The 53,537-nt window shown below is 60.8% G+C and carries 54 protein-coding genes, 2 tRNA genes and 1 pseudogene; 23 read left to right on the top strand and 34 right to left on the bottom strand.

The features are described 5' to 3' along the window. Positions 1-78: 78 nt before the first annotated feature. The 7 genes from sufA to X756_RS138755 all read right to left on the bottom strand — a co-directional run bounded on the left by sufA (position 79) and on the right by X756_RS138755 (position 7,310). Positions 79-459, bottom strand: coding sequence for a Fe-S cluster assembly scaffold SufA (gene sufA, locus X756_RS138725; protein WP_023731536.1), 381 nt, complete (start codon positions 457-459; stop codon positions 79-81). 105 nt (positions 460-564) lie between these two features. After that, positions 565-951: an SUF system Fe-S cluster assembly protein gene (locus tag X756_RS138730; RefSeq protein ID WP_023684865.1), complete on the bottom strand. Its 387-nt coding sequence runs from the start codon at positions 949-951 to the stop codon at positions 565-567. 21 nt (positions 952-972) lie between these two features. Beyond that, a complete protein-coding gene (locus X756_RS138735; RefSeq protein WP_023731535.1) occupies positions 973-2,214 on the bottom strand; it encodes a cysteine desulfurase in 1,242 nt (413 codons plus the stop codon). Positions 2,215-2,346: 132 nt separating this feature from the next. After that, positions 2,347-3,615 carry a Fe-S cluster assembly protein SufD gene (gene sufD, locus X756_RS138740; RefSeq protein ID WP_023731534.1) on the bottom strand — a complete coding sequence of 423 codons (1,269 nt, stop codon included), beginning with the start codon at positions 3,613-3,615 and terminating at the stop codon, positions 2,347-2,349. A 43-nt stretch (positions 3,616-3,658) separates the two neighbouring features. Next, entirely contained in the window at positions 3,659-4,414 is a 756-nt protein-coding gene (gene sufC / locus X756_RS138745) for a Fe-S cluster assembly ATPase SufC (protein WP_023711504.1), read from the bottom strand. Between the two features lie 27 nt (positions 4,415-4,441). Continuing rightward, on the bottom strand, positions 4,442-5,959 hold the full coding sequence (gene sufB, locus X756_RS138750) for a Fe-S cluster assembly protein SufB (RefSeq protein ID WP_023706434.1): 1,518 nt from the start codon (positions 5,957-5,959) through the stop codon (positions 4,442-4,444). A 187-nt stretch (positions 5,960-6,146) separates the two neighbouring features. After that, a complete protein-coding gene (locus tag X756_RS138755) occupies positions 6,147-7,310 on the bottom strand; it encodes a cysteine desulfurase family protein (protein ID WP_023711505.1) in 1,164 nt (387 codons plus the stop codon). A 256-nt stretch (positions 7,311-7,566) separates the two neighbouring features. Here X756_RS138755 and X756_RS138760 point away from each other — a divergent pair, with 256 nt between their 5' ends. Both X756_RS138760 and X756_RS138765 read left to right on the top strand, forming a co-directional pair. Next, positions 7,567-8,241 (top strand): alpha/beta hydrolase, encoded by a 675-nt coding sequence (locus tag X756_RS138760; protein ID WP_023669128.1) that lies wholly within the window; start codon positions 7,567-7,569, stop codon positions 8,239-8,241. 222 nt (positions 8,242-8,463) lie between these two features. Next, a complete protein-coding gene (locus tag X756_RS138765; protein ID WP_023700865.1) occupies positions 8,464-9,111 on the top strand; it encodes an FMN-binding negative transcriptional regulator in 648 nt (215 codons plus the stop codon). A 38-nt stretch (positions 9,112-9,149) separates the two neighbouring features. Here X756_RS138765 and X756_RS138770 read toward each other — a convergent pair whose 3' ends face one another. From X756_RS138770 to X756_RS138785, 4 genes are read right to left on the bottom strand one after another with little or no spacing between them, the layout of a single operon-like run. After that, positions 9,150-10,046, bottom strand: a complete 897-nt coding sequence (locus X756_RS138770; RefSeq protein WP_023706431.1) for a phosphatase PAP2 family protein — start codon at positions 10,044-10,046, stop codon at positions 9,150-9,152. Positions 10,047-10,076: 30 nt separating this feature from the next. Continuing rightward, positions 10,077-11,720 (bottom strand): glycosyltransferase family 39 protein, encoded by a 1,644-nt coding sequence (locus X756_RS138775; protein ID WP_023731533.1) that lies wholly within the window; start codon positions 11,718-11,720, stop codon positions 10,077-10,079. A gap of 39 nt (positions 11,721-11,759) precedes the next feature. Then, a complete protein-coding gene (locus tag X756_RS138780; protein WP_023669132.1) occupies positions 11,760-12,092 on the bottom strand; it encodes a lipid-A-disaccharide synthase N-terminal domain-containing protein in 333 nt (110 codons plus the stop codon). Then, positions 12,085-12,819 (bottom strand): glycosyltransferase family 2 protein, encoded by a 735-nt coding sequence (locus X756_RS138785; RefSeq protein ID WP_023694104.1) that lies wholly within the window; start codon positions 12,817-12,819, stop codon positions 12,085-12,087. Before X756_RS138785 ends, X756_RS138780 begins: the two co-directional genes overlap by 8 nt. Before the next feature lie 254 nt (positions 12,820-13,073). Between X756_RS138785 and tyrS the strand changes: the two genes are divergently transcribed. Beyond that, on the top strand, positions 13,074-14,327 hold the full coding sequence (tyrS, locus tag X756_RS138790; protein ID WP_023731532.1) for a tyrosine--tRNA ligase: 1,254 nt from the start codon (positions 13,074-13,076) through the stop codon (positions 14,325-14,327). A 17-nt stretch (positions 14,328-14,344) separates the two neighbouring features. Here tyrS and X756_RS1000000170135 read toward each other — a convergent pair whose 3' ends face one another. Together X756_RS1000000170135 and X756_RS01000000166110 are read right to left on the bottom strand one after the other, a co-directional pair. Beyond that, positions 14,345-15,589, bottom strand: coding sequence for an AsmA-like C-terminal region-containing protein (locus X756_RS1000000170135; protein WP_245264588.1), 1,245 nt, complete (start codon positions 15,587-15,589; stop codon positions 14,345-14,347). Next, a complete protein-coding gene (locus X756_RS01000000166110) occupies positions 15,471-17,807 on the bottom strand; it encodes a DUF3971 domain-containing protein (RefSeq protein ID WP_245264587.1) in 2,337 nt (778 codons plus the stop codon). Before X756_RS01000000166110 ends, X756_RS1000000170135 begins: the two co-directional genes overlap by 119 nt. Before the next feature lie 184 nt (positions 17,808-17,991). Between X756_RS01000000166110 and X756_RS138795 the strand changes: the two genes are divergently transcribed. From X756_RS138795 to X756_RS138805, 3 genes and pseudogenes are all read left to right on the top strand, one after another. Continuing rightward, positions 17,992-18,459 carry a peroxiredoxin gene (locus tag X756_RS138795; RefSeq protein ID WP_023731531.1) on the top strand — a complete coding sequence of 156 codons (468 nt, stop codon included), beginning with the start codon at positions 17,992-17,994 and terminating at the stop codon, positions 18,457-18,459. Positions 18,460-18,623: 164 nt separating this feature from the next. Continuing rightward, positions 18,624-19,907 (top strand): M23 family metallopeptidase, encoded by a 1,284-nt coding sequence (locus X756_RS138800; protein ID WP_023731530.1) that lies wholly within the window; start codon positions 18,624-18,626, stop codon positions 19,905-19,907. A 75-nt stretch (positions 19,908-19,982) separates the two neighbouring features. After that, a pseudogene (locus X756_RS138805) lies at positions 19,983-20,258 on the top strand (ABC transporter permease subunit); the annotation flags it as partial. 47 nt (positions 20,259-20,305) lie between these two features. On the opposite strand, the gene X756_RS138810 reads toward X756_RS138805, so the two are convergent. Further along, complete coding sequence (locus X756_RS138810) at positions 20,306-21,487, bottom strand: M24 family metallopeptidase (protein WP_023731528.1); 1,182 nt, start codon at positions 21,485-21,487, stop codon at positions 20,306-20,308. A 201-nt stretch (positions 21,488-21,688) separates the two neighbouring features. Here X756_RS138810 and X756_RS138815 point away from each other — a divergent pair, with 201 nt between their 5' ends. The 5 genes from X756_RS138815 to X756_RS138835 all read left to right on the top strand — a co-directional run bounded on the left by X756_RS138815 (position 21,689) and on the right by X756_RS138835 (position 26,637). Continuing rightward, positions 21,689-22,855 (top strand): ROK family transcriptional regulator, encoded by a 1,167-nt coding sequence (locus X756_RS138815; RefSeq protein ID WP_023694099.1) that lies wholly within the window; start codon positions 21,689-21,691, stop codon positions 22,853-22,855. Further along, entirely contained in the window at positions 22,852-23,616 is a 765-nt protein-coding gene (locus tag X756_RS138820; protein WP_023731527.1) for an ATP-binding cassette domain-containing protein, read from the top strand. Before X756_RS138815 ends, X756_RS138820 begins: the two co-directional genes overlap by 4 nt. Positions 23,617-23,657: 41 nt before the next feature. Next, positions 23,658-24,698, top strand: coding sequence for a sugar ABC transporter substrate-binding protein (locus X756_RS138825; RefSeq protein WP_023684845.1), 1,041 nt, complete (start codon positions 23,658-23,660; stop codon positions 24,696-24,698). A gap of 160 nt (positions 24,699-24,858) precedes the next feature. Then, positions 24,859-25,854 carry an ABC transporter permease gene (locus X756_RS138830; protein ID WP_023697543.1) on the top strand — a complete coding sequence of 332 codons (996 nt, stop codon included), beginning with the start codon at positions 24,859-24,861 and terminating at the stop codon, positions 25,852-25,854. A gap of 12 nt (positions 25,855-25,866) precedes the next feature. Next, complete coding sequence (locus X756_RS138835; protein ID WP_023731526.1) at positions 25,867-26,637, top strand: SDR family oxidoreductase; 771 nt, start codon at positions 25,867-25,869, stop codon at positions 26,635-26,637. On the opposite strand, the gene X756_RS138840 is transcribed toward X756_RS138835, so the two are convergent. Then, entirely contained in the window at positions 26,638-27,459 is an 822-nt protein-coding gene (locus X756_RS138840) for a M15 family metallopeptidase (protein ID WP_023731525.1), read from the bottom strand. Between the two features lie 57 nt (positions 27,460-27,516). On the opposite strand from X756_RS138840, the gene X756_RS138845 reads away from it, so the two are divergent. Continuing rightward, on the top strand, positions 27,517-28,098 hold the full coding sequence (locus tag X756_RS138845; RefSeq protein ID WP_245264586.1) for a hypothetical protein: 582 nt from the start codon (positions 27,517-27,519) through the stop codon (positions 28,096-28,098). A gap of 180 nt (positions 28,099-28,278) precedes the next feature. Here X756_RS138845 and X756_RS138850 read toward each other — a convergent pair whose 3' ends face one another. The 3 genes from X756_RS138850 to X756_RS138860 all read right to left on the bottom strand — a co-directional run bounded on the left by X756_RS138850 (position 28,279) and on the right by X756_RS138860 (position 30,727). After that, the gene (locus tag X756_RS138850; protein WP_023731523.1) at positions 28,279-29,289 is read right to left on the bottom strand and encodes a site-specific integrase; all 1,011 of its coding nucleotides are present in this window, start codon (positions 29,287-29,289) and stop codon (positions 28,279-28,281) included. A gap of 456 nt (positions 29,290-29,745) precedes the next feature. Then, positions 29,746-30,318, bottom strand: a complete 573-nt coding sequence (locus X756_RS1000000168175) for a DUF1376 domain-containing protein (RefSeq protein ID WP_023731521.1) — start codon at positions 30,316-30,318, stop codon at positions 29,746-29,748. 202 nt (positions 30,319-30,520) lie between these two features. Next, positions 30,521-30,727, bottom strand: coding sequence for a helix-turn-helix domain-containing protein (locus tag X756_RS138860; RefSeq protein WP_156941424.1), 207 nt, complete (start codon positions 30,725-30,727; stop codon positions 30,521-30,523). A 521-nt stretch (positions 30,728-31,248) separates the two neighbouring features. On the opposite strand from X756_RS138860, the gene X756_RS138865 reads away from it, so the two are divergent. The 5 genes from X756_RS138865 to X756_RS138890 all read left to right on the top strand — a co-directional run bounded on the left by X756_RS138865 (position 31,249) and on the right by X756_RS138890 (position 34,030). Then, complete coding sequence (locus X756_RS138865; RefSeq protein ID WP_198020074.1) at positions 31,249-31,635, top strand: DUF4145 domain-containing protein; 387 nt, start codon at positions 31,249-31,251, stop codon at positions 31,633-31,635. A 45-nt stretch (positions 31,636-31,680) separates the two neighbouring features. Then, complete coding sequence (locus X756_RS138870) at positions 31,681-32,256, top strand: hypothetical protein (protein ID WP_023731517.1); 576 nt, start codon at positions 31,681-31,683, stop codon at positions 32,254-32,256. A gap of 321 nt (positions 32,257-32,577) precedes the next feature. After that, positions 32,578-32,826: a hypothetical protein gene (locus tag X756_RS138875; RefSeq protein WP_198020073.1), complete on the top strand. Its 249-nt coding sequence runs from the start codon at positions 32,578-32,580 to the stop codon at positions 32,824-32,826. A gap of 231 nt (positions 32,827-33,057) precedes the next feature. Beyond that, the gene (locus tag X756_RS138880; RefSeq protein ID WP_023731515.1) at positions 33,058-33,531 is read left to right on the top strand and encodes a hypothetical protein; all 474 of its coding nucleotides are present in this window, start codon (positions 33,058-33,060) and stop codon (positions 33,529-33,531) included. A 301-nt stretch (positions 33,532-33,832) separates the two neighbouring features. Beyond that, positions 33,833-34,030 carry a hypothetical protein gene (locus X756_RS138890; protein WP_023731513.1) on the top strand — a complete coding sequence of 66 codons (198 nt, stop codon included), beginning with the start codon at positions 33,833-33,835 and terminating at the stop codon, positions 34,028-34,030. A gap of 31 nt (positions 34,031-34,061) precedes the next feature. Here X756_RS138890 and X756_RS138895 read toward each other — a convergent pair whose 3' ends face one another. The 14 genes from X756_RS138895 to X756_RS138940 all read right to left on the bottom strand — a co-directional run bounded on the left by X756_RS138895 (position 34,062) and on the right by X756_RS138940 (position 46,117). Next, positions 34,062-34,751 (bottom strand): hypothetical protein, encoded by a 690-nt coding sequence (locus tag X756_RS138895; protein ID WP_156941423.1) that lies wholly within the window; start codon positions 34,749-34,751, stop codon positions 34,062-34,064. Between the two features lie 149 nt (positions 34,752-34,900). Then, positions 34,901-35,584, bottom strand: coding sequence for a hypothetical protein (locus X756_RS138900; protein ID WP_156941422.1), 684 nt, complete (start codon positions 35,582-35,584; stop codon positions 34,901-34,903). 24 nt (positions 35,585-35,608) lie between these two features. Next, a complete protein-coding gene (locus X756_RS138905; protein ID WP_156941421.1) occupies positions 35,609-36,025 on the bottom strand; it encodes a hypothetical protein in 417 nt (138 codons plus the stop codon). Between the two features lie 8 nt (positions 36,026-36,033). Beyond that, positions 36,034-37,695, bottom strand: a complete 1,662-nt coding sequence (locus tag X756_RS138910) for a hypothetical protein (RefSeq protein ID WP_156941420.1) — start codon at positions 37,693-37,695, stop codon at positions 36,034-36,036. Between the two features lie 40 nt (positions 37,696-37,735). Then, a complete protein-coding gene (locus X756_RS138915) occupies positions 37,736-39,352 on the bottom strand; it encodes a terminase TerL endonuclease subunit (protein ID WP_032999653.1) in 1,617 nt (538 codons plus the stop codon). Next, a complete protein-coding gene (locus X756_RS01000000166100; protein WP_198020071.1) occupies positions 39,321-39,707 on the bottom strand; it encodes a phage terminase small subunit P27 family in 387 nt (128 codons plus the stop codon). The genes X756_RS138915 and X756_RS01000000166100 overlap by 32 nt, the downstream gene beginning before the upstream one ends. A 391-nt stretch (positions 39,708-40,098) precedes the next feature. Next, positions 40,099-40,704: a phage head-tail connector protein gene (locus X756_RS0135525; RefSeq protein ID WP_023731506.1), complete on the bottom strand. Its 606-nt coding sequence runs from the start codon at positions 40,702-40,704 to the stop codon at positions 40,099-40,101. Positions 40,705-41,071: 367 nt separating this feature from the next. Beyond that, entirely contained in the window at positions 41,072-41,344 is a 273-nt protein-coding gene (locus X756_RS1000000169035) for a hypothetical protein (RefSeq protein WP_156941418.1), read from the bottom strand. Between the two features lie 179 nt (positions 41,345-41,523). Beyond that, complete coding sequence (locus X756_RS138925) at positions 41,524-41,967, bottom strand: hypothetical protein (protein ID WP_023731503.1); 444 nt, start codon at positions 41,965-41,967, stop codon at positions 41,524-41,526. Between the two features lie 31 nt (positions 41,968-41,998). Further along, complete coding sequence (locus X756_RS138930) at positions 41,999-43,138, bottom strand: phage major capsid protein (protein ID WP_023731502.1); 1,140 nt, start codon at positions 43,136-43,138, stop codon at positions 41,999-42,001. Then, the gene (locus X756_RS0135520) at positions 43,135-43,659 is read right to left on the bottom strand and encodes an HK97 family phage prohead protease (protein ID WP_023731501.1); all 525 of its coding nucleotides are present in this window, start codon (positions 43,657-43,659) and stop codon (positions 43,135-43,137) included. Before X756_RS0135520 ends, X756_RS138930 begins: the two co-directional genes overlap by 4 nt. After that, positions 43,652-44,896, bottom strand: coding sequence for a phage portal protein (locus X756_RS0135515; protein ID WP_023731500.1), 1,245 nt, complete (start codon positions 44,894-44,896; stop codon positions 43,652-43,654). The genes X756_RS0135520 and X756_RS0135515 overlap by 8 nt, the downstream gene beginning before the upstream one ends. 288 nt (positions 44,897-45,184) lie before the next feature. Next, positions 45,185-45,814, bottom strand: coding sequence for a hypothetical protein (locus X756_RS138935; RefSeq protein ID WP_156941417.1), 630 nt, complete (start codon positions 45,812-45,814; stop codon positions 45,185-45,187). A 227-nt stretch (positions 45,815-46,041) separates the two neighbouring features. Beyond that, a tRNA-Val gene (locus X756_RS138940) sits at positions 46,042-46,117 on the bottom strand. A 217-nt stretch (positions 46,118-46,334) separates the two neighbouring features. Between X756_RS138940 and X756_RS138945 the strand changes: the two genes are divergently transcribed. Further along, positions 46,335-46,411 (top strand) — tRNA-Asp (locus X756_RS138945). 45 nt (positions 46,412-46,456) lie between these two features. Here the strand turns inward: X756_RS138945 and X756_RS138950 are convergent. Continuing rightward, positions 46,457-47,644: a hypothetical protein gene (locus X756_RS138950; RefSeq protein ID WP_050589311.1), complete on the bottom strand. Its 1,188-nt coding sequence runs from the start codon at positions 47,642-47,644 to the stop codon at positions 46,457-46,459. Continuing rightward, positions 47,637-47,927 (bottom strand): hypothetical protein, encoded by a 291-nt coding sequence (locus tag X756_RS0135505; RefSeq protein ID WP_023731498.1) that lies wholly within the window; start codon positions 47,925-47,927, stop codon positions 47,637-47,639. Before X756_RS0135505 ends, X756_RS138950 begins: the two co-directional genes overlap by 8 nt. A gap of 1,388 nt (positions 47,928-49,315) precedes the next feature. Between X756_RS0135505 and X756_RS138955 the strand changes: the two genes are divergently transcribed. The 5 genes from X756_RS138955 to X756_RS138965 all read left to right on the top strand — a co-directional run bounded on the left by X756_RS138955 (position 49,316) and on the right by X756_RS138965 (position 53,016). Further along, positions 49,316-49,600 carry a hypothetical protein gene (locus X756_RS138955; protein WP_023684836.1) on the top strand — a complete coding sequence of 95 codons (285 nt, stop codon included), beginning with the start codon at positions 49,316-49,318 and terminating at the stop codon, positions 49,598-49,600. 593 nt (positions 49,601-50,193) lie between these two features. Then, positions 50,194-50,460 carry a hypothetical protein gene (locus tag X756_RS1000000169030; RefSeq protein ID WP_155923348.1) on the top strand — a complete coding sequence of 89 codons (267 nt, stop codon included), beginning with the start codon at positions 50,194-50,196 and terminating at the stop codon, positions 50,458-50,460. 383 nt (positions 50,461-50,843) lie between these two features. Further along, a complete protein-coding gene (locus X756_RS138960; RefSeq protein ID WP_023669226.1) occupies positions 50,844-51,143 on the top strand; it encodes a DUF1236 domain-containing protein in 300 nt (99 codons plus the stop codon). A 324-nt stretch (positions 51,144-51,467) separates the two neighbouring features. After that, the gene (locus X756_RS1000000168155) at positions 51,468-51,761 is read left to right on the top strand and encodes a helix-turn-helix transcriptional regulator (protein ID WP_081726963.1); all 294 of its coding nucleotides are present in this window, start codon (positions 51,468-51,470) and stop codon (positions 51,759-51,761) included. A gap of 943 nt (positions 51,762-52,704) precedes the next feature. After that, on the top strand, positions 52,705-53,016 hold the full coding sequence (locus tag X756_RS138965) for a hypothetical protein (RefSeq protein WP_023731497.1): 312 nt from the start codon (positions 52,705-52,707) through the stop codon (positions 53,014-53,016). The last annotated feature ends 521 nt before the right edge of the window (positions 53,017-53,537 follow it).

The following is a 53,537-nucleotide window of genomic DNA, read 5'->3' as shown; positions in this document are numbered from 1 at the left end:
GAACCACCACGAAAGCGCAAGTTTCAGTCCATGCCAAAGCTATCTTAGCGCCTATGCCGTGAACGGGGAGAAGGAAGATCAGGCCGAAGCGCGCGCCTCAGCCAGCGCCTTCAGGTCGGCGGGCTTCAGTTCGACGGATTCGCCGCAGCCGCAGGCGGAACTCTGGTTCGGGTTGTGGAAGGTGAAGCCGGTGCGCAGCGTGGTCTGCTCGAAATCCATCTCGGTGCCGAACAGGAAAAGGGCAGCCTCGGGCGCGACATAGACATGCGCGCCGTCGCGTTCGATATGGTCGTCCTTGGTATTGGGCTCGGTCACCAGGTCGACCGTGTATTCCATGCCGGCGCAGCCGCCCTTTTTGATGCCGAGGCGAATGCCATGCGCATTGTCGCGCGTGGCGACGATCTCGCGCACCCGGTCGGCGGCCTTTTCGGTCATCATGATGACGGCGAAGCGTCCCATTCTTTTTCCTCTTCCATTCCATGCAGGTTCAAGGCCTGCCGAATGATTCCTCACCTAAAATGGTGAAGTTTTACCACTGGTGCAAGTGCACCAACCTCAGTCAACCTAGTACCAGCCCACCGCCACCTGCGCCTCTTCCGACATGCGGTCGGGCGACCAGGGCGGGTCGAAGGTCATGTTGACCTCGACGCCGGAGACGCCTTCGACGGCGCCGACGGCGTTTTCCACCCAGCCGGGCATTTCGCCGGCCACCGGACAGCCGGGCGCGGTCAGCGTCATGTCGATCTTGACCGCGCGGTTGTCCTCGATGTCGATCTTGTAGATGAGGCCGAGCTCATAGATGTCGGCCGGTATTTCCGGGTCATAGACCGTCTTCAGCGCCGAGACGATGTCGTCGGTCAGCCGCGCCAGCTCGTCGGCGGGAATTGCCGAGGCGGAAACCACCGGATTGACGGCCGCTTCCGGCGCGGTGGTGTGGCTCGCATCATCCATGGTCGTCATCCAAAGAACCTGTCACCCGAAGAACTTGCGCGCTTTTTCCAGCGCATCGGCCAAAGCGTCGACTTCGGCCCTGTTATTATACATGCCGAACGATGCCCTGCATGTGGAGGTTACGCCAAAGCGTTTCAACAGCGGCTGGGCGCAATGGGTGCCCGCGCGGACGGCAACACCCTGCCTGTCTATCACCATCGACACGTCATGGGCATGAATGCCCTGCAATTCGAAAGAAATGATGGCGCCCTTGTCCGGCGCGTCGCCGAAGATGCGCAGCGAGTTGATGGCGCGCAGCCGTTCATGCGCATAGGTCTTGAGATCGGCCTCATGGGCGGCAATGCGCTCGCGGCCAACCTTTTCCATGTATTCCAATGCTGCACCCAAGCCAATCGCCTGCACGATCGGCGGCGTGCCGGCCTCGAAGCGGTGCGGCGGCTCGTTGTAGGTGACGACGTCTTCCGTCACTTCCTCGATCATCTCGCCGCCGCCCATGAAAGGGCGCATGGCCGAGAGAATATCCTTCTTGCCGTAAAGCACGCCGATGCCGGACGGCCCGTAAACCTTGTGACCGGTGAAGACGAAGAAATCGCAGTCGAGGTCCTGGACGTCGATCGGCATGTGCACGGCGCTCTGGCTGCCATCGACAAGTACGGGAATGCCACGCGAATGCGCGATGCGCACGATTTCCTTGATCGGCGTCACCGTGCCCAGCGCGTTCGACATATGCGTGATGGCGACGAGCTTTGTCTTGTCGGTCAGGCGCTTTTCGAATTCCTCGATGTGGAAGATGCCGAGATCGTCGACCGGCACCCAGACCAGCTTGGCGCCCTGCCGCTCCCGGATGAAATGCCACGGCACGATGTTGGAGTGGTGCTCCATGATCGACAGCACGATCTCGTCGCCCGCGCCGATATTGGGCATGCCATAGCCGTAAGCCACGGTGTTGATGGCGGCGGTCGTGTTGGAGGTGAAGACGATGTTGTCGGTGCTTGGCGCATTGAGGAAACGGCGCACCGTCTCGCGTGCCTTCTCATAAGCGTCGGTTGCGGCATTCGACAGGAAATGCAGGCCGCGATGCACGTTGGCGTATTCCTGGGAATAGGCGTGCTGGATCGTATCCAGCACCACCTGCGGCTTCTGCGCCGAGGCGCCATTGTCGAGATAGACCAGCGGTTTGCCGTAGACTTCGCGCGACAGGATCGGGAAGTCGCGGCGGATCGCCTCGACGTCGTATGGGGTTGTTTCGATCTTCTGGTCCATTACAAGCTCTCTTGAGGCACCGCCTCACTTCGTCACGCACCCCTCATCCGACCGAGCTTCGCTCGGCCACCGCCCGGGGCGAGTCACTTGCCTCGCCCGTCCTTCGGACCCACAAGGGGAGAAGGGGAGGCGCTACCCATGCGCCACGAACCAGTCGTCCAGCCTTGTTTCCAGGGCCTCGACGATGGTTTCGTCGTCCAGTTCCTCGATCACTTCGGCGACGAACGCCTTGACCAGCAGGCCACGGGCGCTCTTCTCGTCGATGCCGCGAGCCATCAGGTAGAACAGATGGTTGTGGTCGATCTCGGTGACGGTCGCGCCATGGCCACAGATGACGTCGTCGGCGAAGATTTCGAGCTCCGGCTTGGTCGAGAACTCGCCATCATCCGACAAAAGCAGCGTGTTGCAGGCCATCTTGGCGTTGGTCTTCTGCGCGTATTGGTGGACGTTGATGCGGCCCTGGAAGACGCCGCGCGCCTTGCCGGTCACGACATTGCGGATCACTTCCGTCGATGTCGTATGCGGCACGGCATGGTCGAGCACCATGGTCACGTCGGTGTGGGTGTCGCCGGCGAGCAGGTTGATGCCGCGCAGTTTGAAGTCGGCGCCTTCGCCCGTGGTCTTCACCACGATCTCCTGGCGCACAAGCTTGCCGCCGGCATTCATGAAGAACACGGTCAGCTTCGAATTCTTGCCGAGATGCGCCTTGAACTGGGCAAGATGCGTGGCCGTTTCCGGCTGCTCCTGCACGATCAGCCAGGTAACGTCCGCACCCTCGCCCAGAACGAGCTGGCTGACCGAGCTGCCCAGTGCCGCGCCCTCGCCGGCCTGACGCTCGACGAGAGCAGCTTTTGCGCCGGCGCCGACACGCACGGGAAAGCGCACATGCACCTGGCCACCGGCCTGCAAATTCTGCAATTCGATCGGCTTTTCCAGTGCTGTGCCATCCGCAATGTCGACGAAATAGCCGTCAGCGACAAAGGCGGTGTTCAGCGCACCGATGGCGTCATCGCTGCCATAGGGATCGAGGCCCGGTGCGATCGAGCCGTCAGTCAGCTTTTCCGACAGGCGCTGGACGGTCACGCCTTCGATGGCAGGGAATTTCGCACTCGAGACGCCGTTCAGAACTGCCAGAACGGCGGAACCTTCGACGATGGGCGCCAGCCCCTTGGCGGCGGCCGTCGGATCGAACGCCGGCACCGCAGTCAACAGCCGGCGCAGGTCAGTGTAATGCCAGGATTCGATGCGCCGCGTCGGCAGCCCGTGCTTGATTGCCTCAATGGCGTCGTCGCGCTTCAGCATCACCGCGCCGTCGCCCGGCAGCAGCGACAACCGCTCGCCGAAAGCGTCGATCAACGCCGTTTCGGCCTGTGTGCGCTGGGGATGTGTATGCATATTCATCAGTTTTGCCCCGCCTTTCAGCATAAAATGGCCTTCTGGCATCTCACGCGGCTTCGCCGATCACGCCGGCATAGCCATTGGCTTCGAGATCGAGCGCCAGCGACTTGTCGCCGGACTTGATCACCTGGCCCTTGTATAGGACGTGCACGCTATCGGGCACGATGTGCTCGAGCAGGCGCTGGTAGTGGGTGATGACGATGATGGCACGGTCGGCCGAACGCAGCGCGTTGACGCCGTCCGAGACGATCTTCAGCGCATCGATGTCGAGGCCGGAATCGGTCTCGTCGAGCACGCAGAGCTTTGGCTCCAGCAGCTTCATCTGCAGGATCTCGGCCCGCTTCTTCTCGCCGCCGGAAAAGCCGACATTGAGCGGCCGCTTGAGCATCGCCATCTCCATCGAGAGCGAGGCTGCCGCCTCTTTCACCCGCTTCAAAAATTCCGGGATCTTCAGCGGCTCCTCGCCGCGCGCCTTGCGCTGCTCGTTCATCGCCACTTTCAGGAATTCCATGGTCGCGACGCCAGGTATCTCCATCGGATACTGGAAGGCGAGGAAGATGCCCGCGGTGGCGCGCTCGGCCGGATCCATTTCGAGGATCGACTGGCCGTTATAGAGGATGTCGCCTTCGGTGACCTCATAGTCCTCACGGCCGGCGAGGATGTAGGACAGCGTCGATTTGCCCGAGCCGTTCGGACCCATGATGGCAGCGACCTCGCCGTTTTTCACCGTCAGGTTCAGGCCGCGGATGATCTCGGTGCCGTCATCGACGATGCGGGCATGCAGGTTCTTGATCTCAAGCATTTTTTCTTTCCTGGATATATTGTCCGGTCAGCCGACCGAGCCCTCGAGGCTGATGCCGATAAGCTTCTGCGCTTCGACCGCGAACTCCATCGGCAGCTGCTGGATGACATCCTTGACGAAGCCGTTGACGATCAGCGCGATCGCCTCCTCTTCCGGGATGCCGCGCTGCATGACGTAGAACTTCTGGTCCTCGGAAATCTTTGACGTCGTCGCCTCATGCTCGAACTGCGCCGTCGAGTTCTTGGCTTCCATGTAGGGCACGGTGTGCGCGCCGCACTGGTCGCCGATCAGGAGACTATCGCAATTGGTGAAGTTGCGGGCGTTGGTCGCCTTGCGGTGCGCCGAGACCTGGCCGCGATAGGTGTTCTGCGAGAAGCCGGCGGCAATGCCCTTGGAGATGATGCGGCTCGACGTGTTCTTGCCGAGATGGATCATCTTGGTGCCGCTATCGACCTGCTGGTAGCCGTTCGACACAGCGATCGAATAGAACTCGCCGGAGGAATCGTCGCCGCGCAGGATGCAGCTGGGATATTTCCAGGTGATCGCCGAACCGGTCTCGACCTGCGTCCACGAGATCTTCGAACGGTGGCCGCGGCAGTCGCCGCGCTTGGTGACGAAATTGTAGATGCCGCCCTTGCCCTCGGCATCGCCGGGGTACCAGTTCTGCACCGTCGAATATTTGATCTCGGCATCGTCGAGCGCCACCAGTTCGACGACGGCGGCATGCAGCTGGTTCTCGTCGCGCTGCGGCGCCGTGCAGCCTTCGAGATAGGAGACGTAAGCCCCCTCCTCGGCGATGATCAGCGTGCGCTCGAACTGGCCGGTGTTCTTCTCGTTCATGCGGAAATAGGTCGACAGCTCCATCGGGCAGCGCACGCCCTTGGGCACGAAGACGAACGAGCCGTCGGTGAAGACAGCCGAATTCAGCGTGGCGTAGAAATTGTCGGATGTCGGCACGACCGAGCCGAGATATTTCTGCACCAGCTCCGGATGCTCGCGGATGGCTTCCGAGATCGAGCAGAAGATGACGCCGGCCTGCGCCAGTTCCTTCTTGAACGTGGTGACGACGGAAACGGAATCAAACACCGCGTCGACGGCGACACGGCCCGATTTGTAGACGTTGTCGCTGGGCTCCTCGAGATCGGAGACGTCGGTTTTCTGCACGCCGGCGAGGATTTCTTGTTCCCGCAGCGGAATGCCGAGCTTCTCGTAGACCTTCAACAGCTCGGGATCGACGTCGCTCAGCGAGGTCGGGCCGGGCGTGCTCTTGGGCGCCGCGTAGTAATAGAGGTCCTGAAAGTCGATCTTCGGATAATGGACGCGCGCCCAGGTCGGCTCTTCCAGGGTCAACCAGCGCCGATAGGCTTCCAGACGCCATTCCAGCATCCAGGACGGTTCATCCTTCTTGGCCGAGATGAAGCGAATAATGTCTTCGCTCAGGCCCTTGGGGGCCTTGTCCATCGCGATCTCTGTCTGGAATCCGTATTTGTACTGGTCGACGTCGATCTTTCGGACCCGATCGATCGTGTCCTGCACAGCAGGCATAAGCGTTCTCCATCCACGCCGGGGTCAAGGCCCGACAGTTTTCAAACTATGGCATCGCCGAGGGCTGCCCATGAGGCGCCGAAGGCGGCGTAAGTTTCATATAGTGCGTCTCGGCCGGGAATTCACCCGGCCACTTGCAAACGCACGGCTCTACCAGGCCGCGAGGCCTGAATTCTTTGTCGCCGCCTCAGGCGGCTTGTTCCCTGCCCGCCCGGCGCTGGGCAATACCGGCCAGCGCAGCACGGAACAGTTCGATATCCCCGGCACTCGTTGCGTGGCCGATGGACACGCGCAAAGCGCCCAGGCTGTCGCCATGACCCATGGCTTTCAGCACATGGCTCGGCCCGACCTTGCCCGACGAACAGGCCGATCCCGCCGACAGCGCAACGCCAGCCAGATCGAACGCGATCTGCGCCGTCTCGGCCTTGATGCCGGGAATAGCGAAGAATGTCGTATTGGCAAGCCTTGGCGCGCCGGTTCCGAAGATTTCTGCGTCCGGCACCAGCGTTTTGAGTGTTTTCTCGACCTCGCCGCGGCGTTGCGCGATCGCTTCGACGTCTTTCAGTCCAGCCAAAGCCTGCCGCGCCGCGGCGCCAAAGCCGGCGATGGCCGCCAGGTTTTCGGTGCCGCCGCGATGGCCCTTTTCCTGGCCGCCGCCATTGATCAGCGGCTTCGGCATCATCAGATCGGCTGCCGCAACGACGGCGCCGACACCCTTGGGGCCGCCGATCTTGTGCGAAGACAGAATCAAATAGTCGGCGTAAGCCGCTGACATATCGATGGGAACACGGCCCGCAGCCTGCACCGCGTCGACCACCAGAATGCCGCCCGCCGCATTGACGATCGCGGCGATGCGATCAATCGGCTGGATGACGCCGGTCTCGTTGTTGGCTGCATGGATCGCGACCAACGGCAGGCCTTCGGCCTTGTCATGCGCGGCCAGAGCGGCTGTCAGCTGAGCGAGGTCAGCGATGCCATCGGCGTCGACGCCGATCCGCGAAACCTGTGTTGCCGGGAAGCGGCCGCCGTTCAACAGGCAAGGGTGGTCGGCCTCGCAGACATAGAGCCGGCTCATGCGCACCGTGCCACGGCCCATCCGCCAATCCGGTGTCAGCAGCGTCGATGCGGCTTCCGTCGCGCCGGAGGTGAAGACGACATGCTCGGCCTTGGCGCCGACAAGTGCTGCCACATCGCGCCGGGCAGTGTCGATCAGGCGCCGCGCCGCGCGCCCCTCGGCATGCACCGACGACGGATTGGCGACGAGATCGAGCGCGGCAATCATCGCCTCGCGCGCCTCGGCAATGAGCGGCGCGCTGGCATTGTAGTCGAGATAGGCGCGTGCTGCGGCCATTTTCACCCAATCGATCCCGTCAAGACCCTTTCCGCAAGGATAGCGCGTTATTTCCTTGAAATTGCAAGGCAAGACGTCCTATTTACGCGGCTTGCGGCGAGGATGGCCGGGCCGTCACGGCTGGCTATCCAGTTTTGAACAATTCTAAACTAGCTTCTAAGAAGACGCTTGCCCTGCGTCAAGGCCCGGAAGGGCTGGGGCTAGAGTAAAGAGTTGTTCCGGGCGCCGCGCATTCGTATGCCATTTGGAGTAGTTCATGCCTGAGGTCATTTTCACCGGTCCGGCCGGCCGCCTGGAGGGCCGCTACCAGCCTTCCAAGGAGAAGAGCGCGCCGATTGCCATCGTGTTGCATCCGCATCCGCAATTCGGCGGCACCATGAACAACAAGATCGTCTATGACCTCTTCTACATGTTCCAGAAGCGCGATTTCACCACGCTTCGCTTCAACTTCCGCGGCATCGGCCGCAGCCAGGGCGAATTCGACCACGGCACCGGCGAATTGTCGGATGCCGCCGCAGCGCTCGACTGGGTGCAGTCGCTGCATCCGGATTCCAAGAGCTGCTGGGTGGCCGGTTATTCCTTCGGCTCCTGGATCGGCATGCAGCTTCTGATGCGCCGGCCCGAGATCGAGGGCTTCATCTCGATCGCGCCGCAGCCCAACACCTATGATTTCTCGTTCCTGGCGCCCTGCCCGTCATCGGGTCTGATCATCCATGGCGATGCCGACAAGGTGGCGCCGCCCAAGGATGTGCAGGGCCTGGTCGACAAGCTGCACACGCAAAAGGGCATCACCATCACGCAGAAGACCTTGCCAGGCGCCAACCACTTCTTCGCCAACGACGCCGATCTGCTGCTCGAGGAATGCGCCGACTATCTCGACCGACGGCTGGCCGGCGAATTGTCCGATCCGCGGCCGAAGCGGCTGCGCTAAGAGCAATTCCAGGAAAAGTGTAAACGGGTTTTCCGTCCGGAATTGCGTCAAAACAAAAACTCCCGGTCCGATGCCGTCACAGTCGTGCCCATCATGGGCGCGAAAATGCCATTTCGGCTGATCCAAACGGTGAAGCCAGCCTGACATGTGGCGCGGCTCGGCTGAACGGTGCACAATGCCGGTTCAGCCAGCGCAAGAAGGCATGACCGATCATGNCCGATCATGTACCAGCCTCCCCATTTCCAGGAAACGCGGCCGGACGTCCTGCACGGGCTGATCCGGACGCATCCGCTGGGGTTGCTGATCTCCAACGGCACCGATGGCCCGGTCGCCAATGCCATTCCCTTCCTGCTTGATGCAGAGGTTGGGCCGAATGGCCGGCTGCGCGCCCATCTGGCCAGGGCCAACCCGCAATGGCGTCAGCTGGCCGACAATCCGACATCGCCGGTGCTGGTCGTCTTCCAGGGCGCCGACGCCTACGTGACGCCGTCCTGGTACGAGACCAAGCGCGAGACCGGCAAGGTCGTGCCGACCTGGAACTACGCCATTGTCCAGGTGCGAGGAACCGTCAGAGTGATCGAGGATTCCGCCTGGATCGCACAGCAGATCACCGAGCTGACGCTGTCGCAGGAAGGCGCCCGCGAGGCACCCTGGGCGGTGACCGATGCGCCGCCGACCTTCATCCAGTCGCAAATCAAGGGCATTGTCGGGCTTGAGATCGAGATCGCCGAAATCAGCGGCAAGTGGAAAGTCAGCCAGAACCGGCCTGTCGCCGACCGCGTCGGTGTCGCCGAAGGGCTGGAGAAGGACGCCGCCGGCGCGCCCGACATGGCTCGGCTGGTGCGGAGCTGGGGTGGCATCGACAGCTAGCTGGGGTGGTCTTAGATGGTTCCAAAGGCGTCAGCAATTCAGTTGCCTGCCGGCGCTGCTCCAATGCGGAAATTCGTCTGTCTCGGCGCATCGTTTTGGTTTGGTTTGCGAGCCCGACGGAATAGGCGGAACGTAGTTTTTGCCACCGGCAACCCCGACGCCGTGTAGCGGAAGATACATCCCAGCCGGCCAAGCACCATCGCGCAGACGATGGCAACAGCACAGCCAAGGCCGAATCCGGCGACAGTGTCGCTCGGATAGTGCGCGCCGATAAAGATTCGGGTCGATGCGACCGACAAGGTTGCAGCCAGCAGCACCCATCTGCGCTGGGGCAACAACAGCAGCGCAATGCCGAAAATGACACCCATGGTCGTGGCATGGCCGGATGGGAAGCTGGCAAAGCGCGCCTCCATGGAAAAAGGATGCAGCGACAGATCGCCGAGCTTGTCGAAATTCATTGGCCTGGCTCTGCCCACGCCATATTTCAGCACGTTGACGACCATGGCCGAGAGTACGATCGAACCCAGCACCATGAAAGCAAAGCAGGTCCAGTTGTAGAAGGTCATCCGCGCGCGCCGGGAAAGGCTGCGCCAATCCGTCAGATTCGCAGCAATCAGCACCAGTACCGACGGGACAAGATACCAGCCGCCTAGGCCGAAGAAGGTAAAAAACTCGGCGATGCGGAAGACATTGGTCGAGCCTAAAGCCCACTGCCTCGCCATGGTGCCCGCAAGATGGTCGAAACGGAGCGACACCGCGATCGTCAGCAAAAGCCAGGCCACGACCCAGACCGACCACAGGATTTTCGGGTAGCGCGCCGGGCGCGTCGCCAGGCGATGCCGTACAATCCCGAAAGTATCGCGGAAATTATCGACAGACTGCCGGAGCATGGCAGGCATAGCGGCACGCGCCGGTGATGGCGACTTCGTCAACATGCGGAGCTCGAAGCGATCATCGAAGAGATATCAGTTCGCCACACGGTACAGGCCGAGCGACAATTTATCACCTGACGAATAGTTGATGCCGTCGATCTCGGCGACGCGGCTGGCCTTCTTGCCTTGCCCTGCCAGCAGGTCATCCAGCCGTTTTTCATCGCCGACCGGCGCCAGGCCCAAAGCGCAGGCCGGATCGCCAAGCAGATGTTGCGCAACCCCATCGACATCGGTCAGTACCGTCTTTGTGCCCACCAGAAATACCAGGCTCGGTTCGTGATATTGCGCGGAGGCGAGCACGCTCATCTCACAGGGACGATCGGCGCGAACCGCCGCCTCGATTTCCCGGCTCATCCAAATCGGTTTCAGTGACGGCACGATGACACCGAACAGCAGGGCGTAGGTTATACCGGCGCAAACCGCAGCCCCGCCGATGCGGACCAGCGGCACCAGCTTCTGGCGCGAAACAGCGAGGTAGCCGGCGCCCAATGCTGCCGCGGCGGCCGGAACGCTCCACCATAAAAATGTCTTCATGAGATAGATCGGCGCACCGACGCAAAGCACGGCGAGACCGACTGTCACCAGGACGGTGCCGAATGCGGTCGCCCACCACAGCCATGTCTGCCAGCGCCTGAGCGGCGCATTTGCCTCTTGCGGTGTCAGCGTCACAAGCCAGCCGATGAGCAGGGCCATGCCGGGATAGGCCGGCAGCACATAATGCGGCAGTTTCGTCGGGATCAATTCGAAGACCAGCCAGAACGGAATGTACCAGGCGAGGCAGAAACGCAGGCGCGGATCGTCGCGCAATCGGTTGAGCGCCTGCAGTCCGGCGCCGAGCGCCACAAGGCCGAACGGCCACATGAACAGGCAATAGGTCAGCACGTAGAAGCCCGGCGGAACGCCGTGCGACTCCTCGCCTTGCGCGACCTTGCCGAGCATATCCTTGCCGACGGCCTGCTGCAGGAAGGCGCCGTTGCTCTTCCAGGTGATGAGGGCGAGCCAAGGCAGCACGATGGACAGCACCAGAATCAGCCCACGCCCGGCTTTCAGCCTCGCCAGCCAGCGCCAGTCGCGCTCGAAAGCAACCAGCGTGAGCACCGTCAGCGCCGACAGCAGCGGTGTAATCGGCCCCTTGATGAGGATCGCCGCGCCCTGCGCAGCCCAGAAAATCCACGGCAGATGGCCGGCGACAGGCTCGTTGCGGCGCGATGCCAGATAAATCTGCGCCAGCGCGCCTTGCGCCAGAACGCAGCAGGCAAGCAGCATCGCGTCGGTCTTGGCGTCGCGGCCTTCGAAGGCGGTGGCGAAAATCGCCGCCATGACCAGCCCGGCGGCAAGACCGGCGTTGGCGCCGAACAGATTGGCCCCGGTCCAGGCGATTGCTACGACGGCGATGGCGATGCCCAGCGCCGAGATCAGCCGGTAAATCCAGATCGGCGCCTGTGCCCCCTCGCCGCTCAGCGTCACCGCCGCCGATTGCAGCCAGTAGATGCCGATCGGCTTTTGGTAGCGCGACGCGTCCTGGAAGCGGATGTCGACATAGTCGCCGGTCTCCGTCATCTGCTTGGTCGCCTGGACGAAGCGCGGCTCGTCGCGGTCGAGCGGCGGCAAAGAGGCCAGTCCCGACGCCGTCATCACCAGGCTGAACAGGAAGAGAAAGATGTAGTTCCTGCTCATTTCGACACCGGACAGACTGAATTTGGCGGGACTGGTGGCTCAGTCGACCTTGGTCATCGCCGCCTTGCGCTCATTGGCGATGAGCCATAAATTTCTGACATAGATCACCATGCCCATGGCCTGGCCGGCGATGAACACCGGATCCTCACGCTGGATGGCGTAGACCAGCAGCAGCCCGCCGCCGAACAGCGAGAAGAACCAGAAAGCGATCGGCACGACGCTGCGCTTGGCCTTTTCCGAAGCGATCCACTGCACCAGGAAGCGCATGGTGAAGAAGAACTGGGCAACGAAGCCGAGCAGAACCCAGGCGTCGAACTGCTTGACGAAAACCTGGTGCAGCCAGGTCGCCAATTCCTGAAACACGTTAGCCATGCGTGATTTCCTCTACCTTTGGCATTCTGCGGCGCCGGCGCCGAAGCCACCAGACGCCGGCGAGATCGAGCGCGCCCTGCAGGCCGCGATCGAAGATGCCGTAATTCGACTTGCCGTGGCGGCGGGAGCGGTCGACGACGTCGCAATGGACGACGCGGTAGCCTTCCTGGATGACAAGCGCCGGAACGAAACGATGCGTACCGTCGAAAAACGGCAGTTTGCGCAAGATATCGGTGTGGATCGCCTTCAGGCCGCAACCGGTGTCGCGGGTGTCGTCATGCAGGATCGCGCCGCGCAGCCAGTTGGCGAAACGCGATGCCAATTGCTTGATCTTGCTGTCGCGGCGCTTCAACCGCTGCCCCTGCGCGGCGCCGAAATCGGGCCCTGCCCGACGCAGCGCATCGACCAGCACGGGGATATATTGCGGGTCGTTCTGGCCGTCGCCGTCGATGGTGGCGATTATCGAGCCGCGCGCCGCCCAGGCGCCCGAGCGCACCGAAAGCGACTGGCCGGCGGATTTTTCGTGCCGAAGCTGCCGAAGCGGAAACGGACGTGTGGCGGCTTCAGCGGCAAGCACCGAAGCGGTGTCGTCAGTCGAACCGTCATTGACAACGATGATTTCGAAGTCGCGCCCGGTCATCGCGGCCTCGATCTCGTCGATCAGCAGCGGCAGGTTCGCCGCCTCGTTGCGGCAGGGAATGACGATGGATATCAATGCGTCCGGCATATCGCGTCGGGCTCTGTCACAAGATATGGCATTCGGTGGATGCCGTGCGGTGCCGTTCCAGCGGATCGAACCCGTTGGCGCGGCGCCTCATTACGCCAGCCGACAGGATGAAGCAAGCATGCGCGGCAGTGCAGAATAGGCTGTCCATGCCGGCGCAAAATCGGAAACCACTTTTGCTTGACGCGCTTGAATGCTAAACGCCCGCGTTCAGGCCATGCCGGGCCGTTCGGACCCGGCGCTTTCAGGAAGAAACAATGCCCGCCTTCAAGTCCGATTTCCTGCGCGTTATGAGCGAGCGCGGCTTCATCCACCAGATTTCGGATGAGACCGGGCTGGATCAACTTTTCGCGACGGAAACGGTGACTGCCTATGTCGGCTACGACGCCACTGCGACCAGCCTGCACATCGGCAATCTGATATCGGCGACCATGCTCTACTGGATGCAAGAGACCGGCCACCGGCCGATCGCGCTGATGGGCGGCGGCACCTCGATGATCGGCGACCCGTCCTTCCGCGACGACCAGCGCAGCCTTTTGACCCCCGAGGCGATCGCCACCAACATCGAAGGCATCAAGCGCATTTTTGGCCGCATCCTGCGCTTCGGCGACACTGGCAATGACGCCATCATGGTCAACAATGCCGACTGGCTGATGAAGCTCAACTATGTCGAGTTCCTGCGCGATGTCGGCCGCCACTTTTCGGTCAACCGGATGCTGACCTTCGACAGCGTCAGGCTGCGGCTCGAGCGCGAACAGTCGCTGTCCTTCCTCGAATTCAACTACATGATCCTGCAGGGCTATGATTTCGTCGAGCTCAGCCGCCGCCACGACTGCCGGCTGCAGATGGGCGGTTCGGACCAGTGGGGCAACATCATCAACGGCGTCGATCTCGGCCACCGCATGGGCAGGCCGCAGCTTTATGCGCTGACCACGCCGCTGCTGACGACATCGTCGGGCGCCAAGATGGGCAAATCGGCCAAGGGCGCGGTGTGGCTGAACGGCGACCTCTTCTCGCCCTATGATTTCTGGCAGTACTGGCGCAACACCGAGGATGCCGACGTCGAGCGCTTCCTGAAGATCTTCACCCGGCTGCCGCTGTCGGAGATCGCGCGGCTGGCCGCCCTTGGCGGCTCGGAGATCAACGAGGCCAAGAAGGTGCTGGCCACCGAAACCACGGCCATCGTGCACGGCCGCGAGGCGGCGCTCGCGGCCGAGGAAACTGCGCGCAAGACATTCGAGGAAGGCGTGACGGCCGAAACGCTGCCGACCGTGGAAGTGGACGACGCCGCGCTGGAAGCCGGCATCGGCATCCTGTCGCTGCTGGTCAGCGCGGGCCTTGCCGGGTCAAACGGCGAGGCAAGGCGTCACATACAGGGTGGCGCCGTGCGCCTCAACGACCAGCCGGTGGCGGACGACCGGCGGATGGTGACGCCTCAGGATTTGAGTCCGGAAAACGTCGCAAAGCTTTCAGTGGGCAAGAAAAAACACGTTCTGGTGCGGCCGGTCTGACCCGTCTTCTGGGATCCTCAGCGATATTCGAAGATCGAGCGGAAAATGCCCGGCGCGATTACCGATAGCGGGTTGATGTCCAGCACCGGCTTGTTGGCGTTGCCCTTAAGCCGGTAGGTGACGCCGATCAGCCCGCGGTCGCGGCCATTGCCGAGCAGCGCGCCGACCAGCGGCAGTTCGCCAAAGATGCGGTTGAGGCCATAGGCCGGCATGAAGGTTCCGGTCATGTCCATATTGTTGTTCTGGTCGTAGAGCGTGCCTTGGAAGGTGGTGCCGATGCGCGGGCCGCGCAGCACGCCATTCGCCAATTTCAAATAGCCCGACCCCTTGTCGATCTCGGTAAAGCCGCGCTCGAACTTTACCCGCGAAGTGTCGATCTTGCCCTTGACCGCTTCGTTCAGGCTGCGGCTGTCGCCGGTTGGCGTGGTCGAGACGATCGAGGCGAGCTTCGGTTCATTGACGATGAAGAAGTTGCTCGAATCGACCTGTCCACGCATCGGGCCGTCGGCTGCGCCGCTGAGCGCCAGCGTGATCGATCCGCCTTCCATATGCTCGTAGATGTTGAGGAAGCGCAATATGGCGCCTGCGTCGGCCGACTTCATGGTGAGCGCGCGAGCACCATTGCCTGCCGTATTGCTGATGGTGATGGCGGCGCCGGAACTTGCCGCGGCGCTGACCTTGAGCCTGTTCACCCTGGAGCCGGCGGCATTGTAGTCGAGCTTCAAATTGGACAGGACCTCGTCATGGAACCCGGTTAGCGAATTGACGTCGGCGCTGACCGAAACCGCGTCCGTGCCGGTGGTTTTGGTGGCGGTATCGACATCGGAGGTGAACTGCTTGATCAGCGAGCGGGCATCGAGCGCGTTGCCGCTGACATCGACTGCGAAGCCCTTGCCCGACCGCTTCACCGTCACGGCGACATCGTCGCCACGGTTCAAGGCGACCTTGCTGAAGCGGGCCGAAGACAGCGCGCCCTTGACCAGGACGACATCGCCTTCGACCGAAAAGCTCTTTCCGTCGAGGTCGAAGTCGGACAGCGTCGTGGTATCGCCGGACTTGCTCATGGTAAAAGTGGCATTGGCGGGAATGCCCGGCCCCTTGCTCCAGCCTGCCCAGGGAATGTCCAGCCTGGCGCTCGTCAGGTCAACGTCGACGTTCTGGCTGCCGCCTTCGCCGCTCTTGTCGATTGCCACCTTGATGGTGCCGGAAATCAGCGGCGACAGGCCAGGCATGGCGATGGCGCGCGTCTTGTCGTCGAGCACAAGCGCCACCTTGCGGCTGCGCGGCGGGCCGCCATCCCTGAGCGGCTCGACCAGATCGAGCTCNGTCGTCGAGCACAAGCGCCACCTTGCGGCTGCGCGGCGGGCCGCCATCCCTGAGCGGCTCGACCAGATCGAGCTCGGCTGGAATGCCGTTCAGCCGCGCCTTGGCAGAGATCACCGCCTTGTCAGGCCCGACTTCGATCGAACCGTCGGCATCGGTCACCATCTGGCCTTCGAATGGCTTGCCGAGCGACAGGTCCTTGTAGTCGAGCGATACCAGCCAATCGAGCTTCGACGTATCGACGCCGGATTGCAACGGAATGTCGGCCTTGACGTGGCCGGTCACCGTGCCCGACAGGTCGTCCGGCAAGATGCCGACATGGCGCATGGCGTTGATCGGTTCGTAGGAGGCAAGTTCGGCGATGGCCGGCGCCTCACCGGCGACGTCGATGTCGAGCGCGCCGATCACCGGCGGGTGGTTTGCCGCCTTTACCGACAGTGTGCCATTGCTTGCCGCCACGGTGCGGCCGCTTGGCATATAGACGCTGCCCGAGGACAGCGCGACGTCGACATCGTTGCCGTGGAAGGAAACGACGCCGACGGCATCGCGTATCGGCGGGATGCGGCCGGCGGTGTCGAAACGCGAGCCCTCGACCTGGAAGCGGCCGAACACCTCGTCGGCCGAAAGCGGCACGCCGTTGCCGAGACGTCCTGGCACGACCTGGAACTGCAGGCTGGCATCGACGACGCGGCCGCCAAACAGGTTCTGCAGCACCCACAGCCGCGCGTTCTTGGCGGAGAACCAGGGCCACAATTGCTTGACGTGCGAGACCGCCATGTCGTGGACGTTGAGCGACACCGAGATACCCGGCGGTCCGTTGTCGATGAAGGAAACCGCAGCGGTTCCCAGCACTTCGCTCCCCGATCCCGACCTGATGCCGATCTGGTCGGCGACAAGCTTGCGGCTCTTGATCTGATAGACGCCGGCGATGCGGGCGAAGAAATTCAGCGCCGGCTCGGGCGATTCCGAAGGCGCCAGCGTCGAGCCGTCGCTGGTCAGGTCGTAACGATAGGAAGGCTCCTCGCCGGCCGCGCCGGTCGACGGCTTTGGCCCGATCGAGCCGGCGAAATTGAACGCCGAGCGCCCGGTCTTTAGAACCAGCCTGCCGACATCGATCTTGTTGGAGCCGGAGACAAGGGCGGCGTCGACATCGACATCGGCCGGCAACAGCCCGCGTGTGCCGAGGTCGAGCACCGAGCCGGTTAGCGACAGCGAGCCCGTCAGCCGCGAATCGGTCTCGCCCGAGCCTTCGGATCCGGTGAGCTTCAAAGCAATCGCGCCGGTTCGCCCGCCGGCCGCCGGCGTTGTCTCCGCGACATCCGCCATGTCGATGGCGGCGTTCAAGGCGGTGACGCGCATCGAGCTCGTATCGCGGGTGGCGGTGGCCGTGACGGTGAGCGCGCGGCCATCGACATCCGCCTCGGACGAGAACTCCACGCTGCCGGGGCCCGACTGCAGCACCGTCGCGTTGGCGATCATGACCAGCTTGACCGATCCGGCCTCGGGCAGCTCGAATGCGACATTTTTGAGATCGATGCGGCGCATCGAATCCTCGCGCACGGCATCGAGTGCACGATTGACGTCACTGAAGACGGCGGCGGCCAGTTTTTCCGGATCGATGAGACCGTCTTGATTGCGCAGGCGCGCTGTCCAGTCACCACCCGACGGCATTGCCGCGGTGACGATATGGGCGTCGGAAATCCTGGCGCTGGTCAGCCGAACCTCGCCCGAAAGCAGCGGGATCAGCCGGATGCCGAAGCGGACGCGCCCGGCATCGGCCATCGGCTTGCCGTCGGCCGTCTCGACGCTGACATCCTTGACCTGCAGCGCAATGAAGCTCGATCCGTCAAGTGTCAGGCTGGCAGGACCGACGGCGACTTTGACGTCGAAACCGGCCAGTTTCTCGATCGCCGTTTCGGCTTCCAACCGCAGCCGTTCGTTGCCGATGCCGGTGGCGCCGATGACGTAGACGGCGGCCGCTGCCAGCAGCACAAGGGCTCCAATGCCGGCAAACAGCCGGGCAAGGATGCGAAAGCCGCGGCCGATCCGTGCCTTGCCGAGCGGCGGCACGCGGCAAGCGGACGGGAAAGCCCCCAGGTCGGTGATCTCGTCACGCCTGAACCGGATTTTCTCGTGCTGCGGTTCTTCCTGATCCACGCAATTTTCCGTTGTGCGAATTCGATCGTGGACGAATCCCCGCCCGACACTATAACGACGCAGGCTAGAGCATGATGCCGAAAAGTGTGAGGCGGTTTTCTCGGACAAACGGTTTCCGTTTGTCCAGGCATCATGCTCTATCTCTTTGATTTAGGGCCGCGTAACCTCAAACAAGGGCATCGATATGGCTGATCTCGACATTGGCGACGTTGCGCCGCAATTCGAACTTCCGCGCGACGGCGGCGGCTCACTCAGCCTTGCCTCGATGCGGGGGAAGCCTGTTGTACTTTATTTCTATCCGCAGGACGACACCACAAGTTGTACCAATGAGGCGATCAGCTTTTCGCAGCTGAAGCCGGAGTTCGAAAAGGCCGGCGCCGTGGTGATCGGCCTGTCGCCGGACAGCGTGAAGAAGCACGACAAGTTCAAAACCAAATACGACCTCACCGTCGACCTGGTTGCCGACGAGGAGCGCAAGGTGATCGAGGCCTACAATCTGTGGGTCGAGAAGACGATGTATGGCCGCAACTATATGGGCGTCGAGCGGGCGACGTTCCTGATCGGCAAGGACGGGCGGATCGCCGGGATCTGGCGCAAGGTCCGGGTGAAAGGCCATGCCGAAGCAGTGCTGGAGGCGGTCCGCGCGCTCTGAGGCGCCACCGATCTGGCCAACGCCGCGCAGTGCATTAGGGGCATAAGACATATATGCGGTTGGCTGACACCGTTGGTCACTAGCGCGCCCGCGACGGCAAAACTTTGTTAACCCTAATAATGTGTAATCGGGCTTCGTTGGTGTCGTAACGAAAGCTTGGTCCCGTGAACCTAACCGGTCAGTCAGCGGTCTTCGGCAGGCGCAAGGAGCCGCATACGGTCATCATTGCGCGGGGCAATGAAATACGGCATTTCACCATCCGGCCGTGGCTCGTCGCCTTTCTCGGCTCGGCACTGGCGGCGATCGCCATCGGCTATCTCTTGGCGACCTCCTATCTCGTACTGCGCGACGATCTGATCGGCGCCACCACGGCCCGGCAGGCGCGCATGCAGCAGGCCTATGAAGATCGCATTTCCGCATTGCGCGCGCAGGTCGACCGCATCACCAGCCGCCAGCTTCTCGACCAAAAACTGATGGAAACCAAGGTCAGCGAATTGATCGAGCGGCAGAGCCAGCTCAGCCAGCGCCATGGCCGCCTCGGCCCGATTCTCGAGCGGGCCGAAAACGAAGTCGGGACGCTGCCAACCGCTGATGCCGCAGCGACAACAAAACCCGACGAACATGCCGAACTGACTGGCGGCGAGCCACTCGCCTATTCGGTCGCCAGCCTTGGTTCGGGCGACACCAGGCCATTCTCGCTGTGGTCGACACGTTCCGATCCGCTGCCCAGCGAAACGGCTGCGGACCGCGCCGACAAATTGTTCGTCTCGATCAATGATTCACTGAAGGCTATCGAGAGCCAGCAACTCACCCGCATCGAAACCCTGGCCGACAACGCCTACAAGAACGCCGATGCCATCACCCAGGCGCTGGAAGCGGCCGGTCTGCCGGTCGACAGCGATTTCGGCAAAAACGAAAGCGATGTCGGCGGACCGCTGATCCCGCTTGACAGCTCGATGATGTTCGACAGCAAGGTCAAGGAACTGGACGAGGCGCTGGATACGCTCGACCAGTTGAAGAAAGAGGCGCGGCGGCTGCCGCTCGCCAACCCGGCGCCGGGCCACTCCGTCACCAGCCCGTTCGGCGTGCGCACCGACCCCATCCTCCGCACCGCTGCCCTGCACTCGGGCATGGATTTCCGCGCGCCGGTCGGCATGGCAGCCAAGGTCACGGCGGCCGGAATCGTTACCAAGGCCGGCTGGAACGGCGGCTATGGCCGCATGGTCGAGGTCGATCACGGCAACGGCTTTGCCACGCGCTACGGCCATCTGAGCGAGATCGACGTTGCCGTCGGCCAAAAACTCGCAGCCGGCGACATCATTGGCAAAACCGGCAGCAGCGGCCGTTCGACCGGCCCGCACCTGCACTACGAAGTCCGCCACAATGGCGAGGCCATCGACCCGCTGCGCTTCCTGACCGTCGGCAAGAAGGTCGAGCAGTATCTGTAGGGTCAAGCCAGGCGGCTGGTTGCACGCCCCCGCCTCCTTCACCCGTTGTACCATCCTGTTGTTTGGCAATCCGACATCGCGTGCTCCGGCGTCACGTTCTGGAGCCTGCGGCTGCCGCGCGCTTTGCCGATGCTGTTCTCATCGCTGAGGATTGCCTCGGCCACCGCCGTGATCGGCGCCATTGTCGGCGAATGGATCGGCTCCGACCAAGGACTTGGCGCGCTGATCATCCAGGCGTCCTTCAACTACCAGTCGGACCGCCTCTACGCGGCGATCGTGCTGTCATCGGGCCTGTCGATCGTCCTGTTTTATCTTGTGGTGCTGATCGAGCGCCGGACGATCCAATATTGAGCAGATGCGTCAGGCGGGTCGCGGTGGCGTCCGTCGTGGCTGACCGGTCAGGATTTGACATGGATGTCTCGCGGGAATTTGGTCAGCGTCTCATGGCCGGTCTCGGTCACCAGAATGGTCTCGCTGATCTCGATGCCCCAGCCATCCATCCACATGCCAAGAATGGAGTGCAGGACGTTGCCGGGTTGCAGCGCGGTCTTGTCGCCGGGCCGCAGGCTGATCGTGTGCTCGCCCCAATCCGGGGGATAAGCGACGCCGATGGAGTAGCCGATGCGCGATTCCTTCTTCAGCCCGTAGCGCTGGATAACCTTGCGCCATGCGGCCTCGACCGCTTCGGCTGTGGTCCCTGGCCTGACCGCGTCGAGCACCGCATCCATGCCTTCGATCACCGCCTTTGCCGTGTCGGCGACACGGGCCGGCGTCTTGCCGAGCTGCATCGTTCGGGCGAGGCCTGCGGCATAGCGGCGGCAGACACCGGCAAGTTCGAGCGCAATCGTTTCGTCCTTGCCGAACCTCCGGTCGCTCCACATGATGTGCGGAGCCGATGCATTCTCGCCCCCGAGGATCGTCGGCGGAAGTGCCGTGATGTCGCCGGCGAAGTCTGGACTGCCGGCAATCTGCGCCGCCTGGATCGCGGCAATCGCATCGCATTCGCGTACGCCTGGCGCGATGACTTCGAAGGCCCGCGCGACAGCTGCTTCAGCCAAGGTCGACGCCTTGCGCAGGTAGGCGATTTCCGGCGCGGATTTCACGGCGCGGATCCAGTTCACCAGCAGATCGGCGTCGTGCCATTTCGCATTGGGCAGGCCAGCGATCAGCCGGGCATGCGCCTTCGGCGAGAAATAATAGGCTTCGAGCTCGACGCCGATATGTCTCGCGCCCCAGCCCTTGGCGACGATCCAGGCCCCTATCCAGTCCATCGGATGGCGATCGGCGCGCTGGACATGGTCCTCGGGAAAACCAACAACATTCTCCGGCTTCATCCAGGCCGTCAGCAAGCCGCCTGCCGCATCCATGGCGCGGCCGATCCAGACCGGCTCGGCCTCGTCTTCGATCGGGACCAGCACGACCTGCGGCGTGTAGAACGACCAGCCGTCATAGCCGGTGATGTAATGCTGGTTGGCGACATCGTTGACGACCAGCAGTTCGAGCCCACGCGCCGCCATCTCGGCGCGGATCTTCTTGAGCCGCCGCTGGTACTCATCGCGCGCAAAAGGCAATTCGATCATCGGTTTTCCTGCTGGATTGTTGGCCGGCGAGCCCCACGCCCATTCACCATTGCGGTGGTTTCAGCCCGGCTGCAATCGGCCAGCGCGGCGCATGGGACAGGTCCTGCACCGCGTCTGGGAACCATTCCGAATTATTTTTGAATTCCATTTGACTGAATAAATTGCCTGTGCAAGTCTTGGCCTTCCTAAAGGGCGCGGGACATGGCACTGCGGGGAACCAATCAGGAGTTCGGGCGGCCTTACAACCGGCGCATCGTGCTGGAGTCCATCCGCCTTCACGGTCCCATAGCTCGCGGCGACATTGCCGGCCGCGTTGGCCTCACCGTCCAGACCGTATCGACCATCGTTCGCGAACTCGAAGAGCATGGCTATGTGCTGTCGCTGCGCGAAGAGCCGCGCGGACGCGGGTTGCCGCCGGCGACGCTCAGGATCAACCCCGAGGGCGGCTATGCCGTCGGCGTCCACCTCACCCCGCTGGGGATCGACGCGGCGCTCATCAATCTCAGCGGCGATGTCATCGAGAGCATGCATCGCGAGGCGCCGCATGCGACGCCCGACCATGCCTTCGAGCTGATCGGCGCGATGGTGCCCGAGCTGACCGCGCTGCGGCCCGGCGGACGCGTGCTCGGCATCGGCATGGCGCTGCCTGGACCGTTCGGCGTGGAGTCGATGAGCTTCGTCGGCCCGACGACCATGGCCGGCTGGAAGGATGTCGCGCTGCCGGAACGGCTGGCGGCGTCGACCGGGCTGCCGGCCTTCTTCGAAACCGACATGGCGGCGGCGGCCATGGGCGAACGGCTTTATGGTCTCGGCTCCGGTTATTCCGAATACTACTACCTCTATTTCGGCGTCGGCCTCGGCGGCGTCATCGTGCATGACGGCGCGGTGATGCGCGGCGCCTGGGGCAATGCCGGCGAAATCGGACACATCCCTGCCGTTCCCGGTGGCGAGCCTTGCCCATGCGGTAACAGCGGCTGCCTCGAACGGTATCTCTCGCTCGAAGCACGTCGCCGCCGCAACATCAGCGACGCCGCCTGGGTGGCCGAGATCGCGCCGATCTTCCGCAACGCCATCGTCACCATCGAGAATGTGTTCGACCCGGAAACCGTCATCCTCGGCGGGCTTGCGCCCACCGACCTGCTCGAAAAGCTGGTCGGCGCGGCGGGACAGCTTCCCAATTCGGTCTCGGCGCGGCGCGACCGCAAGACACCGCGCGTGACGGTGGCGACCGGCGGCAAGCATTCGGTGCTGCGCGGCGCTGCCGCATTAGCCGTTTCGGGCGTGCTGTCGCCGCGCTTCGGCCAGATGTTCATTGCCGAGCGCGAGCGCCGGTCCGACCTCATGCACAGCAAGGGAGTGGCGGCATGACCGAACCGCTGCTGGTACTCGAAAACGTCACCAAGAATTACGGCGCCATTCATGCGCTGAGGGGCATCAGCTTCTCGATCGGCAAGGGCGAAGTCGTGGCGCTGCTCGGCGACAACGGCGCCGGCAAGTCGACACTGGTCAAGATCATCGCCGGCGGCCTCGAGCCGAGCTCCGGCCGCATGCTGTTCGAGGGCAAGGAATTCCTGGCGAAAACGCCGGCCGAGGCCAAGGCTGCCGGCATCGAGACCGTCTACCAGGACCTGTCGCTCTGCACCAATGTCGACGTCGTCGCCAATTTCTTCATGGGCCGCGAAATCACCCGCAAGGTTCTCGGTGTCCCCATCCTCGACGAGCGCGCCATGGAGGCCGTGGTCGGCAAGGCGCTGGCAAGTGCCGGCACCCGCATCCCGTCGCTGCGCACCAATGTCGAGCATCTCTCGGGCGGCCAACGCCAGGCCATCGAGCTCAACCGCTTCGTGCACTGGGGCGGCAAGCTGGTGCTGCTTGACGAGCCGTTCGCGGCACTCGGCGTCGAGCAGACCAGGCGCGGTCTCGAGATGATCCGCCAGGTGGCCAGCCAGGGCATCGGCGTCGTCATCATCACCCACATCATGCAACAGGCTTTCCAGGTCGCCGACCGGATCGTGGTGATCCGGCAAGGCGTCGTGGCCGGCGATGTCGCACGCAACAAAACAAGTCCCGATGCGGTGATCAACATGATCACCGGTGAGACGCTTGCCGGTGCCGGACCGGCAGGTTGAGGGACAAAAGAGGGGTCCGGTATAAAAGAGGAGCGAACGACATGAAGCGAATACTGGTTCTTGTCTTCGGTATCCTGGCACTGGCTCTTGCCTCGCTCACGCCGGCAATGTCCCAGACCAAGGGCACCGTCTATTATATGGTCCCGACCCTGCTCGATGAATTCCAGACCGGCTCGGTGAGCGCGCTGGAGCTGTTCCTCAAGCAGGTCGGCTATGAGGTGAAAACACTCAACGCCGACAACAAGACCGACGCGCAGCAATCGCAGATGAACGACGTCATTGCGCTGAAGCCGGCGGCGATCATCCTGGCCGCCGTCGATTTCAACGCGCTGAAGCCGTCCATCGAAGCGGCGCGTGCGGCCGGCATCCCGGTGGTCGAGTTCGACCGCCAGATCACCTCGACCCCGTCCGATTTCACGTCGGTCGCGGGCACGGTCGAGATCGGCTACGTCGCCGCCGAGCAGGCGCAAAAACTTCTGACCGCCAAGAACGGTTCGGTGAAGGGCAAGATCCTGCAGGTGCTCGGCGATCCCGGCGATCCCTACACGCTCGACATCCAGAAGGGTTTCGAGGAGAAGTTGAAGGCGTTTCCTGATGTCAAGATCATCTCGCTGCCGGCCATGCAATGGGAAGCCAGCAATGCCGGCACGATCGTTGCCGACCAGATGCTCGCCAACCCCGACATCGACCTGATCTTCAGCCATGCCGCGCATCTGTCGGTCGCTGCCGTCGCCTCGCTCGAGGCCGCCGGCAAGAAGCCGGGCGACGTCATGCTGATGAGCTCGAACGGCGCTCCGGTCGGTCTCGACCTGATCCGCAAGGGCTGGCTCAATGTCGAAGTCGAGCAACCGCTCTACGCGCAGGCCGCAGCCGTCGCCATGTTCATGGACAAGATCGCCGGCAAGCAGGAAATCAAGCCTGGCGAGTATGACGTGCTCGGCTTGAAGTCGACCGTGACCAAGGAGAGCTGGGGCCCCAACATCAAGATCCCGGGCGCCGCCATCACCAAGGAAAACGTCGACAATCCGGCCTTCTGGGGCAACCAGAAGCCGCCGACGGACACGATCAAGTCTGTCGAATAGTCGCCTAGCGAAGCGCTCCGGGCCATTGCGGCCCGGAGCCTGCCCATTCACGACGCCGCGACCCAGGACGCCGTGGCGAACCTAAACCCGCGCCTGAACCCGACGAAATCGAGTTGATTTCTCAGCCTGATTTTCTCGGGGGCGCCAACCGGATCAGCCCATGAACCCGCGCAGCCGCAAAGCCCTGGAGTTCGTCCTCGACAACCTCGTCTGGTTCATGCTGATCTTTGTGCTGGTTGTCTTTTCCATCTTCGTCCCCAACTACTTCCAGCTCGGCATCTTCGCCAACATCATCGAGGCCTCGAGCGTTCTCGGCGTGATGTCGATCGGCCTGTCGCTGGTCATCATTGCCGGCCATATGGACCTGTCGGTAGAATCGGTGGCCGCACTCAGCGCCATGACCGTCGGCATCCTGTTCTGCTCGTCGGGCATCGGTATGGGCATACAGCTCAATCCGCAGTGGCTGATGGTTCCGGTTTCGCTGCTGGTTGCGCTCGCCGTCGGCGGCCTCATCGGCGCCTTCAACGGCTATCTGGTGGTCAAGGTGAAGATGAGCGCCTTTATCATTACGCTGGCGTCCTACATCTGGGTGCGCGGCCTGGTGCTGGTGATTTCCGGCGGCCGCTCGGCACAGGATCTGGCGCCGGCCATCCGCTGGTTCGGCATCCAGCGGCTGGCGGGCCTGCCGCTGACCGCCTGGATCGCCGTCGCCTGTTTCGTCCTGTTCTCGCTGATCATGGCCAAGACGCCGTTCGGCCGCCACCTCGTAATGATCGGCGGCAATGAGACAGCGACCTTCCGCGCCGGCATCCGCGTCAACCGCAACCTGATCATCGCCTTCGTGCTGGCTGGCGCCATCGCCGGCCTCGCCGGCTGGCTGCTCGCCATCCGCACCTCGGGCGCCACCGCCAATCTCGGGACCGGGCTGTTGTTCAACGCCTTTGCCGCCGTCGTCATCGGCGGCGTCAGCCTGAAAGGCGGCGTCGGCACCTTGCCCGGGGTCTATGCCGGCGTGCTTTTGCTCTCCTCCATCAACACGGCAATCAACCTGATGGGCCTGCCGGCCAATTTCACCCAGGTGATCCATGGCCTGCTGGTGCTCGCCGCCGTGCTGCTCGACGCCTTCAAGCAAACCATTCGCCAAAGACTGGCATAGGAGACGGCTGGCATGACAGGACGGCTTGAGAACAAGGTCGCGCTTATCGTCGGCAGCGCACGCGGCATCGGCAAGGGCATTGCGCTGCGCTTTGCCGAGGAAGGCGCAAGGCTGGTCCTGGCCGACAGCGAGGCCGAAGCCGGCCAGGCGACCGCGGACGAGCTCGGCGCGGATTTCATTCGCACCGACATCTCGCAAATGGCCGATGCAGAAGCTGCGGTGGCGCTGGCGCTGAGCCGCCATGGCCGCCTCGACATCGTCGTGCAGAATGCCGGCATCTATCCCTGGCAGCTGATCGAAAACACCAGCCCGGACGACTGGGACCGGGTGATGGCGGTCAATCTGCGCGGCACGTTCAACGCCACGCTGGCGGCGCTGGCGCCGATGAAGGTGCAAGGTTACGGGCGCATGCTCTACACCTCGTCGATCACCGGTCCGCACGTCACCAGCCCCGGCCACGGCCACTATGCCGCCAGCAAGGCCGGCATCAACGGCTTCATCCGCTCGGCGGCGCTGGAATTTTCGGGCTACGGCATCACCGTCAACGGCGTCGAGCCCGGCAACATCCTGACCGAAGCGATCGAGCTGCATCGCGGCGCCGCCTACATCAAGAACATGGAGGATTCGATCCCGCTCGGACGCCTCGGCAGTCCGCGCGACGTCGCCAACGCCTTCCTGTTCCTCGCCTCCGACGATGCCAGCTACATCACCGGCACCACCATCGTCGTCGACGGCGGCCAGTTGCTCCCCGAAGGCAAGGATTTCCGGCTGCTGCCGCCGTGATCAGCCGGATTTCTTGTACAGCAGCAACTCAGGCCGGTACTCGAAGTGCATGGTGTCGTAGTGATACCAGCGCCCGCCCCAGATGAAGCCGTTTTTCTCGAACAATTCCACGATCTCCAGCGGAATCCGGTTCTTGAAGGGAATGTGGGCCTTCGGGTTGGTTTTGTTCCTGTTGTTGTACCAATAGTCGGAGAAGCCGACATTGATGTCGAAGGCCGCCCCGAACGAGTGGACGCTCAACCGGTCCGTGCCGGCGATGGGCCGCCAGACAAAGCCGCCGCCTGGCTTGAGCCCATAACGGCTCAGCTCCGCGGGCACCGCCTCGAGCGCAGCGGAGACCTTGCCCAGCCGGTCGTTGATGCCAAACACCTTGGTCACCTGCACGGTTTTCTTGCCGAGCTTCGGCAACCATTTGACGTTGGCGATGTGCTTGCCCACCTCGGCGGCACTTGCCCCGTAGAGCTTCTCGAAGAAAGGTTCATTGCGGATACGGCCGGGATCGAAATCCTCCGCCGGGACCAGCGCGCCCTCGGCTGCTCTGGGATAGACGTAGCGAAACATGTCTTCGATGTCGGGGCTCTCAAGCAGCGCGTCGGCGTCGCGCGCCTTGCCGTCGTCCCACATCATCGTGGTGCCGTCGGTCCAGGACAGCACATTGCCCGAGATGGTGAAAAGTCCGGGATAGGCCTTGAGCAAGGCGGCCTTGGCGGCCGGCTGGTCGACGCCGTCGCCCGCATTCCCTGCATAGGCGAAGCGTCCAGTGCCGACGATTGCCAATGCGAACAGCAACCGCAGCATCAGGCGCCCTGGATGATCCATCATTGTCCTGCCTTCCCGGAGGGCTTTCGTTCATCGTGTATTTAACAAGGCTGCTGTACCATGCTGGTCGAATCGAACGGGAGACAAATCGTGTCAAAAACCTTCAATGCTTTGATCCGGATGACGTTTACATTCATCTGCCTGGTCGGCCTGGCCTCGTCCGTCTCTATTCTTTTTCCAGCCACCGCATCCGCCCAGCGGATGCAGCGATGCGCCGACGAAGGCGAAATCTGCCGCCTGCCCTACCCCTCGGAAGTGGTCTACGGCGCGCGCGGGCAGACCACTTCGCGCTTCATCGATCGTCGTGCCGTGCCGTGTACGAATCGCGTCTTTGGCGACCCGGCGCCTGGCCGCGACAAGGCCTGCTACATCGTGAGGCGCGGGGGCGGTAACGACTATGGCGACAATGATGACGACGACGACAATTACGGCGATGACGACTACGGCCAGGGCGGCGGCAGATGGGTGGCCTGCGCCTCGGAGGGGCGGTTCTGCGAGTTCCGTGGCCGCAAATTGGTGAGATACGGGGCGCGTGGCCAGTACGTCCAGGGCGTATTCAGGAACGGCGTGCGCTGCGGCAACGATGCCTTTGACGAAGATCCCGCTCCCCGTGCGAAGAAGACCTGCTACATCAGGAAGTAGACTGGTGCCGGCATGAAAGGGGGTGCGGCTCTTTGAGGCCGCGCCCGGAATCCGGGATCTTGGTGGGCGATGACGGGCTCGAACCGCCGACATCTTCGGTGTAAACTTTCTAACCCCTTCTGAAAGCCGCAGCGCGCTGGGAATAGAGCCCTTCGTAAACGGGTGTTTTCGGCGCCACGTTCATCCTGTGTTCTTCATTGCAGGTTCAGGCGTGCCAGAGGGAACTTCGTAAATTCCCAATTCCAAAGCACTGGCGGCCTTGCGCAGGTGCATTGGGCTGTACCTCGCATACACGCGATAGGTGATTGCGATGTTGCTGTGCCCGAGATACTGGCTGATCTCAGGGATAGGAACGCCCGCCTCAGCCATCCAAACAGCGGCGGTGTGACGGAAGACATGCGGTGAGACATCCTGCAGTCCGGCCTTCTTTACCGACTTGATGCGGTCGCCGGCCCATTCCACCACATGGTCACTCAGGGCGCCCTTGCTCGCCTCCTGTAGCGCGACAAGAAGCGTGTTGTTGATTGGCGGGTTTGCTCGCCCTTTCTGGTTCTGTGTGTTGTCCGGATCGGTCAAGTAGATGACGCGCCGCTGGAGATCGACACGATCCCAAGTCAATTCGAGAAGGGCCGATATTCGCGCCGCCGTGCCGAGCATGAGATGAATGACCAGTTTGACATGTGGCAGCGTGGCAGCGGCCAATATCCGCTTTGCCTCATCTCGAGTCAGATACCTGTCCTTAGGCGCCGGCTTCTTTGGGCGTTCGATCTCGGGCGCAAAGCCGATGAGCCGCTTCTTGAGGGCCCACACGAGCACCGTCCGCAGGTGGCCCAACTCGGTGTGTATGGCACCATCAGAACGGCCTAGCTTGCGCCGTGCAGCGGTGTAGGCGTCGCATTCGGCCTTGGTGATGTCCTCGCCGTCCCTATGCCCGAAGTGCGGCAGGACGGCTTTGCCGGTAAAGCTCATCGTCGTGGCGATGGACTTCCCCGCCTTGTCAAGACGGTAGGCCTCCCAAAGGTCAGCGACCTTGCGGCCTTGCGGCCTGGTTAGCTCCGCAAAGACCGATGGCGCAAGGCGTTGAGCCTCGCGCGGATCACTGGTTCCGAGTGAATGGCGGTGACGTTTTCCGTCCCTGTAGAATGCGAGTGCGAGACCGCCTCTAAGCCGTGTGATGCTCCATTCCGACATTCGTAAGCCTCCACATCCTCACCTCTGATTCGCAACAACTTACCTCCCAATTTGAAAGATGGTAAATCGCCCGCGGCGATCAGGTTGCGAACATGGCGCTCAGAGCAAAACCAGAGATCGGCAACCATCTTCGGGGTCATAGCGCGAGGAAGGGTCATGCTGCGCTGCCTCCCGGCCTTGAGCTCGGCCGCTGCTTTGTTATCTCAGCCCGGACGGCGTTCCAGAATTCCTCCGATAGGCGTTTCCTCTCGAGCGGAAGAATCCCGAGTAGGCTGAAGCGCTCCTGAATCTCATCATCGACTTGAATGGCGTAAGCATCGGCCTGCCTCGAACTACGATGGCCAAGCCATTTTGCAGCCACTTGGCGAATTATTCCGACCTGCTTTCCAGGCGGAAAGGTGATCAGCCGGCAGGCGGGGGTCCACTCGAAGAGAGGAAGGTTTTTGTACCGGTCGATCATCTAACAACCCTCCTTTTTTCGATCGCAAAATCATCCGTCTCAAGATCGCTACTATCCAAGGGCGGTCTTCGACCGGAGGGAGAAGATTCTTTGGCCTCGCAGAGGCCCCCGCCCGTAGCGCCGACCGTAGCGACTAGCGAAGCGAAGTCGCTCCTCTTTTCCTCTACTGCTCTAGACTCTGAACTCTGGTATGCAATTGCATCAACCTCAGTATGATTTTGCTCGCTTTTTCCCCAGCGTTGTTCAGCATTTTTGCTGCGCTTATCGCTCACATTTTTGCGGTGATCGATTTCGGATTGAACGAGGTCCGACCACAGGCCCCCGTCGTCGCTCCGGATGATTCGACCGTCATTTAGGAAGATGCCAATCGTCCGCGCGAAGGTGCGCGCGTTACATCCACAAAGGCGCGCCAGGCGCGAATGATCTTCAGCTATTGGCTCGCCGCGCTGGTGCATGTGAGCAATGAGATTGATGAGGATTCCGGATTCCGTAGCCTTAAGGTCGCGCGTCCATGCGATCCAATCGGCAACAAAAAATCGCAACCAAGGTGCCGACCGACGCGCGATCATGCGGTGCGCGCCGTCCGCGCATGCGCGTTAAGCAGCCGTTCGGCCGTCTCTGCCATCTCGCGGGCTCGGTCGATCTCGGAAGGCTTAGGGGACAGCCCCCGTCCTTCCTGTGCGGCTTCGCGCTGGCTCAGAAGAGCGTCAAGTCGGCTTCTGGCTCCCTCGGCTTGGACAAGCAGCCGTATGAGCTCGTGGTCGGCGCCGGTCATCGCGCAACGGCCTTCGGATCGGTCACGCCGCTTTCGATGAACTCGTCAAGATCACATTGCCGGTAGAATATCCGGCCGCCGCGGTTGATGTACTTCGGCCCCTTGCCTTTCGTCCGCCACCACTGCAGCGTATTCGGAGGTACGGGATGGCCATCAGGCCCAAGATATTTACCAGCATCGACTGGCAACAAGAGTATGTTCAATGGAAACCCCATCGTTATTGTTCATTCTACGATGAGATGTGGCCTGTTGGGTTGGAAAACCAAGGGTTAGCCCCGAAAGTTTCAGTTAACAGTATTTCTGGTACACATCGAAACCTCAATGTTTCCAAGCATTCTCGCCAGATATGAAAAAGCCGCCCGGTCGTCTGTCAGTTTAACTATTCCTGTTTATTCCGGTGGCGGGGGGAGTCCCACTGGCTGTCAACTCGTGGCATCGTTGGAGTTCGAGTCGGGGGCGAGTTATGAAGTGTCCACACTGCTCTATTCATTTTTTCGAAACGTGGAACGAGAGTCAGGTCACGGTTCTCGGCAAGCCGCCTCATCGGTCGATCCAAACAACCGTATGCCCAAAATGCAGTGGAGTTACGGCGGTCTACGCCATTCCGACGCCAGACGGTGATCAAAATGCCACTCTGATCGAGCCAATGGCAGGAGCAAACAGAGGTCCAGTTCCGAAGGAAGTCCCACGCAACATCGCAACTGACTATATCGAATCTTGTAGGGTGCTGACCATAAGTCCAAAGGCTTCGGCGGCGCTCGCCAGACGGTGCCTCCAGGCCGTGCTCAGGGCCCACGGCTACGTGGCAAAGGATCTTGCGAGAGAGATCGATATGCTCCTCTCCGAGACCGACACGACGAAGGCAATTCCGATCACTCTTCGCACGGTGGTCGACGGAATACGCAATTTCGGAAATTTCTCGGCGCATCCAATCACCGACGTCACAACTCTTCAGATCATAGACGTTGAGCCGGCAGAGGCCGAGTGGTGCCTCGAGGTCTTAGAGGAATGCTTCGAACATTTTTATGTCCGACCTGCACATGCTGCTGCGCGCAAGGCCGCATTGGACGCGAAGCTTGCAGCGGCCGGCAAACCGTCCTCCAAGGGCTAAGAGGCGAGGCTTCCGGCTACCAATTTCCTCTGGGGGCAAATAGTGATGGTTTCTCAGGCTGCATATCTGGCGAATCTCAAAAGCTACGCGAAACGTCGATTTGACGGCGAGGATGACGAAGACTCAAGGCGAGCGGTTCGCGATCTCGACAACGAAAGCGACCGAGGAGCTATTATCCTGGCAGCAACGAACGTCGAGGATATGCTCGAATTGAGAATTTTAGAGAAGTTGCCGGCGCTTCGGGTTGACGAGACGGCGCGCAAGTCGGTGTTCGAACAGGACGGCCCTGTCTCCACGTTCTCACGCAAAATCCTAATGGCATATTCAATGGGAATTATTGATAAGCCCTACCGCAAACTGATCGATCTAGTCCGTGAAATCCGCAACGCATGCGCGCATTCTCGACAACCAATTTCCTTGGAAGTGCCAGAGTTGCAGGAGGCCTGCAAAGTCGTCATTTCGGACATCTGGCCGGATATTAAGGACCACGATCCCAAAACGATCAGAATGGCGTTCGTTATGAAATGCACATTCATCCAGCACTACGTCCTTCACGGCGAGAAGCTGGAAGGCAAGGAAGCGCATCTTGCGCACTGGGAACAGCTGAAGCGTGGCGAGTGATCGATTCGGACGACCCGGCGGCCAATTGGGCGCTGACGTCAGAAAACTCCAATTGAAATATTTTTCGACGCGAGGAGGTACCACCGGTCTAGAGCCGAGTAGTAAAAGTGCAGACCCTCCCCGCCCTAGTCATCGACAGTGCTTTGAATGCGCACGTTTCACTGGCCACGACCGAGATCTCTTCCTTTGGTTACTTGCGATCGATTGGAGTTATTTCTTGGAAGGACTTGCGGTCAGCGCTCTATTGGTGCATGATCGCGCATCGATTGAGACGGCAATCTCAATCGATGCGCTGACACCAAAGCTGAAAGGAAGCTTCAGATGTCTACTATGACCAATAACACGAATTTGCACCGCCGTGCAGTGTTGACCGGCCTGGCGGCCTTCTCGACCGCCGCCGGCACCGTCACCTTGGCGGCGCCTATGCAAGACCCGCTCGAGTATCATCTAGCCGAGGCCGCCAAGCTGCTACGTGAGAGGAATCCAGCCTTTCCGGTGTGGAACGTCGAACATTTCAAGGGCTCGGGCCGTATGCAAGCCGTCACGCTTATGGCGTGGCGTGATCGCTGAGTACGGAAGGTAAGACAGACGCAATGCCAATTGTGGCGCGCGACGGTCTGAAATAGCTGGCTGCCAATAGTGGCGAGATGGCCAAGCCGTCCCCTTAAACAGGGGGCGGCTTTTTCTTTGCCTTGATGTATGCTTGGGCGCTGCTGCAAAGAATAAATGCGAAATGCATTTCACATATTTAATATACAGGGCAAACCTGCCATAGTCGGACTTCTCAGGGGAGAAACTCCCATGCTCGAATATGGTTCGATGATCTTGCTCGCACTGATCGCCATTGCGGTGGTGATCGGCCTTATCCCTGAGAGCGCCGAAGACGCTGCGCTCAAGTTCCGGCAACGGTGCCGAGCCGGCGGCATGGACTTCCGCGAGACCGAGACGGCGATCGCCACCCGCATGGCCTTTGTCCGCCTTCGAAGGATCGCCTCCGACCAATGCATCGCCCAGGGTGGCAAGATGGGCCGCGACGAGATCAACCAGATCGCCGGCCAGATTGCCATCGGCCTAGCCGCCTCACGCGGCACCGATGTCGGGCAGAAGTTCATCGCATGGATTGACGACTGTCCGGACGAGGAAATCCTCTACGATGACGCGCGCGCCGCGCGGCATAGCAAGACCGTTGAGGCGTTGCGCGCCAAGGGCCTTTATCCGCCGAAGAATCTTGCAATGGGCGAGGACTTCAAGAGCGCATTCCGTGTCGTTAAGTAGGCTTCGAGATGACGTTTCGGAGTCAACTCGACAACCTCCCGCTCTTCGCAAGCGATATGGAGATAGCGATAGCGATCGTAGGAAAGAAGCGCGCTAAGAAATGGAAGGAAACCCGCCTCCCGACATTGGAGGGAAAGGCCGGATTTCCTCCGATCGATCCGTTTCACGAAGGCCGCCCGGTGCCGTTGGTGAAGCGCTTCTATGAAAGTTATCTTGGTCTTTCCGCTCGCGGCGGGCTTCGACCTGATGGCGCCGAGAACCCGGAGGTCTGGAAAAACCGGCGGAGGGAAAGGCACAGCCAATGAGATTCGAACAACGACCGAAGGCGACGGTGAATCCTAGCCTGATCAATGCTGCGGCCTTCTGCATCGTCCTTTCGACGGTCTATCTCGCGGCAAAGGAGGTTTGGTTCTTTGCTGAGTACCGGCAGGAACAGGCCCAACTCCAAGACGAGCGGACAAAAGCCGCTCTTCGCGATGTGCTTGGGAATGCCCCCTAGGAACTAAAGCGTAAAAAAGAGGCGCCTGCCTTCAGATAAAGGCCAGCGCGATCGAGATAACGGTCACTATGACACCGACGATCGTATAGATCGTGGAATATTTGTTAAGGTGGAGTCCTAGGCGTCCTCCGAATGGCAACGGGACTTCCGGCGCATTTTTTGCGATCTCCTTCGCGAGCGCTTGATTGTCACGGCGACGGCGTTCTGCGGTGGTCAGCTCAAGCTCGCCTCGGAAAAACTCCAGTGACTTGGCCGTGAGGTCTCGCCACTCGAACTCCTGCTCACCGATGATGCGAATGAAGTCGCTTTTGAGGTTCGGATGGCGATGCCAGTGTCGCTGCAACTCCGGGAATGCAATTTTGCCGGAATCCAGCGCCTGTTGGAGCGTGGAAATCAGGCCGTTGTCGCACTCCCAGAAGATGAAATTCCTGGTTTCTGGCGAGCGCCAGGTGAGATCCATCAGCTTTTCAACGTCTTCCGCAGTCGCCATGTCGCTTTGGTAAATGTAGCGGAATGACGTCTTCCGAATGCTGGACACCAACTCCATTGGGAAAACCGGTAGACCGTCCTCGCCTTGTGACATGGTATTGACACCTTGTTTCGGTTCGGCGAACGCAAAGGGAGCAAAAACCTTGTGGGTAAAGGCACCCACAGCAGGCGTAGGAGTCAGGTTGCCTGTAGATTGGGATTGCTGGCTAGGGTTTGCGGTGTCCCCTGACAAGAGACGCGTTCCGCAAACCCCGCATACCAGTAGGCGCAACACCCGCCGGCGGGAGATGGCTAGCACCCATCTCCCGTTGGGGCTGCGAGGCAACATTGGCGTGAAAAACAACTTAGCGCAATGTTCTCTGCCTACAAATGTTGTGGACGCTATGCGCTCAGCGCCGGCAGATCGGCCGGGATCTTCGCCGGGTACAGCGTGATTGAGCGGATGTAGATATCATCCAGCGAATTGCCGGTGCCCGCGCCGTCATGGCCGAACAGGATGGTATCGACGCTGGCGAGATGCGTCAGATAATTCACGGTCTGCGTCGTGGCTGCGGCGCCATCATTGGACCATGCGTATTCATAATCGCCGCCGCCGACATCGCGTTGCAGCGTCATGGCCATTTTATGGAGGCCCGAGCCCGCAATGGGAGCGCTGAGCGATAGATCCCAATAGTCGGCGACAAAACCGTCTGCACTGGCGATTATGGCCTCGTCGGCCACATCGTAGTTTGCACCATCGCCGATGAACATCAGAAAGCCGGCGGGATCGATCGCCGAATTGATGTCGAACAGGATCGTGCAGCCCGCAGCAAGGCCTGCAGCCAGATCGGATAACCAGTCTCCGATTGCCTTGGGTTGGTTGCCGTTTGAGGGCGTGATGCGCATCCCGGATCCGGAGATCGCCCCACTATCGAATCCTCCACCAAGCAAGGAGGCGATGGCCTGCGTGCTGCCTCCCGCATAGTAATAGGCGTTGACGAAATCCAGATAGGCGGTCGACCCGGCCGGTCGCAATCCACCGCCGCCGCCAGACCCCGTTAAGAATGAGTTGAGCAGGAAGCCCATTTTGTCGATCCTTTTTCTTTGCGCTCAGCGGTCGAAAGACATTGGCGTGATGGTGGTTGTGACGCTCGCTACCCTCTCGTCCTCAGGCCATCGGCTCGTTTTCGTCGACCCTTCAGGCAGGCCAAAGAAGCAACCATCGGGGACTTTGATCGCGTAGATTTTGTGCATAGCCAGGATGTTGCTGCGTCTGACCGTAACGGTTGTCGGCGGGTTTAATTGGCTGAGACAGACGGTGTCATCTGACATTTCCGAAAGGATGCAGTGCTTTATTCTACCGTCACGAAAAATGCCTTCTCTGAAGTAGGCGCAGACGTGGTCGCCTATGCTGGGCGGGACGTCTTGCGTCATGTAGGCCGTACCTCCTTCTGGGAAGAAGGGCTCCATACAATTGCCTGTTACTGGCAACTGATACTGACGGTCCTGAATCGTTGACGGATCCATGAATCCACTCATGTTGAAAGCCCTTCAAGAACGTCGGTGATATGTCTCTGGAGCGAAATTTGGCCCGGCGTCGTGCCTGGCAACGTGTATTTCTTCCAAACTGTTTCGCCATATGCCGCGAAGTAGGACAGGCGAGCCTGATCGTAGAGCCCGTTTCTGGCGTCATTGCCTGTTTCTGCTTGAACATCATCAAGCAGCGTCGCCGTGTGACTGCTGATGTCGATGGACCAAAGCCCTTCGGACCCAGAGCCAGAGGTGAACAGCGCGAAGCCAGGTTTTGGAAACGCTCTGAGGCCGGTTGTGGAAAAGCAAAGTTGGAATAGGCGGGTGGAAATGGTGAAGGCATCGGCTAGCGCGCCAGTGTCTGGCGTCACCAGCTGCACATTGTGCGTGCCGGAGGGAATTTCCTCGAGCACCACCAGATATTCCGTCAACGGGTCGTAGTGAATGCCCTGAACGATTCCGACAGAGGTGTAGGCGATCGCGGTTGACCACGTCTCGCCATTGTAGGCGACCTCAGTCGCCGTTGATCCGCCCTGCACGAAGAAAGACGTTGATCCATTGGCGATGCGACCGAGCGAAAACAAGGTTGATCCAAGCGCTACGGCGTTGCGCGTAACCTCAAACGTGCCCAGAGCGATATCAACAACCGCCATCAACGTGCCGCCGCCGCCGCTGGAGTCGAGATCCGATCCCAAGAGCAGCCACTTGTCTTCGAAAGGCTGGCTCATCATCCAGTTGATATTCTCGTCGGCATCTTCCCGCCACTCCGCTACAATATGTCCCGTCGCAGCGTTGTAGATCCGCGTCGGGGATGACGGGTCGGAATTGCCAACGCGGATGACGACATACCCAGACCCGCGAAGGGGCAAGATAAAGCCTCTGTTGCCGGCATATAGCGCCGTATCCTCTAGAGGGACTCGGTAGAGTTCGGTTTCACTGTCGACGTCCAGAACCGAGAGATTCAGGCACGTCTGCGACGGCACCTCATCGGTCGTCAAAACCTGGTATATCCGTCCGTCCACCGGGTCATAGGCATTTATTAGAACGTCATTGAGATTGACGGGCTCTTCGCCGGTCCACTCGATCACCGCCACGCCGCCAACGTCAGTCGCGGCATTGGAAATCACCGCGGTGATGGTCGGCGCCTGTGACGCCGGAAAGTCGGGAAGGAAGATCAGAACGTCGCCTGTATGCGCGCCGGCGTCGGAGCCAACAACCTCGATAGTGATTGGATCAACGGCGGTCTGAAGCCCATTGTAGAAGCGAAATGCACACCTCGGAATGGCGCCGTTCTCAGCGTCGAACATGACCGCGCCATCGGCCTCGAAACGGATCAACTTATAGCCGCGCCGGAAGTAATCCTTGCACAGCAGATAGCCGACATTGATCGTCACCACCGTAGTCGACTCAGGCAGTGCTTCATTTAATGCAGGACTTCCAGCAGACGGCGTGCTCCTGAAAATTCCCTGCATGCCATACGGCGAGGTATAATTGGTGACTACGGTCTTCGTCAGACCATAAACCGGAATGCCATCTACCCTACCGGTTCCGATAACGGCCGGCTTGGGGCGACCCAGAGCAATTGGCGCGACCAGTCCAGCCCGCCGCGTTTGAGAATTGGCGTGCGGTGGGTAAGGTATGCCAATGAGGCCTATATAAAAACTCATGAGCCAAGACCGCCGTAGAGTTCACCGGGTGTTAGGGCCATCAGACGCCTCCGAGAAACATGAGTTTGCCGTCGCCGCGGCCGGTGATCTGCTCCAGCGTCAACGGTCCGGTCGATTCACCGACGGAGGCGCGACCCACTGCCATTGCGGCGGCAACAGCCCCGTCAATGCGGTCCCGGCTTTTGCCCTTGTGCATGCTTTTGTTGCCGGCCTTGTCGACTTCAACAGAGACGTTCTCCATGCACCAACGAAGGACCGGATTGCCGCCATGGCGAAAGCGTCGGGCGATGATTGCGCGCTCAAGTTCCTTGATTGCCGGCGCCATCGTGATCCAGCCCTGACGCATGGTGACGACGGGAAAGCCATCCTCCAGCAGCGGCGCCATTACTGCTTGAGCGTAAGCCGGATCGAACGCGATCTCCTGAACGTCAAACATTTCGCGCAACATCCGAAGGTGCGCTTCGATCGCCCGGTAATCCGTCACGTTGCCCGGCGTCGGGATGATGTGGCCGTCTGCGGCCCACTGGAGGTACGGAACCTTGTCCTTCTCCGACTTGTCGCGAAGACCCTCTTCGGCACAAAAGAACATCGCGGCGACGTCATAGCCTTCGTCATCATCCGGCCATGCCACCACAACGGCAGCGAGATCATGAATGAGCCCGAGATCGACCGCGACCCAACAAGGTTTCTCCTTCAGCGCTTCTACGTTGACCGGCGCCGCGCCTTCGTCGTAGACCGCCATGTCGACAAACGGTGACAGCGAACGGTCAAGCCAGAAGTTGAGATTGTACTGCCGGAAGTCGTCCTGCTCTGTCGGCTTCTCCCGTGCCTCCAGCGCGGCCTGGCGAAGCTCCTCCAGCACTGGGAAGCCTTCCGACAGTCCGGGGTTGACGCGATGCCACAGCGCTTCGTCCTGCCAGTCTGCGCCGTCCTCCGGTTCGAATATGATCGGGAGATAACCGGGGTTGACGATCTCGCCTATCGCGATCCGACGGGCGTAGGAATACTCCTCCCATGCGAGGCCTGATTGACCACGTCCGGCCGTTGTCGTGATGCAGAGAAGCGCGCCCGGTGATTTCACCATGCCGGTTTTCAGTGCCCGCCATAGCTTTCGGTTTTTGAGAATATGAAGCTCATCTAGGAACACGGCGGCCGGAGTCGTTCCGTGGGCAAGATCACCTTCACCGGACAGCACGCGGAGGTGAGACTTCGCGATTGGATGCTCAAGGTAGTCGCCGCGAACTTTGACCAGATCGTGGAGCGCCGGCGTTGCCCGAACCATTCCAGTTGCTTCTGCGAAGGCGAGCTCCGCTTGGTCCTGTGAACCAGCACCAAGGAACACCTGGCCCGATGGCACCTTCTCGTGACCGATTGAATGGAGCAGTCCTAGCCCGCCGCCGATCGTCGTGGTTTTGCGGGCGCCGCGCGGGATCATGCAAAACACGGTGCGGACGATGCGCCGGCCGTCCGGATGCCTTGGGCCGTAGATGCGCCGCACGATACGTTCCCAGAACTTGGGAAGCTCAAACCGACGATCGGTCGCGCTCGATTGCGGATGACGCAAGGCGCTGAAGAAACGCACGGCCCTTTCCCCATGGCCAAGCGGGTCATCGATTGGAGAGTCATCAAAGACCCAGGTCGGCAGCGTCGTTGCCACGACTCTCCTCCTTGCCTGAGAGGCCTTTGCGGGAGCGTGACGATGGGGTTATGCCGAGCTCGATTGCATACCGGCGCGCGATCTCGAGGTACTGAGTCTGCATTCGAACGGCGGGGTTTGACTTCGGTCCGGCCGGCGTGTCGATCAGCAGCCCGTGCTTTGCGATCGACTTGTCCGCCTCCCGCGCTTGGGCGCTCGCCATGCAGTAGTGCGCCAAGGTCGTAAGTGACGTCTCATTGAGGATCTGACGCTTCACCAAATCCGGCGCGACTCGATTCCATTCGTCTTGCGCCACTTCGGACAGGTGATCGGGTGCGCGGGGCACACCGGACAAGCCGCCTTCGATTGGCCGCAACTCTGGCTTCCGTCCCTTCACAGCGTGCATGCCCTCGCAAGGGACGCCGACGCAACAGCCATTGGCCCGGATGCATTCTCAGGTCGGACGAAGGACGTTTGGTCATGCCGGATCGGGTCGGACGAGATGTGACTGCAGCATGCCGCCACGGCCCGCCGTCCTATCTCTGTCGCTTCGTCAAGTGTCCGACCCCAACACAGGACATTGACCAGCGTTTCGCGGCGCCCGTCGATAAAGCGGAGTTGCGGGCGCCCGATCGTGACGAAGGGCCAACGTGCGGGATCCGGTATGTTTTCTTCGAACCAGATTCGAACGCCTGCAATCTCACGAAGCGCTGGATTGTCTTCGAGGAGCGTGAGCATCAAATTCCGGGTGCTGTCGCCAAGGGAGGTCACGAGCCAAACCCCCAAAGCCGATAGGGCGCGATCAGATCGTCAAACCCATACGGTGTCACGTCGACGGAGAATGCCGTTCGATCCTCGACTATGGTCGTTTCTCTGTTTTCAAACAGGTGGCCGACATGGAGCAAAATGGCCGCTCGCAACGGCTCCGGCACGCTCTCTTCGTCGTCACCATATCCAGCGGTAAAAGACACGGTGACGGCTTCGGGAAAATCCCTCGTAGCAGGCCACGACTTTCCGTAAGCCGGAACGATTCGGGCGCGCCTTGATCCTCCGATACCGAGAACGGCGTATTGATTGGTTGCCAGGGTTTGCTCTTCGCCGGCGGCATCAAGATAAATGATCTCGTCCACCGACTGCAGAGGAGGCAGTGGAACGGAGATCTCTGCCGGAAAGGAATCCAAGGTCAGAGTCCACTCTTGCGTGACCAGGGCCCGACCTAGTAACCCACGCTCCCCGTCCAGCTTCGCCGTCACGGCCGCTATAAGGCGGTTGATCATGTCGTCGTGCACGGTGGTGACCGTGATTCCGAGTTGCGCCTTCGCCTCAGCGAGCAAGACCGGGAAGTCGTCCGGCGGAGTGACGATCGTCAGCATTTTTCCGCTCTCATTTCCCGGCGTTCTTCGGATTGAATTGTCGAGTTGTGGTGGTGAGCACAGGCAGATTCCCAGTTGGACCGCGACCACATAAGGCGCTTGTCGCCCTTGTGCGGAATGCGGTGGTTGACGACTGTCGCCTTGACACGTCGACCGGCCGCCAGGCAGCGCTCGCAAAGGGGATGCCGGCCGAGATGCTCCAGCCGTGCAGTCTGCCACTTCCCGCCATAGCCGCGCTCGGCTGCGCTTGGGCGCTTAGCGTCGTACTTGGCCTTGCGCTCCGCATCGGCCTTCGCCCGGCAAGCGCAGCGGACGCCGGACGGGACCGGGCGCCCGCATTGGCAAATTGATGGAGCGCGCGTCGGCATCAGTCTTCCAGCGTATAAACAGTCGCCGTCGTTCCGGCGGCCATCACACGCCGAACCTGATAGGGGATGACATAGCCTGCAGGGACACCGATGAATGGAACCGGTGCATCGTCAGCGTTTGCAACCGGAACCACGTTAACATTGCCATTGGTGGCACAGACGATGGCTTTCGCGACAACCGGAAGATCTTCGGTGTCCGACGGAACGACAAGACGTCCTGAGCGCCCTAGAGAGCTTGGACCTGGCGAATTATCTTCGTATGGATCATTCATGTTCTCAGCCTTTCCGAGATTTTTGTTGGCGGACAGCCACGCGCCGTGACCGTCCGCCTTAAGTTTCGATCTTGCTGACCTTGACCCCTACAATGCACGCACTAGGACTGGGGACACCGGGGAGGTCTGCTACCGTTTGCGGCCCGATCGCGGGGCCTCTAAGGAGTGGTGCCCTCGTCCTATTCCGTTGGCCGTTTGCTGGCGTGGCCAAGAATGACGTCGACGCCGATGAATGCGCCGGTTGCCGTCCCGCTGATCGTGACCTTTGGGCGGACGTATTGGCGGTCGCCGATGTAGCCGATCAGAGCGTTTTCATTCTCGTATGTCGGGCCGTTTGGCGAATTGCCATCATCGCCCACGGTCAAGCCGAAAACCTGAGTTGCCCCGGCGATCCCCGCGGACGCGCCGACAAGATCGTCTTCAAGGACTCCATCGAAGTCCGAATTGTCGTCGGAGTGTTCGAAGTGGACGACGTGTTGGCCGTCGGTCCAGTCGCCGACATGAATTGCGAAAGTCAACGATTCGAAGCCGACTCGATCAATCGCCGTCCCGGTCGCCGTGACAGTGCGTAGTGCCGGCGCCAGCGATTGGTGGGACGCGAGATGTGATTTCAGTTCACGCATTTTCTTTGTTTCCTTGTTCCTTCGACGCCGCTTACGAGGTCGCCATTTTGAGCTTGCGGAAGCGTGCGGCCTGGGTGACAGCACCGCCGACGCGGCGGCGTGCATGGAAGCGCACAAGGCCGCTCTTTGCCTGTGTGAACGGATCACGCAGAACGCTGAGGCCGACGCGGTCGTAGATCCGATACCCGCCGGCAAAGTCGCCGTAGAGGATGGGGAAAGTGCCGCTTGCGATGTCGGGCATGTCGACGGCTTCGACGACGGGGCGGCCAAGGATGGTTTCCGGCTCACCGGCCTGAAATGACGGCTGCCAGAGATAGTTGTTTTGGCCGTCCTTCAGCTTCCGAATGGTCGCCAAGGTCGTTCCGTTCATCATCCAGGCGCCGCGCGACCGGTAGGCTTTCGGGAGCGCGTAAAGCAGGGTGATCAGAGGATCGGCCGCGAGAATGGTCGCATGCCCGTTCACCGTATAGGCGATATCGGCATTCTGCATGACGCCTTCAGGCTGCTTCACTCCCGTGCCGTTGACGAAAGAAATGCCCTCCTTTTGGCCAAAGTCTTCAGCGAAGGCCATGTTGAGTTCGGATTCGATGTTGACCGCCGAATCTTCCAACAGCTTGTTGCTGACATCGGTGTAGGTCCGCATCTCGTGAACGAAGATTTCCTGCTGGCCGAACGCCGGTTCCGACTCTTCCGAGTCCTCCGTCTCGCCCTCCCAGAGCGCCGTCGTGATGGCAGTGCGCTTGGGGAAAATGACCGAGCCGCGGGCAGTCGTGCCGACGCGTGCCGCCTCGCGGATGGGCGAGTATTGGACAAGCTCGCGCTGCATTTCGGTCTGGAATTCCGGAGGGGCGAGGAAGCCGCCGGCCGTGTCGTCGCCGACGCGTAGGGCGCGGGTCTCTTCGGCGCTCAGTGCCTCCCGGCCGCTTCGAACGTAGCCGACGAATGCGCGCCGTTCGACAGTCGGCTCTTCGGTTCTTTCTTGAGTGCCGGGGCGCGCGGCGCGCGTCTCAAGTTCGTCCAGTCGCGTAGTCAGTTCATCGAGGCCGGCCATGCGGGCATCGAAGGCAGAGCGCATTTCGGCGACTGCCAGCGTTGCCGCTTCAATCGGATCCGGCGGATCGCGCGTTTCCAGCCGCACGGCAGAGCGGGTTTCAATTCTCGAATGTTTCATTTTGATTTTCCTTCTGCGAAAGCGCGGGTGGCCGCATTTATTGCGGTGACGAATGCGGCCGCCGCACTCTCTCGGCCGTGTCTGATGTCGGTGACCTTGGCGCCCGGCACTGCGGCGATGGCGACAAGTGAAATCTCGTGGATTATGGCTTTGGTGATGTGGCGAACGCCGCCGGCGCGGGACTCGGAAGTCACGGTTTCAAAGCCGATTGAGATTCCGTCGATGTCGCCTTGGGTGAGCATGGCCCTGACTTCGCGAGCGCGCTCCACCTCGAGGTTGAGGCGGCCTTTCACTCGCAAGCCATCGTCAGCAACCGTGATCGAGGACCATGAGCCGACGACTTGGGCGGGATCGTGAGACCACAGCATAGGCAGGCGCTTGGCAACGGAGGCGAAGGCGCGCCGGTCGAACGTCGTCCGATAGGAATCCAACGTATCGAACTTGACCGCGATTCCTTCGACCGTTCCGTCATCGGCCGGCGGGCTGAGTCGCAGTTCAAGGATGTCGACGGTCTCACGCATTGGCGAGCTCCTCAGTTGTGGTTGCCGGAGCGGGCGCGCCTTGCGGAAGATTCAGCTTATTGCCGCCGTCTGTTGCCGGCAGGTTTTCAGCGGCGCGGGCTTCGTTCGGAAGCAGGAAGGGGCCGCCGACCGCGCGGGCATAGGATTCGAAGCGGGCCTTTAGATCGGCTTTGACCAAGGCTTTTGTTTCAAATTCAATGTAGTGGTCGCGGCGCTCTTGTTCCGTGAGCATCGATCGGCTGATTGCGCCCTTCCAGGCGGTGATCCAGGGATTGAGCACGAAGGCGAGGAACTGACTGCCGAGCGTTTCCGAGTTGGTGAATGTCGCGCCCTCGAGCGTGCCAATCATCGTCGGAGGAACGCCGAAGAACCGGCCAATTTCGGTCGCCTGATATTTTCTGTTTTCGAGATACTGGCTGTCAGTGCTTGTGAAATCGATTGGCGTGTACGTGACATCAGAACCGAGAGGAACAACGCCGCCGCGCTTGCCGCCGTCGGTCGCCTCATGCCAGGCATCCGCGATCTCGTTTGCCACACCGGGGCCGAGCGCAGTCTTAAAGCTCAGAATTCCGGACGGTCTGCCGCCGTTCTTAAAGAACCGGGCGCCATGGCTTTCCAAAATGAGGCTGAGTGCAATGGCTTCTCGCGCAAGTTTCGCCGGCGCCTCGCCGCCAAGTGCGGCCACGTCAAGGATATCGCGCCAAGAAAGGTCGTCACTCCCGCCGCCTTTCCTTGGGGTCACATACTTCGGTTCGCCCGAGTACTCGTCGGCTTTGATGGTGACGCCGCAGATCGGCTGCAACTCCCTAATTTCTTTGCGGACGCGAATGACCTTGGCCAGGCCGCGACCCTCCAGCAACGCGGCCAGCGTCACTTCGCGGCGGAACTGAGGGCCAGGCGTCCAAGGATTCGCAAAATTGTTGAGAAGCGTTTCGACCGGATGATCCCTCACGCGATCGCGGGAATCGTCTTTACCCCGCCGGAATAGGTGAACGGGCAGTTCGCCCGAGAGCTCGGAAATCAATCGAATGCTGGCGAAAGCTGGAGAGCACTTCAGCGGCGTCCGTGTCCCGACTGAGACACCAGCGGCCGTCGGCTGTGCGCCGAAGAGCGCAAGCAATTCTTCGCTTGGATGGGAAAGCGACCGGGCGCCTTCCGGGCCGATGATGAAAACGTGCGTCTCGGGCTCTATCGCCCGAACGTCTTCAGTCGTTGATTTTCCGAACCATCCAAACATGGTCCGAATTTGTGGAAGTGCTCCTGATTTGGATATCCGGCTGGAGGCGGCTCAAAAGGGCTGAAGGGCGCTATCGAGGGCCGGCGTCGGAGACCCATGCGACAAGATCAGACCTCAAAGCGCAAAACCGGCCGGCTTTCTTCCTGACTGGTGCCGTCGGATCTTCACAAAGGGTTTCGACAAAATCAGGGGAACAATCCAGAAATCGGGCGATGCTTTTTGCTCCCCACAAGACGTCGCCTCGCAGTGTCTCAGGGATGGCACTGACGGCCGGCACGGTCGCGACCCTCATTGGAACGCCCGCGCAAAGGCGCGAACCGTCGCAAGGTCAATGGACCTCTCGCTGACAATCGCCGTCATCCTCAGAGACTTCGGCTGCGTCGCTTCGATCGCGGCGAGGTCGCTGAGTTGGTCGCCTTCGTCATCGTAGTCGGGTGATCGAGCGAACCGACCCTCAAATGCTGCCCAATGCTTGCTGATCTTGTCGGGTTGCCACCGGGTTGCCGATAGTCCTATGCGAACCGTCGGCAGCGGGACCGTAAGACGGATCTCGCAATTGCCGAGGCCTACGTCCTTGTCCGCCCTGCCGGCCATGAAGTCCGCCACCAGGGCGGTGCACCAATCCAGCAAAGTGCCTGTGGTCATGGCACGACATTCTGTCCAATGGAAGGGAGCGCCGTCGATCTTTCCGGGCATGTCATGCACCGCGCTCACGACCGCTACCGCTTCGTCAAGGTAATCGGCCGACAGTCTCGCCAGAAGAAACGCCGCGATCTCCCGCGGCTCCAGTTGGTCGTATGATCGGCCAGGCCGCTTCCGGGCAACCAGGCCGATAGCAGCCAGGCGTGTGTAAAGCTTCTGGTCGAACTGAGCGACATTCGGGAACAGCCGGGCGGCTCCCTCTTTCAAAATCTTCATGCTCATTCGTGTCGACCTATTTAAATCCGTCGAAGATTTATATAGGTCTCGCGGATTCGACCGTCAAGCGCAAACACAAGCTGTTGAGACCTCTGATCTTTCAGGACACAAGATCGTGGGTTCCAGAGCCTCATACGAGTTTCCTCGCCGTCCCCTCTTCAGGGGGGCTTACAGGTTCAGTGAACCAAAGGAGCGTTTCGTATTTTTGCGCTAAGGCGTTGATAATATGGTGGGCGATGACGGGCTCGAACCGCCGACATCTTCGGTGTAAACGAAGCGCTCTACCAACTGAGCTAATCGCCCGCTCCGGCCGGACCTTTAAGCGGTCGCAACCGACTTCGCAAGGCCAAATGAGCAGCTGCTAGCTTAGCCGCACAGTGGTTTTCGCGGGCAAAGTGCCGCCTGTCAAAAAACCTTCTCCTGATGCGTATATGCTGTCCAGCTGCGCTTGACACCCGGTGGCGAACCCCTTATCCACCGCCCCAACGACGAACACGGCTGACACGTGCTCGTCCAATGCGCGGGTGTAGCTCAGTTGGTTAGAGTGCCGGCCTGTCACGCCGGAGGTCGCGGGTTCGAGCCCCGTCACTCGCGCCATTCATTTCAAGGGGTTAGCTACCGCCCCTTGAAAAGTTTCAACTCTCATTCTCCGGAGAGTTTCAACTTTCTGTATTCGTTCCGTTCCAGGCCAAGCAGCTTTCTGCCCTTGCGGCGGCTGGCATCGGCTGAGCGGACGGCGGCCAGATTGACCGGCATATAGGTCTTCTGCAGCGCCTTGTTCCCGTCGATCGAATTGCCCATCTTGGCCGAGATTGCCTCGACCGACGCGCCTCCGGCATTCGCCTCGACCGCGCCGGAACGCCGCATGTCCATCAGCCGCCGCTTCTCCGATGTCCCGAATACCAGCGTGCGCAGATCGGCAAAGTCGTCGACCAGAGAATCCTTCGTGTAAGGCACGCCGGCGCGCGGCCGGCCGCCCTTCAGGCCCGGCGCGAAACCGCGCGAGCGAAAGATCGGCGCATCGTCAAGCAGGGTGACGCCTAGTGATTCGACATAGGCCAGCACCAGGCGCTGCGTGCGTGACGACAGCGTGCCGAAAGCCGCCTCGCCACTCTTGCTGCGTGCAATCAGAAAACCCCATTCCTGTGCTGTCTGCATTGCCTGCGCCGGTTTGAGCGTGCGCACGTCGACGGGTGAGAAGCTCGTGTCCCACGCAACGGCGATGATGCAGGCCAGTCCGCGGTAGCCGGCGCGCCAGGCGCCCTTGACCATGCGCACCGCCTCGCCTGCCGTCCAGGTCTGGTGGCGCGGTGGTGGCGTCTGGCGGCGGATCGCCTGCGATGGGTCGGAGCCGGGCGGGCATAGCTTCATGCCGGCCATGACATTATAGAGCGAACGCCACGTCTTTACGGCACGGTAGGCGATGTCGACACCTTTGACCCGCAGCAGACGGCCATACCAGTCGTCGAGCAGCTCGAGGGTGATGTCGGCTGGCGGCAGGTCGGCGAAGTACGGCTCGATGAAGGTCCAACCGCGCTCCCAATCCTCGCGGGTGCGCGGTGGCTTGCGCTTCCATGCATCCATGCGGCGATAGCGTGCAAAGGCGTCTCCGATGGAATCCTTTGGCCATACATGCAGGCGCGACGGCTCCCTGCCCTTGCGGAGTTCCTGCCAGCGGTCTTCCCACTCCCGGGCTATCGTCCAAGCCTCAGGCCCGTCGATTCCACAGGAAATGCATCTGAAGCCAGCTTCGACCATCTTCGGCGTCGGCAGCCAGTAGCCGTATTTGCCCTTACGGATGACGTAGTGCTTCAACTTGATCTTACCCAAGGGTCGCCAGCCTCGCTCTTGCAATGTCAATGCTAGACTGCGCGCCGGATCCTGATCCTGCAAGACCCGAGCGTTGATCGAGCCAGGCGTCGATCGCAACCATGTCGTAGTTGCCGGTGATTGGGCAGGCCTTGGGAAAGCCTTGATCCTGCAACTCGGGCAGCAATTCCATGAATTCCCGCAGCGTCAGGTGGAGATAACGCGCCGCCTTGATCGCCGGCACCAGCCGTGGTTGTACCGGGAAGCGGATAGATGACGGTTGTAATGTGTGGGTTTGGCTCATGGCACCAAAACTCTATCCACCGTCCATCGGGCAGCGGATGGGCGCCTTGTGGTTGGGCGGGTGTGAATCTCGCCCGTGTAAGAACCTCCGCCGTATAGCATGAGATTTTCCTACTCCATGATCTCGTTATTCCTGCATCGAGGGGGAATGAGGCTTAGAATAGCGGCCTTTCTCCCCCATGCCTATTCATCCAATCCTTAATCGCAGAATCGGCAGCCACAGAGCGAGAATACTAGTAATCGGCGGCTTCGAAGCCGCTACGCCCGGCCAACCCAGCATCGCCATGACAGCGTCTGGCTTGTGGGTAGTCAGAATCGCACCCTGTGCTCTGGCGAAATCACCAGCCTTGAAACGGCACCCTCGTTTGGGGCGGCGGCCCGGCGTCTCGCCTGCGGCGTCGCCATGCTGACGCTCCTTCGGCGCCGGTTAGCTGATTTCACGGTCACGAACTTGCTTCGGCAACGAAATCGATTTCTTCCCGACTACGACGACTGACATGGAGATGCGCAGTTAGCGAGCATGAATGGTCTCTGCGAATTCCTCGGTCTCGATGAGCCAACGGCATGCGCGTCAGCATCGGCCCGGCATGGTCAGGATCGATCCAAGGTTCCCTTGCCATATCCGTCCAGTGGCCATCTCACGTCGTAACGGTCAGATCCTTGGCATGCCTTTTGGTCGCAGTGTTCGCCTCTGCCGGCAATGCGGAAGAGAGCGTTGGGAGCCCGGTAACCGCGACAGCCGCGGCGCTCGACGATCTCAAAGACGAAACCTTCGCTGTAAGTTGTAGAGCTGGAGCACGCTCTACACCGTGGATGGGGCAGCCGCGCTCGCTCCGAGACCATTAGGTCGAAATAGTCGTCGGCCTGTGGCTGAGACCCGATCGCGCTGTTTTACCGTTCGGGATCGGGACAATTGAGAGGCGAAAGCTGTGACAATGGAAAGCCCGCCACCGTGAGCCAGACCAGAAAACTCGTATTTTAGCACCGACGAAACAAAGCTCGCTATTCTGCGTTGAGGCTCGTCGAACAACGGAGCTTCACGAATGGATCCGGCAACTGCAGCTGTGATGATTTTGCTTTCTTGCAGTCCCGCCCAGGGAGTCTGCAAGCCACTCGATACATCACCGTCCATGTTCGGATCCCTTGACACATGCCAGTTGGCGTTATCCGTGAGGCTCGAGGGCGCTCCCAACGGGGAGATCGTGGGGCGATGCAGTTCGATCGATCCCTCCGCTACAGGTTCCGTTCCAGCCGGGTATAGCACGATTGTCGTCACGCGGGGCACAGGGGCGGGTGCGGTGAGCAGTCGCTACATCGTGCCACACAAAAACTGAAGCCAGCCACCGTCAGGCAGCCGGCTATTCATTCTCGACCGGACAATTAGAGGCCTTGCCCTCCCTCTATGAAGCCATACTCGGCATCGGCGGCTTCGCGCTCGTCGTCCGCTTCGCCATGGTCGTCGCCTTCCCTGTCATCGGTCCCGGTGACTTCGATGCCACCGGCCAGACAGGGTTCGAGATCCGGGTCGGGCTCTACGAAGTCGAGCAGCTACATCAGGCGTTCTTCATCTTCGATCGAGCGACGGACCGCCATGTCCGAAAGGCAGAGGTTCGTGGCTGGATAGCGAAGAATCGCACACGGCTTTCCTTCATTTGCATGGTCCGCAGAGATTAGCATTATCGCCTACTCTCATCTCGTCCGGCGTCGCTCCCTCAAAGCAGCGCCGGTAAGGCTCGGCGCCCTTCTTGGTTTCTCCCCGTATGTCAAAAGGAGGTCGCCGGGCCTTACCAGGCCCCGCTGCTCATCGCTTGCGGGGTGTCCTGATGGCTGAGCTTGGCCCCGTGGCCTAACGGCCAAAACCAAACGTTCCGAAAAGCCTTCCTAGGCTGGGCGGCAGCCGAAGGGCTGCACAAGAGGGATCGTCAGACCGCTCCTGGCGCACCACAGCGACACCACCAAGCTGTAAGTCAGGTCCATCGGCCCTGCTGATGAGTGCCCTTGGACAGATGGATTGCGTTTGCCACGAAAAAGGAATCGTACCGGCCCGTTCTCAGCACGTCAGCCGGAACGGGCCATGGGCAGAAGCAGCCGACTAGCTAAAATCGCAAGACGATCGAAGGACCACGTCGGCGATAGCACCGGACCCGACGGCGCCCGTGTCGCCAGTAACTACGGCAGACTCTTCTCCAGCCCCGCCGGCGGCGGCGGCGCCGGTGGTAGTAATCTGGGTCGTAGTCTGGGTCGTAATCTTGGTCGTAGTAGCGCCGATGGTTGACCGGCTCCACTTCCGCGTGAGTACCTTCGTTGTCGAAGGCGTCTGGCGCGTCGAGTTCTTCGAGAATGCCGCTTTTGGCCGCTGGAACACCGGCCAATGCGTTGATAGGCCGGACCGCGCTTGCAAAGGCTGCTGCCCCTGCAACGCCAAATATCGCTGTCAAAAAGGATCGCCGATCCATAGTAAACCTCCCAAGTTACATGAGCTGAACGAAGCGCCCCGCCTGCTGAAGGAGCAGGCCCAGCGCACGGTAAAATAGAGGATTCGCCAGCCGCTCAAGCAACTCGCGAATCCTATCAGCGCAGGAAGGGACCTGGCTGCGCCGATCCAAGACATGTCAGCTAAGGACGACCGCCATTACCAGAAAGGTAACGGCTGTTGCAAAAATCGGTGCGAGCAACCATCGCGCCTGGCCAACACTTTGATCCATTTGTTCTCTCCCGTTGTGGAGAACCAACAACCTGAAGCCCTAATCCGTTCCGCCTAGTCCAAAGGTAAGACCATTGCGTTGTACGGTCGGACTTTAGACCAATCGGATTAGACAAAGGTGCGTAGGCGGGAACGTTTACCCCGGTTCAAAGTTGGTTGCCGGGCAGTGCGGGACGATGATCGTCGTGTGCCGGTCCTTGCAGGAGAGAAGATATGAAGATGCACTTCGTGAACACCGCCGCAGCCATGTTGCTCTTGGCGGGGATCGGCTCCGCCGCCGCTGACGACATTATCATCCAGCCGGAACAGGACACGGTCATCCGTGAGTATGTCAAGAAGCAGCCCTTGGCTTCGGTGAACCTTCCCGGCGTGGAATTGAACGTCGGGACAGCTCTGCCGGAAACTGTTGAGATCCACGAGGTCCCGAACGTCAAATACCGTTACGTGGTGGTCGACAACCGCACGGTCCTGGTCGATCCGGGCACCCGCAAGATCGTGAAAGTTTACGACTGAGATTTCGAACGAACCCACGCTCGCCACCCTTGGGTGGCGAGTGTGTGCATTCAAACGATACTCAGCCGGACAAATTCAAATTGCCACTCAGCCGGACAATGAACATGACGAACCCTGAACTCGAGAGGACGCAAGCCCTGGCTGCCCGCTTGGCTGATCTCCAAGCAAGAATGCAGGCAGCACGTCTTGTTGGAGCCGAGGTAACAACCGTCCGAAAGGTTGCAGCCACAATCGATGACGGCTTGCGACAGGCCGGCCTCACACCGTTAGAAATCGCAGAAGGTCAAGAGGAACAGTTTAGCGTTACTAAATGTTCGACTGGCTATGGACAGCCGAACCTTCCTCTCAGCAGATCAAGTCAGAGCAGCACGAGCCCTACTGAACTGGCCGCGTGTGCGACTTGCCGCCAAGGCCAATCTTAGCGAAATGGTGATCAGCGATCTTGAGAACGGATTCAGGAAGCCGCGTCCCCACAACATCGCCGCCATCCGCAAAGCGTTTGAGGATGCCGGAATCGTTTTCACCGTCCAAGGCACTCCATCGCTAGCCCGCTCAGAAGGTGATAGCGGCCTAGCCGCCGATAATAGACGGTGGCGGGGCCGGGAGAAAAAAGGATAGCGGGGAAAAGCCCGTGTACCCACTGCACCCGATCTCTAAAGCGGCCGCTAACAAGGGCGGTTGTTCACTGACTTTGTGCTGGCGCTCACCTTTCTAAGGTGCCGCTCGAATATGGCCAGCTTCTCTTGGTAGCCGATCCGCACTCTGGACCTGCAACTATCGCATTTGAAACCGGCAATCGTTTCAGCCAGGATCCCCTTCTCACCATAGCGCGTGAACAGGAGGGGCATTGGAATTCTAAAGGTACGTCGCGAAGTTCATTTGATAGAGGCGCTGTGCATGTTCTCCTCAGCGGCACGGCCACTGCAACAAAGTAGAAGGAGAAATGTTTCCGGCTTCGGCCATTTANTGTGCATGTTCTCCTCAGCGGCACGGCCACTGCAACAAAGTAGAAGGAGAAATGTTTCCGGCTTCGGCCATTTACGCGGAGCAATCAGACCTAAGTCCAAATGCTGAAGGGGGCAGGCAAGCTGTTCCTTGCCCTTCGATCCGGATCGTCTCCGTGGCCTCACCATACTCGGCCGTAGCTCAAAGGCTCGTATCACCGGCCAGAACGCGCAGTTCATCCAGTGGAATGGGCCAGGACCGGCAAAGCCTCGCGACCGAACTTCTCGAGATTAGACGGATCCGTTGGCCTTCCGCAGAGGCCATGGCATAAGATTCGAGCTCGATCAGCTGTCTTCCTTGCCCTTCTCTATAACGCGGACCAGCCATTCTCAGCAGGCTTCGGCCACTCCACACTGTCTGAGTGTGTGTTCTGAACTGTGCCGCCCATCGCAGTTCCCTCCACCTCCAATAGGCTAATTACGGATTATAAGACCTGGGGAATCGATCTCTCAAGGTGGAATCCGCATTAGCGCTGGATGTTGCATCGCGGCGCGGAGGGGTTTTATTAGCTCCCCCTCATCTTGACGCTGGCGCCGGCTGCTCCAAAGTCTTGGGCATGGCTCGGGGAACTATCAAAGTTGGCGACGAGGTCGCAGTCACGGCGATTGTGCGCGGCCGCGTGACGCCCGATCGCATAAGCGTGACGATCCCCTCCTACGACTTCCCGCATTCTGTTGTCGATTCGACTTCGAAGGCTGTAATTGGCCAGCATATGGAATTGATCGGCCCTGTCACACGCATCGACGGGGACAAGGTAACCGTCAGCCTCCGGCCATTGGTGACTGTCGACGCCGAGCACGTGCGCCTGGTCGAAAGACATGTGGCGCTTCCACGCGGGCGAAAAAAGTCGCTGGTTGACAAGGCTTAAACTTCGTTGCCGACCCCAGGAACAGCCCACTGAAACTTTCTCCTTCACATCGGCTCTGGTCGCCTCCCGCTAGCTGCCGGCGCGTTGCGATATCGGCACAGTAGACGGGTTGGCATTTNATCGCCCTGCGCGATTGATCCATGTTCTGGCGAAACGTGGCGCGTTCCTCCATGGACTTCTGCCACTTCAGCAAGGTGGCCGTAGTCGCAGTAGCGGCTTGAGCGATTTCTATGGGCGTTGCAACCATCGCATTCTCCCTAAAAAGGCAATGGTAAACGCAATCTTTATAGGCCCAACGAAACCCTTCTCCAATTAAAAACGACCATACGGCATACGGCAAAATGGCTATTCGTCGGGGCGCTCGACGGCAGCTTCGTCGACCTCGGCCTCCATCTCGTCGTTGACGGTCTTGGTCTTGCCAAAACCGTCCATCGCCACACCGTCAAAGCCCTGCAGCCACGCGTCGGCATGTTCCTGCCAGTAAGCTGGCACCTCACGCTCCTTGCCATCCTTGCGCGCTT

Source organism: Mesorhizobium sp. LNJC405B00 (assembly GCF_000502615.1).
Taxonomy (GTDB): Bacteria; Pseudomonadota; Alphaproteobacteria; order Rhizobiales; family Rhizobiaceae; genus Mesorhizobium.
The sequence above is the reverse complement of the archived record's forward strand: the minus strand, read 5'-3'. Positions and strand labels throughout refer to the sequence as shown.

Excerpts from the sequence above, each read along its gene's own strand:
- X756_RS138785 (WP_023694104.1), bottom strand. The coding sequence starts at position 12,819 with ATGCCGGACGCATTGATATCCATCGTCATTCCCTGCCGCAACGAGGCG.
- X756_RS1000000168175 (WP_023731521.1), bottom strand. The coding sequence starts at position 30,318 with ATGATCGCGCGTCGGTCGGCACCTTGGTTGCGATTTTTTGTTGCCGAT.
- X756_RS138770 (WP_023706431.1), bottom strand. The coding sequence starts at position 10,046 with ATGTTGACGAAGTCGCCATCACCGGCGCGTGCCGCTATGCCTGCCATG.
- X756_RS0135520 (WP_023731501.1), bottom strand. The coding sequence starts at position 43,659 with ATGCGTGAGACCGTCGACATCCTTGAACTGCGACTCAGCCCGCCGGCC.
- X756_RS138825 (WP_023684845.1), top strand. The coding sequence starts at position 23,658 with ATGAAGCGAATACTGGTTCTTGTCTTCGGTATCCTGGCACTGGCTCTT.
- X756_RS138850 (WP_023731523.1), bottom strand. The coding sequence starts at position 29,289 with ATGTCGGAATGGAGCATCACACGGCTTAGAGGCGGTCTCGCACTCGCA.
- X756_RS138875 (WP_198020073.1), top strand. The coding sequence starts at position 32,578 with ATGTCTACTATGACCAATAACACGAATTTGCACCGCCGTGCAGTGTTG.
- sufA (WP_023731536.1), bottom strand. The coding sequence starts at position 459 with ATGGGACGCTTCGCCGTCATCATGATGACCGAAAAGGCCGCCGACCGG.
- X756_RS138905 (WP_156941421.1), bottom strand. The coding sequence starts at position 36,025 with ATGGATCCGTCAACGATTCAGGACCGTCAGTATCAGTTGCCAGTAACA.
- sufC (WP_023711504.1), bottom strand. The coding sequence starts at position 4,414 with ATGCTTGAGATCAAGAACCTGCATGCCCGCATCGTCGATGACGGCACC.
- X756_RS138795 (WP_023731531.1), top strand. The coding sequence starts at position 17,992 with ATGGCTGATCTCGACATTGGCGACGTTGCGCCGCAATTCGAACTTCCG.
- X756_RS138775 (WP_023731533.1), bottom strand. The coding sequence starts at position 11,720 with ATGAGCAGGAACTACATCTTTCTCTTCCTGTTCAGCCTGGTGATGACG.
- X756_RS0135525 (WP_023731506.1), bottom strand. The coding sequence starts at position 40,704 with ATGCTGACGATCGTCACTCCGCCGGACGACTTCCCGGTCTTGCTCGCT.
- X756_RS138930 (WP_023731502.1), bottom strand. The coding sequence starts at position 43,138 with ATGAAACATTCGAGAATTGAAACCCGCTCTGCCGTGCGGCTGGAAACG.
- X756_RS138765 (WP_023700865.1), top strand. The coding sequence starts at position 8,464 with ATGTACCAGCCTCCCCATTTCCAGGAAACGCGGCCGGACGTCCTGCAC.
- X756_RS138840 (WP_023731525.1), bottom strand. The coding sequence starts at position 27,459 with ATGATGGATCATCCAGGGCGCCTGATGCTGCGGTTGCTGTTCGCATTG.
- X756_RS0135505 (WP_023731498.1), bottom strand. The coding sequence starts at position 47,927 with ATGAGCCAAACCCACACATTACAACCGTCATCTATCCGCTTCCCGGTA.
- X756_RS138815 (WP_023694099.1), top strand. The coding sequence starts at position 21,689 with ATGGCACTGCGGGGAACCAATCAGGAGTTCGGGCGGCCTTACAACCGG.
- X756_RS1000000168155 (WP_081726963.1), top strand. The coding sequence starts at position 51,468 with ATGGACAGCCGAACCTTCCTCTCAGCAGATCAAGTCAGAGCAGCACGA.
- X756_RS1000000169035 (WP_156941418.1), bottom strand. The coding sequence starts at position 41,344 with ATGAATGATCCATACGAAGATAATTCGCCAGGTCCAAGCTCTCTAGGG.
- sufD (WP_023731534.1), bottom strand. The coding sequence starts at position 3,615 with ATGAATATGCATACACATCCCCAGCGCACACAGGCCGAAACGGCGTTG.
- X756_RS138910 (WP_156941420.1), bottom strand. The coding sequence starts at position 37,695 with ATGAGTTTTTATATAGGCCTCATTGGCATACCTTACCCACCGCACGCC.
- X756_RS138835 (WP_023731526.1), top strand. The coding sequence starts at position 25,867 with ATGACAGGACGGCTTGAGAACAAGGTCGCGCTTATCGTCGGCAGCGCA.
- X756_RS138735 (WP_023731535.1), bottom strand. The coding sequence starts at position 2,214 with ATGGACCAGAAGATCGAAACAACCCCATACGACGTCGAGGCGATCCGC.
- X756_RS138845 (WP_245264586.1), top strand. The coding sequence starts at position 27,517 with ATGCTGGTCGAATCGAACGGGAGACAAATCGTGTCAAAAACCTTCAAT.
- X756_RS138890 (WP_023731513.1), top strand. The coding sequence starts at position 33,833 with ATGAGATTCGAACAACGACCGAAGGCGACGGTGAATCCTAGCCTGATC.
- X756_RS138810 (WP_023731528.1), bottom strand. The coding sequence starts at position 21,487 with ATGATCGAATTGCCTTTTGCGCGCGATGAGTACCAGCGGCGGCTCAAG.
- X756_RS138870 (WP_023731517.1), top strand. The coding sequence starts at position 31,681 with ATGGTTTCTCAGGCTGCATATCTGGCGAATCTCAAAAGCTACGCGAAA.
- sufB (WP_023706434.1), bottom strand. The coding sequence starts at position 5,959 with ATGCCTGCTGTGCAGGACACGATCGATCGGGTCCGAAAGATCGACGTC.
- X756_RS138935 (WP_156941417.1), bottom strand. The coding sequence starts at position 45,814 with ATGAAGATTTTGAAAGAGGGAGCCGCCCGGCTGTTCCCGAATGTCGCT.
- X756_RS1000000169030 (WP_155923348.1), top strand. The coding sequence starts at position 50,194 with ATGGTTGACCGGCTCCACTTCCGCGTGAGTACCTTCGTTGTCGAAGGC.
- X756_RS0135515 (WP_023731500.1), bottom strand. The coding sequence starts at position 44,896 with ATGTTTGGATGGTTCGGAAAATCAACGACTGAAGACGTTCGGGCGATA.
- X756_RS138730 (WP_023684865.1), bottom strand. The coding sequence starts at position 951 with ATGGATGATGCGAGCCACACCACCGCGCCGGAAGCGGCCGTCAATCCG.
- X756_RS138960 (WP_023669226.1), top strand. The coding sequence starts at position 50,844 with ATGAAGATGCACTTCGTGAACACCGCCGCAGCCATGTTGCTCTTGGCG.
- X756_RS138755 (WP_023711505.1), bottom strand. The coding sequence starts at position 7,310 with ATGGCCGCAGCACGCGCCTATCTCGACTACAATGCCAGCGCGCCGCTC.
- X756_RS138880 (WP_023731515.1), top strand. The coding sequence starts at position 33,058 with ATGCTCGAATATGGTTCGATGATCTTGCTCGCACTGATCGCCATTGCG.
- tyrS (WP_023731532.1), top strand. The coding sequence starts at position 13,074 with ATGCCCGCCTTCAAGTCCGATTTCCTGCGCGTTATGAGCGAGCGCGGC.
- X756_RS138760 (WP_023669128.1), top strand. The coding sequence starts at position 7,567 with ATGCCTGAGGTCATTTTCACCGGTCCGGCCGGCCGCCTGGAGGGCCGC.
- X756_RS138965 (WP_023731497.1), top strand. The coding sequence starts at position 52,705 with ATGGCTCGGGGAACTATCAAAGTTGGCGACGAGGTCGCAGTCACGGCG.
- X756_RS138780 (WP_023669132.1), bottom strand. The coding sequence starts at position 12,092 with ATGGCTAACGTGTTTCAGGAATTGGCGACCTGGCTGCACCAGGTTTTC.
- X756_RS138830 (WP_023697543.1), top strand. The coding sequence starts at position 24,859 with ATGAACCCGCGCAGCCGCAAAGCCCTGGAGTTCGTCCTCGACAACCTC.
- X756_RS138820 (WP_023731527.1), top strand. The coding sequence starts at position 22,852 with ATGACCGAACCGCTGCTGGTACTCGAAAACGTCACCAAGAATTACGGC.
- X756_RS138900 (WP_156941422.1), bottom strand. The coding sequence starts at position 35,584 with ATGGGCTTCCTGCTCAACTCATTCTTAACGGGGTCTGGCGGCGGCGGT.
- X756_RS138925 (WP_023731503.1), bottom strand. The coding sequence starts at position 41,967 with ATGCGTGAACTGAAATCACATCTCGCGTCCCACCAATCGCTGGCGCCG.